Annotated in this window: 49 protein-coding genes and 6 pseudogenes (1 of these 55 running past the window's edge); 38 read left to right on the plus strand and 17 right to left on the minus strand. The window is 37.5% G+C overall.

From position 1 onward, the window contains the following. From VB797_RS02260 to VB797_RS02270, 3 genes are all read left to right on the plus strand, one after another. Window positions 1–666: WYL domain-containing protein (locus VB797_RS02260; protein ID WP_323236001.1), on the plus strand; the 666-nt coding region annotated here is incomplete at its 5' end. Between the two features lie 257 nt (window positions 667–923). Then, window positions 924–1,271 carry a hypothetical protein gene (locus VB797_RS02265; RefSeq protein ID WP_323236002.1) on the plus strand — a complete coding sequence of 116 codons (348 nt, stop codon included), beginning with the start codon at window positions 924–926 and terminating at the stop codon, window positions 1,269–1,271. Window positions 1,272–1,347: 76 nt separating this feature from the next. Further along, on the plus strand, window positions 1,348–3,054 hold the full coding sequence (locus VB797_RS02270) for an ankyrin repeat domain-containing protein (protein ID WP_323236003.1): 1,707 nt from the start codon (window positions 1,348–1,350) through the stop codon (window positions 3,052–3,054). A 476-nt stretch (window positions 3,055–3,530) separates the two neighbouring features. Here the strand turns inward: VB797_RS02270 and VB797_RS02275 are convergent, their stop codons facing one another. Next, complete coding sequence (locus VB797_RS02275) at window positions 3,531–3,938, minus strand: hypothetical protein (RefSeq protein WP_323236004.1); 408 nt, start codon at window positions 3,936–3,938, stop codon at window positions 3,531–3,533. A 23-nt stretch (window positions 3,939–3,961) separates the two neighbouring features. Here VB797_RS02275 and VB797_RS02280 point away from each other — a divergent pair, with 23 nt between their 5' ends. Further along, window positions 3,962–4,129, plus strand: coding sequence for a hypothetical protein (locus VB797_RS02280; RefSeq protein WP_323236005.1), 168 nt, complete (start codon window positions 3,962–3,964; stop codon window positions 4,127–4,129). A 135-nt stretch (window positions 4,130–4,264) separates the two neighbouring features. On the opposite strand, the pseudogene VB797_RS02285 reads toward VB797_RS02280, so the two are convergent. From VB797_RS02285 to VB797_RS02300, 4 genes and pseudogenes are all read right to left on the minus strand, one after another. Then, window positions 4,265–4,714 (minus strand): annotated as a pseudogene (locus tag VB797_RS02285) (nickel-dependent hydrogenase large subunit); the annotation flags it as partial. A gap of 311 nt (window positions 4,715–5,025) precedes the next feature. After that, complete coding sequence (locus VB797_RS02290) at window positions 5,026–6,402, minus strand: site-specific integrase (RefSeq protein WP_323236006.1); 1,377 nt, start codon at window positions 6,400–6,402, stop codon at window positions 5,026–5,028. Window positions 6,403–6,510: 108 nt separating this feature from the next. Further along, a pseudogene (locus VB797_RS02295) lies at window positions 6,511–6,609 on the minus strand (nickel-dependent hydrogenase large subunit); the annotation flags it as partial. A 134-nt stretch (window positions 6,610–6,743) separates the two neighbouring features. Then, window positions 6,744–6,872 (minus strand): annotated as a pseudogene (locus tag VB797_RS02300) (hydrogenase); the annotation flags it as partial. A gap of 57 nt (window positions 6,873–6,929) precedes the next feature. Here VB797_RS02300 and xisF point away from each other — a divergent pair. The 4 genes and pseudogenes from xisF (at window position 6,930) to VB797_RS02320 (ending at window position 12,080) form a co-directional block, all read left to right on the plus strand. Then, window positions 6,930–8,246 (plus strand): fdxN element excision recombinase XisF, encoded by a 1,317-nt coding sequence (xisF, locus tag VB797_RS02305; protein WP_323236007.1) that lies wholly within the window; start codon window positions 6,930–6,932, stop codon window positions 8,244–8,246. 126 nt (window positions 8,247–8,372) lie between these two features. After that, window positions 8,373–8,592: pseudogene (locus VB797_RS02310) on the plus strand (hypothetical protein); the annotation flags it as partial. A 337-nt stretch (window positions 8,593–8,929) separates the two neighbouring features. Beyond that, the gene (locus VB797_RS02315) at window positions 8,930–10,372 is read left to right on the plus strand and encodes a hypothetical protein (RefSeq protein ID WP_323236008.1); all 1,443 of its coding nucleotides are present in this window, start codon (window positions 8,930–8,932) and stop codon (window positions 10,370–10,372) included. A gap of 130 nt (window positions 10,373–10,502) precedes the next feature. Further along, window positions 10,503–12,080: a CHAT domain-containing protein gene (locus VB797_RS02320; RefSeq protein ID WP_323236009.1), complete on the plus strand. Its 1,578-nt coding sequence runs from the start codon at window positions 10,503–10,505 to the stop codon at window positions 12,078–12,080. On the opposite strand, the gene VB797_RS02325 is transcribed toward VB797_RS02320, so the two are convergent. Beyond that, complete coding sequence (locus tag VB797_RS02325; protein WP_323236010.1) at window positions 12,061–12,978, minus strand: c-type heme family protein; 918 nt, start codon at window positions 12,976–12,978, stop codon at window positions 12,061–12,063. The genes VB797_RS02320 and VB797_RS02325 overlap by 20 nt on opposite strands. A gap of 270 nt (window positions 12,979–13,248) precedes the next feature. On the opposite strand from VB797_RS02325, the gene VB797_RS02330 reads away from it, so the two are divergent. The 14 genes and pseudogenes from VB797_RS02330 (at window position 13,249) to VB797_RS02395 (ending at window position 32,753) form a co-directional block, all read left to right on the plus strand. Next, a complete protein-coding gene (locus tag VB797_RS02330; RefSeq protein WP_323236011.1) occupies window positions 13,249–14,334 on the plus strand; it encodes a DUF1822 family protein in 1,086 nt (361 codons plus the stop codon). A 329-nt stretch (window positions 14,335–14,663) separates the two neighbouring features. Further along, window positions 14,664–15,701 (plus strand): cyanophycinase, encoded by a 1,038-nt coding sequence (locus VB797_RS02335; protein WP_323236012.1) that lies wholly within the window; start codon window positions 14,664–14,666, stop codon window positions 15,699–15,701. Between the two features lie 314 nt (window positions 15,702–16,015). After that, on the plus strand, window positions 16,016–16,246 hold the full coding sequence (locus VB797_RS02340; RefSeq protein ID WP_323236013.1) for a WD40 repeat domain-containing protein: 231 nt from the start codon (window positions 16,016–16,018) through the stop codon (window positions 16,244–16,246). A 163-nt stretch (window positions 16,247–16,409) separates the two neighbouring features. After that, a pseudogene (locus tag VB797_RS02345) lies at window positions 16,410–17,081 on the plus strand (cytochrome c oxidase subunit I); the annotation flags it as partial. A 125-nt stretch (window positions 17,082–17,206) separates the two neighbouring features. Beyond that, entirely contained in the window at window positions 17,207–18,604 is a 1,398-nt protein-coding gene (locus tag VB797_RS02350) for a site-specific integrase (RefSeq protein WP_323236014.1), read from the plus strand. Between the two features lie 274 nt (window positions 18,605–18,878). Then, a pseudogene (locus VB797_RS02355) lies at window positions 18,879–19,622 on the plus strand (cytochrome c oxidase subunit I); the annotation flags it as partial. A 167-nt stretch (window positions 19,623–19,789) separates the two neighbouring features. Continuing rightward, window positions 19,790–20,380: a heme-copper oxidase subunit III gene (locus VB797_RS02360; RefSeq protein ID WP_323236015.1), complete on the plus strand. Its 591-nt coding sequence runs from the start codon at window positions 19,790–19,792 to the stop codon at window positions 20,378–20,380. 199 nt (window positions 20,381–20,579) lie between these two features. Then, window positions 20,580–21,065 (plus strand): hypothetical protein, encoded by a 486-nt coding sequence (locus tag VB797_RS02365; protein ID WP_323236016.1) that lies wholly within the window; start codon window positions 20,580–20,582, stop codon window positions 21,063–21,065. A gap of 91 nt (window positions 21,066–21,156) precedes the next feature. Beyond that, window positions 21,157–21,768 (plus strand): cupin, encoded by a 612-nt coding sequence (locus VB797_RS02370; protein WP_323236017.1) that lies wholly within the window; start codon window positions 21,157–21,159, stop codon window positions 21,766–21,768. A gap of 149 nt (window positions 21,769–21,917) precedes the next feature. Then, window positions 21,918–22,358, plus strand: coding sequence for an ArsC/Spx/MgsR family protein (locus tag VB797_RS02375; RefSeq protein WP_323236018.1), 441 nt, complete (start codon window positions 21,918–21,920; stop codon window positions 22,356–22,358). 870 nt (window positions 22,359–23,228) lie between these two features. Next, a complete protein-coding gene (locus VB797_RS02380; RefSeq protein WP_323236019.1) occupies window positions 23,229–25,790 on the plus strand; it encodes a dynamin family protein in 2,562 nt (853 codons plus the stop codon). A gap of 193 nt (window positions 25,791–25,983) precedes the next feature. Next, window positions 25,984–29,421, plus strand: a complete 3,438-nt coding sequence (locus VB797_RS02385; RefSeq protein ID WP_323236020.1) for a molecular chaperone — start codon at window positions 25,984–25,986, stop codon at window positions 29,419–29,421. A 969-nt stretch (window positions 29,422–30,390) separates the two neighbouring features. Beyond that, the gene (locus VB797_RS02390; protein WP_323236021.1) at window positions 30,391–31,401 is read left to right on the plus strand and encodes an endonuclease/exonuclease/phosphatase family protein; all 1,011 of its coding nucleotides are present in this window, start codon (window positions 30,391–30,393) and stop codon (window positions 31,399–31,401) included. A 236-nt stretch (window positions 31,402–31,637) separates the two neighbouring features. Continuing rightward, window positions 31,638–32,753 (plus strand): hypothetical protein, encoded by a 1,116-nt coding sequence (locus VB797_RS02395; protein WP_323236022.1) that lies wholly within the window; start codon window positions 31,638–31,640, stop codon window positions 32,751–32,753. A gap of 207 nt (window positions 32,754–32,960) precedes the next feature. Here the strand turns inward: VB797_RS02395 and cysK are convergent, their stop codons facing one another. After that, window positions 32,961–33,920, minus strand: a complete 960-nt coding sequence (gene cysK, locus VB797_RS02400) for a cysteine synthase A (protein WP_323236023.1) — start codon at window positions 33,918–33,920, stop codon at window positions 32,961–32,963. 302 nt (window positions 33,921–34,222) lie between these two features. On the opposite strand from cysK, the gene VB797_RS02405 reads away from it, so the two are divergent. From VB797_RS02405 to VB797_RS02430, 6 genes are all read left to right on the plus strand, one after another. Next, the gene (locus VB797_RS02405) at window positions 34,223–34,375 is read left to right on the plus strand and encodes a hypothetical protein (RefSeq protein WP_323236024.1); all 153 of its coding nucleotides are present in this window, start codon (window positions 34,223–34,225) and stop codon (window positions 34,373–34,375) included. A 419-nt stretch (window positions 34,376–34,794) separates the two neighbouring features. Further along, complete coding sequence (locus tag VB797_RS02410) at window positions 34,795–35,184, plus strand: hypothetical protein (RefSeq protein ID WP_323236025.1); 390 nt, start codon at window positions 34,795–34,797, stop codon at window positions 35,182–35,184. A 20-nt stretch (window positions 35,185–35,204) separates the two neighbouring features. Next, complete coding sequence (locus VB797_RS02415; RefSeq protein ID WP_323236026.1) at window positions 35,205–35,459, plus strand: hypothetical protein; 255 nt, start codon at window positions 35,205–35,207, stop codon at window positions 35,457–35,459. Between the two features lie 2 nt (window positions 35,460–35,461). Beyond that, a complete protein-coding gene (locus VB797_RS02420; RefSeq protein WP_323236027.1) occupies window positions 35,462–35,773 on the plus strand; it encodes a hypothetical protein in 312 nt (103 codons plus the stop codon). A gap of 290 nt (window positions 35,774–36,063) precedes the next feature. Continuing rightward, window positions 36,064–36,399 carry a hypothetical protein gene (locus tag VB797_RS02425; protein ID WP_323236028.1) on the plus strand — a complete coding sequence of 112 codons (336 nt, stop codon included), beginning with the start codon at window positions 36,064–36,066 and terminating at the stop codon, window positions 36,397–36,399. 278 nt (window positions 36,400–36,677) lie between these two features. Then, on the plus strand, window positions 36,678–37,046 hold the full coding sequence (locus VB797_RS02430) for a hypothetical protein (RefSeq protein ID WP_323236029.1): 369 nt from the start codon (window positions 36,678–36,680) through the stop codon (window positions 37,044–37,046). Here VB797_RS02430 and VB797_RS02435 read toward each other — a convergent pair. The 4 genes from VB797_RS02435 to VB797_RS02450 all read right to left on the minus strand — a co-directional run bounded on the left by VB797_RS02435 (window position 37,023) and on the right by VB797_RS02450 (window position 40,646). After that, window positions 37,023–38,072: a polysaccharide deacetylase family protein gene (locus VB797_RS02435; protein ID WP_323236030.1), complete on the minus strand. Its 1,050-nt coding sequence runs from the start codon at window positions 38,070–38,072 to the stop codon at window positions 37,023–37,025. The genes VB797_RS02430 and VB797_RS02435 overlap by 24 nt on opposite strands. A 359-nt stretch (window positions 38,073–38,431) precedes the next feature. Beyond that, on the minus strand, window positions 38,432–39,514 hold the full coding sequence (locus tag VB797_RS02440) for an ABC transporter ATP-binding protein (RefSeq protein WP_323236031.1): 1,083 nt from the start codon (window positions 39,512–39,514) through the stop codon (window positions 38,432–38,434). A gap of 76 nt (window positions 39,515–39,590) precedes the next feature. Continuing rightward, a complete protein-coding gene (locus tag VB797_RS02445; protein ID WP_323236032.1) occupies window positions 39,591–39,755 on the minus strand; it encodes a type II toxin-antitoxin system HicB family antitoxin in 165 nt (54 codons plus the stop codon). Window positions 39,756–39,926: 171 nt separating this feature from the next. Next, window positions 39,927–40,646, minus strand: coding sequence for a GUN4 N-terminal ARM-like repeat domain-containing protein (locus VB797_RS02450; protein ID WP_323236033.1), 720 nt, complete (start codon window positions 40,644–40,646; stop codon window positions 39,927–39,929). 458 nt (window positions 40,647–41,104) lie between these two features. Between VB797_RS02450 and VB797_RS02455 the strand changes: the two genes are divergently transcribed. The 5 genes from VB797_RS02455 to VB797_RS02470 all read left to right on the plus strand — a co-directional run bounded on the left by VB797_RS02455 (window position 41,105) and on the right by VB797_RS02470 (window position 43,560). Then, entirely contained in the window at window positions 41,105–42,523 is a 1,419-nt protein-coding gene (locus VB797_RS02455; RefSeq protein WP_323236034.1) for an NADP-dependent isocitrate dehydrogenase, read from the plus strand. Between the two features lie 166 nt (window positions 42,524–42,689). Beyond that, entirely contained in the window at window positions 42,690–42,878 is a 189-nt protein-coding gene (locus tag VB797_RS02460; protein ID WP_323236035.1) for a DUF6888 family protein, read from the plus strand. Continuing rightward, window positions 42,878–43,078 (plus strand): DUF6887 family protein, encoded by a 201-nt coding sequence (locus tag VB797_RS02465; protein ID WP_323236036.1) that lies wholly within the window; start codon window positions 42,878–42,880, stop codon window positions 43,076–43,078. Before VB797_RS02460 ends, VB797_RS02465 begins: the two co-directional genes overlap by 1 nt. Before the next feature lie 126 nt (window positions 43,079–43,204). Continuing rightward, entirely contained in the window at window positions 43,205–43,381 is a 177-nt protein-coding gene (locus VB797_RS34930; RefSeq protein WP_416350833.1) for a DUF6888 family protein, read from the plus strand. Further along, window positions 43,378–43,560 carry a DUF6887 family protein gene (locus tag VB797_RS02470; RefSeq protein WP_323236037.1) on the plus strand — a complete coding sequence of 61 codons (183 nt, stop codon included), beginning with the start codon at window positions 43,378–43,380 and terminating at the stop codon, window positions 43,558–43,560. The genes VB797_RS34930 and VB797_RS02470 overlap by 4 nt, the downstream gene beginning before the upstream one ends. A 42-nt stretch (window positions 43,561–43,602) precedes the next feature. Here the strand turns inward: VB797_RS02470 and VB797_RS02475 are convergent, their stop codons facing one another. Then, window positions 43,603–45,489: a hypothetical protein gene (locus VB797_RS02475; protein WP_323236038.1), complete on the minus strand. Its 1,887-nt coding sequence runs from the start codon at window positions 45,487–45,489 to the stop codon at window positions 43,603–43,605. A gap of 195 nt (window positions 45,490–45,684) precedes the next feature. Here VB797_RS02475 and VB797_RS02480 point away from each other — a divergent pair, with 195 nt between their 5' ends. After that, the gene (locus VB797_RS02480) at window positions 45,685–46,194 is read left to right on the plus strand and encodes a MarR family transcriptional regulator (RefSeq protein ID WP_323236039.1); all 510 of its coding nucleotides are present in this window, start codon (window positions 45,685–45,687) and stop codon (window positions 46,192–46,194) included. Window positions 46,195–46,217: 23 nt separating this feature from the next. Here VB797_RS02480 and VB797_RS02485 read toward each other — a convergent pair whose 3' ends face one another. From VB797_RS02485 to VB797_RS02495, 3 genes are read right to left on the minus strand one after another with little or no spacing between them, the layout of a single operon-like run. Then, window positions 46,218–47,498: a glycosyltransferase gene (locus tag VB797_RS02485; protein WP_323236040.1), complete on the minus strand. Its 1,281-nt coding sequence runs from the start codon at window positions 47,496–47,498 to the stop codon at window positions 46,218–46,220. Between the two features lie 59 nt (window positions 47,499–47,557). Continuing rightward, window positions 47,558–48,877, minus strand: coding sequence for a condensation domain-containing protein (locus VB797_RS02490; protein ID WP_323236041.1), 1,320 nt, complete (start codon window positions 48,875–48,877; stop codon window positions 47,558–47,560). Window positions 48,878–48,902: 25 nt separating this feature from the next. Then, the gene (locus VB797_RS02495) at window positions 48,903–50,180 is read right to left on the minus strand and encodes a glycosyltransferase (protein ID WP_323236042.1); all 1,278 of its coding nucleotides are present in this window, start codon (window positions 50,178–50,180) and stop codon (window positions 48,903–48,905) included. A gap of 353 nt (window positions 50,181–50,533) precedes the next feature. Here VB797_RS02495 and VB797_RS02500 point away from each other — a divergent pair, with 353 nt between their 5' ends. After that, the gene (locus VB797_RS02500; RefSeq protein ID WP_323236043.1) at window positions 50,534–51,058 is read left to right on the plus strand and encodes a hypothetical protein; all 525 of its coding nucleotides are present in this window, start codon (window positions 50,534–50,536) and stop codon (window positions 51,056–51,058) included. 119 nt (window positions 51,059–51,177) lie between these two features. Here the strand turns inward: VB797_RS02500 and VB797_RS02505 are convergent, their stop codons facing one another. Next, entirely contained in the window at window positions 51,178–52,194 is a 1,017-nt protein-coding gene (locus VB797_RS02505; RefSeq protein WP_323236044.1) for a ribose-phosphate pyrophosphokinase, read from the minus strand. A gap of 1,189 nt (window positions 52,195–53,383) precedes the next feature. Between VB797_RS02505 and VB797_RS02510 the strand changes: the two genes are divergently transcribed. From VB797_RS02510 to VB797_RS02520, 3 genes are all read left to right on the plus strand, one after another. Further along, entirely contained in the window at window positions 53,384–55,048 is a 1,665-nt protein-coding gene (locus tag VB797_RS02510; protein WP_323236045.1) for a serine/threonine-protein kinase, read from the plus strand. A gap of 140 nt (window positions 55,049–55,188) precedes the next feature. Continuing rightward, complete coding sequence (bioD, locus tag VB797_RS02515; RefSeq protein ID WP_323236189.1) at window positions 55,189–55,869, plus strand: dethiobiotin synthase; 681 nt, start codon at window positions 55,189–55,191, stop codon at window positions 55,867–55,869. A 153-nt stretch (window positions 55,870–56,022) separates the two neighbouring features. Continuing rightward, window positions 56,023–57,243 (plus strand): M20 family metallopeptidase, encoded by a 1,221-nt coding sequence (locus tag VB797_RS02520; RefSeq protein ID WP_323236046.1) that lies wholly within the window; start codon window positions 56,023–56,025, stop codon window positions 57,241–57,243. Window positions 57,244–57,463: 220 nt separating this feature from the next. On the opposite strand, the gene VB797_RS02525 is transcribed toward VB797_RS02520, so the two are convergent. Continuing rightward, window positions 57,464–57,671: the 3' end of a glutathione binding-like protein gene (locus tag VB797_RS02525; RefSeq protein WP_323236047.1), read on the minus strand. Its footprint extends 395 nt past the window's final position; the window shows 208 of its 603 coding nt (coding positions 396–603); the start codon falls outside the window, past its right edge — the gene reads right to left on this strand; its stop codon occupies window positions 57,464–57,466.

Genomic DNA, 57,671 nt, shown 5'->3' on the forward strand with positions numbered 1-57,671 from the left:
GTTGAACCACAAGTCAAATTACTGGAATGGGCAATTCAAAGTAGTCAAAAAGTACAATTCAGTTATGAAACACGAAACGGTGAGAAGAGCGATAAGCCTTCGGCATGGCTTCGCGATCGCACACTCACCCCAATTAGCTTCAAGACAGTTGGACAAACCTTATGTTTACAGGGCTACTGCTATTTAAGAAGCGCTAAAAGAAACTTTGCGATCATTCGTATGCGGGATATTAAAATTATCTCTGCAAACCAAGCAAATTATCAAAAGGTGATTTCTGATGAGGTGATAACACCACCCGATGTCCAGGTAATAGTAAGTCCTGCATCACAAATTCCGTTACCTGAACTTACTCAAAAAAAGAAGTATGAGCAGGTGACTTCTAAGGAGTTAACAACACCACCCGATGTCCAGATAGAAGCAAGTCCTATATCACAATCTCCGTTACCCGAAGTTACCAAAACAAAGAATACGGAAACTCAAGTCAAGCAACGTCCTTATTTAAAATACCGTACCAATGAACTTGAAACAATCGCTGCTTCAAAATGGGATAATACAGAAGTTTTGAACAAGATTCATTACGAGTTAGAGTTTCGCTCTCGAACAAAAGCCCTCGGTCTGCGTCAACGTATCACAACCAGATTAACTGAAATTTTTGAAAGTCTGTAAGAAAAACGATCGCTTTACATTCACCAATCTTTAAACGGACATCACAAGTGAAAAACCAAATTGCGATCGCAGTTATTCATGTAATTCAATATACTAAGTAAACTCCGGCAACTAAATGATTAAGTAGAGAGTCTTACTTATCTAAATTAAAAGAAATAGGGAGTAGGCAATAAAGCAAAGGGTCACAGTTATTTTATATTTGGTGGTGTAAAAAGGTGTAATGTATATTTTTTTTAATCAACACTTTGTAATTACCCATGAGTAAGAATATCAAAGCAGTTTTGATCGCAATGTTGATATTTACCTCAACATTCTCAACTTATATTTTATGCGGAAAATTTCCGTATACGGGAGCGCAAACTTTAATAGGAATAACCGAAGGAGCGGATATCAACGTCCCGTACAATCACAAATACGGTATTTTAGGATATGCATTTGCCAGAAACTATTATAAAAATGGAGAAATTACTGAAAGTCGTATCGAATACTTCAGTGCGATCCGATTTACATTCTCTGTGTTCCTGACAATCGGAGTTTGGAGAATAGCTGCGTTAATAATTTATAAATCTTCTATAGGAAATAAAGTAATCACAAATGGTCGCTAAATTTAACTACAAATTATCTAATTATCTGTTCAAGATTATTTCCCTGATTTCCCTGACTACCTTGGGAATGGGAACAATGGTAACAATGCCACTTGCTGTTGAATCTGCTACACCAAAGAAAGTTTCTAATATCTCTCCTTTTTGTAAAACCCTATCGGAGAAATTTACTCCCTTCGGTGCTGCTCCCGATTTATTAGTAGCTTTAGGTAAAGCAATAGATAAAGGGGGTAATTTGAATCAACCCTGCGACGTATTTGGTGAAAAGTGGCTACCACTCAACTTGTTACTGTCCACAGATGAAGCACTTGCTCAGCGTTTGCTCGAACGTGGAGTAGATGTAAATGCTAAGGACGGGAAGGGAGATACCCCACTACATTATCTCGGAGCATCGACAAAAAATGCGCGATCGCTCTTAGCAAGAGGAGCCAAGGTTAATGTCCGTAACCAAAATGGTGACACCCCACTCCACAATATTTTTGGGCAGAAAACGGCTGCTACAATCAAACTTTTGCTCGATCGGGGTGCTAAAGTCAATGCTAGAAATCAAGCGCAAATGACACCGCTCCATTTTGCTAGGAAAGCTGATATTACCGAGCTATTAATTCGTCGTGGTGCGGATATAAATGCTCGTAGTACTCAGAACTGGACACCACTGCACTACGGAATATCGAATTTAGAAGTTGCCAAGAAACTGATCCAAGCGGGAGCGGATTTAACTATTCAAAATCGTAATGGGGGTGTGATTCACTCTCAGAGCATGGAACCATCTGTACTACAACTCCTGCTCGACCGGGGGGTTGATGTCAATTTACGCAATCCCCAAGGACAAACCCCACTCCACGTGCATCGTTTCCAACCCGCTTTAGTAAAATTGCTTCTGGCTCGAAAAGCAAAAGTTAATTTGCAAGATGCTCAAGGTAAAACTCCTTTGTATGATGTGAATCTGGAAGTAGCTCAATTACTGGTTGCAGCTAATGCAGACTTAAATATTCAAGATAATTTAGGTAGAACACCTTTACATCAAGCAGTACTGGAGGAACAAAGTTTCTTTGGACCGGAATTGGTAACACTATTTCTCAGTAAAAATGCTAGGGTTGACCTCAGAGATAAGCAAGGAAAGACGGCTCTAGACTTGGCTCGGCAACTGAATAAGACCCAAATCATTAATTTGCTAGAACGGTATATTGCCGCCCAAAAATCTAGTAGTAACGGAGCAAATTCATCCAGCGCGATCGCCCAACTCCAACAACTCCTCAACTCCCAAAACTGGAAGGCTGCCGACCAAGAAACCCGTCGCTTATTATCACCGCAAAAAGACCCCTACGGACCAAATCCCGCGACTATTTCCTTAGAACTAATTAGAGAGATTGATCGAGCTTGGTTAGCTGCTAGTGGTGGAAAATTTGGTTTCAGCGTTCAAGCCAAGATTTGGCAAAAGGCAATCGCAACTCATCCGAAGAATTCCGAAGCTGCTGCTAATGCCTTTCGCGATCGCGTCGGATGGAAACTCATAGTTCCTCGCACTGAAAACGATTTCATCAGCAGCGACTGGCTTAATGAATCCGAACTTAATTATTCGCTGCAAGCTCCCTTGGGACACTTACCTTGGGCTGGTGTTTCTGATGCAGGGGTGCAATCAGTGGCAGTTCCTCCTCCTGGGGAACACTGCGGTAGCTGTAGCGTTGATGCAATGTTGCTAAGATATGGGCGATTTTATACATACCTTCCTCAACTTTTTGCACGGGTTCAAAAGGCGCTGAATACTTCTGTACCCAAAACTTAATTTTAGGGATACGTAGAAACGTAGTAGTCGATTGCATTAAATTTGACGGGTTTGGGGAAGCAGGGGGAGAAGAGAATTTTAGATATTTACGATACACCCCGCAGAACTAATGAACAGGACTAGTAGAAACTTACACTGAAAGAAATACGATTCGCATCACAAATATCAACATCTTAGGACTTAGGGAACATCAAGAAACAAATTACCCAATAAACAATTGTGGGTTGAGACGACAGTCCGTAACCCACCCTACAAATTGAAGATTTTTTAATTTATAAGTCCCTTACGCACTCATGATGAAAAACAAGGCTTTGCGTTAACGCAGCTAAGGTAATGACGTAAATACGTAGTCCATGCGGTAAGCTCTCTATTGCTTATACTGACAACAATTAAAACCAAAATAATTTTATTTGCGTATTTATATAGGGGAAAAACTGGCTTTTTATTTATATATAGAGAAAATAAATATACACCCCTTAATTAAGATTAAATCCTTTAGGTTCCGACAACCGAGCAACTTCAGAAAAACGCGAATACTTAACTATATCGCTAGGCGGAAATGCCGACACTGCAAGTAACCCAATATTTATATCCTCAAAATAAATTACGCCACCAATACGTCCGTCAACTTGGAAAGGTCCATGAAAAAACTTGTATTTTGCAATTTTAATCAATAAAAAGTTCGTAATCTTGATTTTATTGCCAAACATTTGCTGACAAGTTTTAGGGATAACAGCATTTAGGTATTTATTACGAGCAGGCTCACCCAAGCCAGTGAATTCCGCATGATCTGCAAAATGATCCATGTAAAAGTTCCAGATATTGGAAAGGTCTTTTTCACTGGTCAGTTTTTCCTTGAGTTCCTGCAATCGTTCGATTTTCATGGCGAATATGATGCGGCGAGCAGATGGCACTATTAAGAATTTACCACAGCGATCGCCATTTTCTAGAAGTTGAATTACTCCCTTTTCGGGTTTACGATCGCCGATTAAAAAAAACCGATGCTAACGCTCTTAGCGCTGAGGAAATTAAAAAGGAATTAGTAGTTAGGGAAAAATTAGGTAATGATTTATAAAATCAAATGACTATTAATTAAGAAGAATAAATGAATTTCAATTAATGGCGATCTGCTTGCAGCAGCGCTTCGCGATCGCCTAATTTAAGGAAAAGCCAGGGAATCATTATTGATAACTTCTCAAACCCCTATCACACAAAGAATTCCGCGATTTATTGCCATATAACTGCTGTGGGGCCATTGTCCACCGAATAAAGCGTAAATTTCCACGGGTTTACCAGAAATTGTGATTCCAATTTCATAAGACTTACCCGTAAACGGTGCAAAACGGCGACAAGCTTCTTGATAAAAATGGCTGTGTCGATACTTTTTATTCGTTAGATCGATCGCAAATAATCCATAGAAATAGCGGGGAATACTTTGTATAGTTTCGACAATCTGACCGATGTTTCTCGCCAAAATAGCATTGCGCGGAACTTCAGTTTTCCAAGCAGTATCCAAAGCCCAAGCCGCACTAGTTAAATGCGATGCTCCGCAAATACCGCAAACACGCGGTGTCACAATTAACCCGGACTGCGGGTCTTTACCGCGCAAAATAACTTCAAATCCGCGAAATAATTCCGCATGAGTCCAAGCGTTGACCACTTAGACTCATAATATAATAAAGCTTTCTATGCAATATATTTAAACTTAGAATAATCAAATGTTATCTAAATATTTACTATTTTTCATAACAGCGATCGCATAAAATTCAGTTGTAAAGCAAATTGAATTATTAAATCAGTTTACTAAAAACTTACTATTCTATATATAGAACTTACGCATAGGAAAGGAGAAATCAATAATTTGGGCTGGGCAGAAAAGCTCTCGGGCATGAAGAATCTAATAGGGTTCTGTGCGTGTGCTATGTCCTATCTATCTTCTGTAAGCCCACTGCTCCCAGATAAATGTGAGTTCTAAGGTTTGAACATTGCTAACTCAGTCTCTAGTTGAGCATTCCGCTTCTTTAGTTGAGTAATCTCGTATTTTAATCTATCAACTTCAGATAGTTGCTCAAAGGTTTGATCGAAAGCTTTACGTCTATTTTCTAAGCCAAACCACTGTTGATATACCTTAGTATGCATCTCGACTGAATGTCCTAAATTATCTGCTGATGCTTTTATTGGTACACCTTGCAAATGTGCGCGAATGGCACAAGCGTGACGTAGATCGTAAGGCGCGAATGGTATATCAGCTTTTTTAAAATTATTAGCAATTAATTTTGCTTTTAAATGTAACTGTCCAGGTGTTTCCCAATTGTTTAAAACTTTCTTAAAAGTAGTAATTAAGTCTGTATTTTTTATCTCAAACAATTCAACCCAATCGGGTACAAATGGTAAAACCTCCCTGTAACCAGTTTTGTTGTCCTTATGCACTTTAAATGTATTTTGAATATTTTCCTTAGAAAGTAACCAATCAAAATCTGGTTTGTTCAATATCTCCCTTGGACGTAAGCCGTAAATAGCCAACAACGAATAAGCTAACTTATAAGCCATCCAATTATCTTTATATTTTGGATTCTGTGGTGAGTGAAATTCATACCTATCTTGGAAGTTATTAACTAATTTAATAATTTCTATATCTAACGGAATGTTTCGTGGTTTTGATTCATGCTTAAGACATAAGTCAGATAGTACAACTTCTATTTTCAGCATTTTTGCAACCAAGGATATAACCCGTATTGCGTTACGCCTACCTAATGGCGCTTTAATTTCTAAAATTAAGTTTCTCATATTTTGTGAATTAATCACCTCATCAGAAAATAAGTGAGTCCTGTAAACTCCCAAATATCCGCGAATAGTCCCTTCACTTTTTAAAGTTTTTTTTCTAGTCTCAAAATATCGTTTCTCAAATTGCTCGTAAAATTCTCTAAACGTAATACCTTTATTTTTGGTTGCTTGCTTGCCCAAATATTTATCAGTCCAAACAAACATCTTACGAGCAATTAACCTACCCAACTCGTAAGATTCTTCCTCAGCAGTTTTTAATCCTTCAAAGTTAGCTGGAATTCCTAGACTAATCGTATACTGCTTTTTTTCTCTACCATCTTTTGATACATCATCAGGCTTTAAAGGAAGTGTAGCGCGTAATTGTATTCCCCCTTTATTAGCTTCTATTGAAACTTTGGTTTTGCTAGATCTTAGTCTCAGATTGACTTTGGTTAACTCCTCCTCAAACTTCATTTCGTAATGTTTCTTGGTTGCATCACTATTTATCTTACGTCCCATATAACTGCCGTCGGTTGTAGGAGGCGGTGTAAAATCGCCAAAAACTTTATCTTGTATCTCTTTCATTAGTTTACTAAATATTTACTAGTTTAACTAAAGTTCATTCTGAACTATCTAGTCAATAGAATTGTTATCAGTAAACAGTTTACGAGATATTAGATATCTAAGTCAATGCCAAGCGTTGACCACTTGTCCATCATCGATATCAACTCTGACATCTAAATCACCTTCAACTCTACCCAAAGGCGAAATGTCTAATGTTTGAATTCCCATAAGATTTTGGATTTTAGATTTTAGATTTTTGATTGAGAATTAGGAATTGGTAATGGGTAATGGGGAGAAGGATTAATAATTCCTAACTCACTACTTTTTACTCCTCACTCCTAACTATTACCAATTCCCAAATTTTAGACTGTAAAAAAGTCCTCTTCTGCCCAAGCTGGCATTGAGTCTTTTGCTGCCATTGTCAAGACTGCGTAATCTTTCTTATTAACTCCTGTGGGTAAATCTTTAGGAACCCCCATTACTGTTTGAGTTTACTGTATGGTGTGGTACTATTATTTTTATCCATAGAATAATCCTCAAATTCTAGAATGCGAATAGGATATGCCCGTGTATCAACTCGTCAGCAAGCAGATACAGAAGCGCTTGACCAGCAAATAAGCCGACTTGAAAAAGCTGGGGCCCAAAAAATTTTATATGATATCGAATCGGGCAGAAAGGATACTAGGAAAGACTTTAACCAAATAATTGTCTTAGCAAAGAATGGAGTAGCAACAGAAATAATTGTTACGCGGTTAGATCGACTTGGACGTAACGTAATTAGCATCCATAAAACATTAGAAATACTCCACAAGACGGGAGTTAAGTTAACTATTCTTGATTCTCCTCTAGGTGATACAAATTCCGCTTTCGGGTGGCTGACCATCAATAATATTGCGGGGTTAGCAGAATTTGAGAGTCGCTTGTTATCTGAACGTATTTCCCACGGGACTGATTACTATCGCTCCAATCTTAAGTATTTTGGAAAACCCCCATTTGGCTATACAAAGGATGTAGACGGTAAATGTATCCCTCACACAACTAAATGGTTAATAGCCAAGGAAATAATCGCCAAGCTTTACACCAATTCCTATAGCTCTATTTCCCGTTGGTTAGCGGAAAGTTTTGAAACCAAAATGTACCCTTCGAGCTTGCGTAATTGGCTGCATAATCCTGCTTTACGAGGACACACATTTTATAAATTGAAATCGGGGGAAATTGAACGGCATTACGGAACGCATCAGGCGTTAATATCAGAGCAAGATTATGAAGACTTATCAAAAATAACTGCTCACGTAAACAAAAAAGATCCCGCCAAATTTAAGCCTCACATACTTGCGGGAATATTCAAATGTGGCGTTTGCGGACACGCTATGACTAAAACTAAGGCAGCTCTTCAGTTTCAATGTGTCCAGTACAAGAAGTTTGGCAAAGCTGGATGCAGCAACGGCAAGACGATCGCGAAATCTATAGTCAAAACGGAAGTGGCAAAAGTTCTCATCCGATATGCTTCCGAAGTTGTGCGGGAAGTTAATCATCGAACCCAAACGGATATAGCAGTCGATAAAACATTAATCACATTACAACATCAACTGCAAACACTCCAGTCGCTTTCTAGTAACCCTGCGATCAATTTGGCGATCGCTGACTTAAAACAACAAATTAAAAATTACCAGCAACAAAATAATACTCGTGAATCCAAGACGGAAGACGATTATTTAATGTTACGCTCGTTTGCTCAAGCCGACTTTTGGGAATTGTTATCTGACACAGAATTTAAAGTTATCTGTTTACGTTTTCTCGAAACCGTTGTGTTCAATGGTGAGAGGGACATAGAAATTTGTTTACGGGAGATTTCTGTGCCATAGTTAATTGCTTTTTCTCGGATGCTTTGCCAAATATCTTTGTCTAACATTTAGTTTGTCCTGAAGCGCGTAATTTATTTTGGAGAGTTTCATCAATTAATTCTGCTCTTGACGAACACAGAGTGAGGTAAAACTTGGAAATTTAGCTTGATTCGGAGATTGTATGAATTAGGATTGGATATTCGTAACCTGTACCGATTTATAGATTGGGTTATGATTTTATCAAAAGCAAAAGAGAGCAGAATTTTAGGAAGAATTTAAGGAGTTTGAAGAGGAGCGAACTATGAGTTACATTACTACAGGTGAGCGTATTGGTTACGAGCGTGGGAAACAAGAAGGTAAGAGCGATCGCAGTTCTTCTTCCCCCGATCGCTTACAACAACATCTCAAAAAATGCTCTGATGTTTGCGTATAACTGTTAATTTGCATCGTTGCATTAGCGCGATTGCGGATTTCTCAATGTAGTATCAAAATATGCAAAATAATTAATGCATTACATAGATTTCCCAGAAATTGTTGATGCAATTAAATTTGTTCAGATAATCTTAATGATTGACGCTTGCTTAATTGTAAAAAATAATATCAAACTATATATGTAGAGCCTGCATAAATATTGTCTGTTAACACCCATATATATAGTGTAGAGTCGTTTAAAAAAGATTATCAGCGTGGATGGCGCAGTAACTATGAATACCTCATCAAGATATTGGAAAATTTGGCGAATTAATCCTGCGGCTGAAAATTTAGGGTATAAACAAATTCCAGTAACTATTGCTCAAGAATTTGCAAATAATCAAGTTTGTGATATTGAAAGTCATCACGCTCAAAATGTTTTGTTATCGTGTTTTAATGCTGAATCTGAAGTAGACCGGCTTAATAATGCTTTAGCAGGTCTTTGTCTTAGATGCTATGTTTCCGAGCCGATATTAAAGGAATGTAAAAAAATAGCTTCTTTATTTAGTGGTGATAAGCAATTTACTTATCGGGATTTATTGCCGCTTGTTCTTAACGATGATGGACAAAAACTAATTGTTTTAGACCAAGATGGAAAAACACAACTTATGGTAGATGACGATTGTCAAATTAAACCATCAAGTTATAAGTTGTTTTCGATGACGGTGTTGCAAACATTTAATGCCGATCTGCAATCTCGGATGAGCTTAGATAATTGGGCGCATTTGCAAACAAAACAGAATCCCGAGTTAAAGAAGTTTTTATCAGACTTTGGTTTTAATCATTTAAGCGATTGGGCTTTATTAAATAGAACTCGGAGCAAACAACTCGAACGGTTATCAGCGCAAGAACGCTATGTTATCAAAGCTTTTCATGCTGTTTACCGTCGAGACAGACAGCAACAAGATAACAAGGGGGCGAAAAAATGCCCCGATCCAACTACTGCTCAATTGCAAGAAATGTTAGTTTACTTACGTCAGTATCAGGTTTCGATTAATACTCCCGTACAGTTGTTCAAAGAACTCAAGCAAATAGCCGTACAGCTAAGAAAGTATGATATTTGGAGTTCTAGGGAATCCTTGGATATGTACGATGTGGAAAGCGGTACCTATGTACCCAGACAGGATTTACCGACTTCATCCCTTGATTCAGTGACTGTAGAACAGCAAGAGTTTTCACAGTTTTTACATGAGCATCTTGATGCAACTCTGACTCAAACAATCAAGCAAGAAGTCGAAGCTAATATTCAAAAATTACAAAAAAGTAAAAAATATGCGCCTTTTGCTCAAAAATATATTCAAGGATTGGAATTATACTATCATTCGGCAATGTCTTTAAAAGAAATTACCCCTGAGTTGGGAATGACAAGTTGGGATCAAGCAAGACGAATTTTAAATCCTGGAGAACTTTTATTAAAAGTACGGACTAAAACTTTAGAGCAGATGTTAGAAAGTATTTTGAAGTTAGCAGCAGCAAAAGGTTTAACTAAAATTCCACCAGAACCCAATTATTTAATCGCTTTAACAGAACAAATTGAATATTATATTGATGGAGAAATATTCCAACAAGCTGCTGAAGAAATTAGAGCCGGAAAAAATCGGAATATGAGTAGTGTATACGCTAAAGCGATTTGTTCTTACATTCTTGAATGTACCTCAAACTGTGTTATGGGGTAATTTTTATGATGATTAATTGTTTTTTATAACTATCTATCCATTGATAGATGCATTTAAATATAGATATAATCTACAATTAACCAATTTGTATGAGATTATGCTTTAGAATTGCATAATTTAACGGTGTTAAATGAACAAAGCAGTTCTGATCAATTTCGGAAGTGGCGACTTAAACACCGGCTTTCCTAGAGTTACGGTACAGCTATGGGTAAGTGGCTATTCTCGACCCCAACAATTTGTTGGTAGCTTACCTGCTGCTCCAATGTTGGCAGAACTATACAGACATTGGCAATCAATTTATACTCACATTTGTTCTAGGTCAATTAGTGCCAAAGAATTCCGCAAAGCACCAGAAGCTGAATCTGTAGATGATGATGAAATAGAAATTGAAACCGAAGGCATTACTAATATTTCCCAAGTTAATTTTGATGAAGTTTGCCAAAATTTGCAACAAAATCTGAATGCATGGTTGAATACGCCGAATTTTTCTAGTATCGAAGCAAGAGCGCGATCGCAACTTGATCGAGAATCAGAAATCCAGGTGACGCTGGAAACGAATGATGACTTATTGCGTCGCTTACCTTGGCACTGTTGGCAGTTTTTTGCAGATTATCCTGCATCTGAATTAGCGCTTTCTCAACCTGAATATATCCGTCAAGTACAAAAGCAGCAGGAAACAGAAAAAGTCAGAATTTTAGCTGTTTTAGGTAGTACAAAAGGAATTGATTTAACAACAGAGCAAAATTTTTTAGAGAATTTAAACCAAGCACGAACAAAGTTTTTGGTTAATCCTTCGCAGTCAGAATTAAATCAAGAATTACTCAATCCCGAAGGTTGGGAAATATTATTTTTTGCCGGTCATAGTCAAACTGAAGGCGAAACTGGGAGAATTTATATTAATGAGAATAGGACAAATAATAGTTTAACAATTGAGCAGTTGCAAGCATCTTTGAAAACTGCGATCGCGAATGGCTTAAAGTTGGCAATTTTTAATTCCTGCGATGGTTTAGGATTGGCAAATACTTTAGAGAAATTACATATTCCGACGATCATTATCATGCGCGAACCAGTACCGAATCGAGTAGCGCAAGAGTTTTTTAAGTATTTTCTGGGTGCATTTGCTGTTTCTCATTTATCTTTATACTTATCTGTAAGACAAGCGCGGGAGCAATTACTTGTAATTGAAGACGACTTTCCCGGAGCTTCTTGGTTGCCAGCAATTTGTCAAAATCCTGCTGTAGAGCCACCTAACTGGTTAAATATTGCTAAACCCGTGCGTTTAGTGCTTTCTTCAGAACAAATATATGCATTAGAAAGTATTTTGCTTGACTTAATTGGACCGATCGCTCCTACTTTAGTTAAGAATATATCAACCCAGGTAAGTAATTTTGATGACTTAGTTGAGCGATTATTTACTCGTTTATCTGTCACCCAAAAAATTGAGTTCCAAAGACAAATTGATTTACTTTTAGCACAACCAGAAGCTTTAGAAGATGAAAATAAAATAATTGATCGAGAATTTATTCGTATATGCGAGCAAATATTAGCTGAAATAATTGGACCCATAGCGCCAATTTTGATTGAAGAAGCGTTAAATTTGGATCGTCAAAGCAAAACTGCATTTGTGGAAACTTTAGCTTCAGAAATTGCCGATCCCTTACTGCGTCTTGAATTTCAACAGCGTATTTCTAACCTTGCTGCTGATTGAGCATATCCATCGCAATCAACAAACTTGCTCTCATCCGCTCAAAAGCGATCGCTAATAATCCAATTTCATCTTTGGAGTTTTCTTGAAAGTTATTGCTCATGTCACCCGTACTGATCGCATTAGCAGTGTTGGCAATATTTCTAATTCGCACAATCACAACTTTTTTCAACAGGAAGTTAATTAGTAATATTACTGTAATGAAAATACCAATTACTACACTCATCATTTTAAAAAAAGAGCGCCTCGCATTATTAAATACTTCCTCAGAAGGAACATAGACAATTTGAGTTGCGACAATATCATTCAACTTCCAGCCAAAACCCCGTTCACCATAGGTAGCAACTAAACTTTTGGGGGCAATATTTGGATAGGAGTGACACTCAAGACATCGCTGTTCTTTGACAACAAACGGACGAGCGGTATAAAATTTTTTGCCATTTTCAGTTGAACGAAAACCAGTAAGTTCCGGAAGTTCTGGTTGTAACTTAAACTTCTCGACTAATTCAGTTTCAAAATCGTTTGCTTGGTCTTTCGGATTGGTAGGATTGAGAGTTGCATCTTTATAATAAAAGTCTTTATAGTCAGCATTTTCACTAAGATATCGGGAAACTTCTCTAACCGAAAAAGTTGGAATTGCTTCGGGAATAAATCGTGGAGCAGTTGCTAACTGAGATTGTAGCAGTGGGTTAACGTGGTCTTGGGTATAGAGTCTTAATGAATTCATCGTTGTCATCAATAATTCTGCTTGAATCGAAATCTCGTGTTGCGCTCCTTGATAAAGTACATTTGATAGCGTTACACCGCTTAAAATTATCCCAACTAGAAATGCCAGAATTAAAAGAGTGTTGAATTTAGCATTAATCTTGATATTATGAAAGCGAGTATTTAATTTAGCCATAGCAATTGCGACTCCCGCTGATGATTTATGTATTTAGAGCGGTTAGGAGCTTTAAATATCTGATTGCTTGTTCTCTATATCTTCTCGATTGTATTTTAATTTGAACTCAGTAAACAAGATTTTAAATAATCAAGCTATGCAATGATAGTGCATATGTTAGACGACTTGGCATTTAGATCAAATTTGGTGGATCAAACTTAGAGGAATAGCTATAAACTGCATAAGCTTTGTTTACTTACATCTATTTACTTACATAAGCGAGGTAAAATCATGCCTAATTCAATTTATTCTCAAGATTTAAGACTTTTGTTACCAGAAACCGTCTGGTTGGAACCCGAACATTTTTCATTGGCAAATCAGATTAGTTCTTTAGAAATGACTAATACGGCTGATTCTTGGCAAACTTACCTTAACACATTAGCACTACTTGCCTTGGAAGTTTGGTTAGGGGAGCGTTTACCGGATAAAGTAATTTTGAGGGATACCAATTCTATTGCCACTGCGGGTAATCTTAAAGTTGATGAGTATAAATTTTGTGCGATCGCAACCGAAAATTTGCTTTCGGAGATTGTCGCTATACCGCAATTAATCGCAAATCCTGTTGATTCTGCTCATTTTTACGTATTAATTGAGGTATTGGAAGAACAGGAAGAAGTTGTAATTAGAGGATTTTTACCTCACAAGAAATTAATTGAGGTTAAAAGTAGTTTAGAATTGCCCATTAGCGACGGTTGTTATCAAGTACCGTTGAGTTTATTTGATGTTGAGCCAAATCATTTATTACTCTATCAGCGTTACGTGGAAGCATCGGAATTTGCTGTACCTGTAGCTGAAAATCAAGTTACTCAAGTCAGCGAAAATATCTCAAATTTATTACATTTAACCACGACTAAATTAAGTCAATGGTTCCAAGGGGTAGTTAATGAAGGTTGGCAAGTAATAGATTCTATGTCTAACCCAGAATTAAGTTTAGCTTTTAGTACCAGAAATGTTGATAAAAATACCAAAAGAGCAAAGATTATTGATTTAGGAATAGATTTAGGCAATAAAAAAGTCGCTTTGCTGCTAAATATATCTCCTGAGACATCTTCTCTTGATTCTAATATTAATAATCGTGAAAACCAAGATAAGATTAGCGTTTTAGCTCAGTTATATCCAATGGGTGGAGATAAATTTTTACCCCATAGCATGAAAATTATTTTGCTGTCTAAAACGGGTAAAGTTCTCCAAGAAGTTACTTCCAGAGTTCAAGATAATTATATCCAATTAAGACCTTTCAAAGGTGAATCAGGGAAAAAATTTAGCATTCAAATAATCTGGGGAAATATCAGTATTGAAGAAAAGTTTGAATTCTAATTGAAATTATCAAATGTTAATGTTTATAAATTGGTTATAGATTATAACATTATTGCAGCATCTCTTTGATTCCATCTGTTTCATGACAAAGAGATACTATTACTTATATAAAAAATATAAATATTAGCATAAATAACTAAAGTCTGGAAAACATATAGAACTCTCAGGTAATTTTTATCGGTGCAGCCTAGGTTTAGGCATAGCTGAGCTACCCCTTGGAAACATGAATCAAACCGGATTTTTATATAAAATAATATTATTATCAGATAATTCTTATTAGATTGTACTATTAAAAAGCATGAGTAAAAATTAATTGGTTTAATTGGTTTATGGCGACAAAATTTTCAGATTTCAGACGAGCAGATGATAGCAATAACTTTGAATATTTTTTAGAAGATGGAAAGGTTAATAGCTCTTCTGCAAAACCCGCTATTCTTTTGATTGGTGGTGCAGAAAAAGGGAAAGTAGGGGAAGATGCGGCAACTAAATGGTTTCTAGAACAAGCTAATCGCGGAGATTATTTAGTTTTACGCTGCGGTGGGGTTGGTAGACAAGCTCAGTGGATTGTAGATAATTATCGAGATTTTATTAATTCTGCGGCAGAACTTTCTATTGATAGTAGAGAAGCAGCGAATAACCCAGAAGTGGTGCAATATATTAGAGATGCTGATGCTGTGTATTTTGCTGGTGGAGATCAAAAAAAATACGAAGATTGCTGGGAAGGAACAGCTACAGAAGATGCAATTAATTACTTAATTAATCATAAAAAAGTTCCTATAGGTGGAACTAGCGCTGGGATGGCAATTTTAGGAGATTATTATTATGCTCCTTCAAAGCAAGGGTTACTAAGTTCAGAAATTTTAAATGACCCTTTTCATTCTAATACTCTTGATATTTATCGCAGTAATTTTCTTCAAATTCCTTATCTGAAAAATGTAATTACTGACACCCATTTAGATAGACGTAATGAGAATCATCCGGAAACAAGATATGGCAGAATTTTCGGATTAATGGCTCGAATTATGGTGGTCGAAAATCATCCGGTTTATGGTATTGGTTTAGAAGAAGGTGCCTTTGTAGCCATTGATGAAAACGGCATTGCTCAAGTTTTTGGTAATGATTCAGATGGGGGACAAGATGCCTATTTTTTGCAGACTAATGGTGCAGTACCAGAACAAATCAAACCGGATTCGCCCTTGATTTGGGATAATAATGGACGAGCGGTTAAAGTTTATAAAATTCAAGGAACCCCGCAAGGAAGTGGTTCATTTGACCTTAATAATTGGTTAGATGCTTCTGGAGGAACTTGGGAATATTGGTTTACCACAGGTGGTGATTCTGGTTTTCGACAAGAACGAATTCGCTAAGCCGAGAAAATTTTACAAATATTAACTCGTAATTAATAATTCTTAATTAATGCTCCCTAAATTTTATTTAGGGGGCATATTTTTGATTGTGTTTAGAACTAGGTCAAATAGGATTAAAAATAAAAGCACCCATAAATAATTAGGGTCGTTGGGAATAGAAAACAAGAACAAAAATTGGCGTTGCTGATTAAAAGTATGAATAGCCCCCCATTATTGGGGGATTTAGGGGACTCCGTAAGAACGCAATAATAAATTCATATTTCAATTCAGCAACGCCCAAAAATTACCTATATCTCTCTGCAATTCTTATCTCTGTGTCCTCTGCGCCTCTGCGGTTTTTTTCCTTCAATAATCTTCTACTAATAATAATAAATCATGCATCAGCCCATAGAAAATTCCGGAATCGAACAACCGTTGAAACCGGGCAATATTTGCAAACCATAACAGGTCATACATCGGGTATCCAATCCCTCGCTTTTAGCCCAGATGGAACCCTTTTAGCCAGCGGTAGCAACGATAAAACCGTACATAGACTTAGGAATTAAAGCGGCGATCGCCAAACCATTTAGCCCCTTAACGTTAGCACAAGAAATTTCACAAATTCTCGGATGGAACAGTGAGCAGTACAAGACAAACATTTATGAAGGACATCCTTCTGAAAATAGAGACCATTAACTATTCTAAAAAACACGGCATCTATAAAGCTATATCTTTTTGTGGATTGTTCCTAGTGCAATTGGTGGCTTTGGTAACTATTTAATACCGTTGATGGTCGGTGCTAGGGATATGGCTTTCCCGAAGCTGAATGCTGTAGCCTTTTGGTTGAATCCAGTCGCCGGAGCTTTGGTTTTAGGTAGTTTCTTCTTCGGTGGTTCTCAGTCAGGTTGGACAGCCTATCCACCCTTAAGTTTGGTAACGGCGAATACGGCTCAAAGTATGTGGATTCTCGCCATTGTATTGGTGGGAAGTTCTTCAATTTTGGGTTCGCTGAACTTTGTTGTTACCATCTGGAAGATGAAAGTTCCTTCGATGAAGTGGGATGAATTACCTTTATTTTGTTGGGCAATTTTAGCTACTTCATTATTAGCGCTTGTTTCTACACCCGTACTAGCTGCTGGTTTAGTATTGCTGTTGTTTGATATTAACTTCGGTACTTCCTTCTTCAAACCAGATCAAGGCGGAAACGTAGTTATTTACCAGCATTTATTTTGGTTTTATTCCCATCCGGCAGTTTATTTAATGATTCTGCCCATCTTCGGGATTCTTTCCGAAGTGATTCCAGTTCACGCACGTAAACCAATCTTTGGATATAAAGCGATCGCCTATTCTAGTTTGGCGATTTGTGTTGTGGGCTTATTTGTGTGGGTTCATCATATGTTTCCTATTGACTTGAATTGATTAAAAAACGTAAATTGTTGCTAGGCATACTTTGTAACTAATAAGCATTGTTTGCTTTGAACGTTTTTTAAGTAAAAATTTAAGGAATAATTAGGGAATAAGTCAAAATGAAAGCAGACATCTACCAAGAAGCATTTAAAGACTTTGAGTCATCAGCAACAACAGACGGTAGCTACTTAGGTATAAACAAAGTAGCCAAAGAACAAGAAGCACATATGAAAATGAAAGTAGAAGAAAAAATAATAGAAGCTAATTTACGACTTAAGGAAATTAAAGCAAAGGTTTCCTTGACAATGAAAGGTAATGCGATACAGTTACGAGCTACACTACCGCTTAAGCCAGGTGACACCAATACAAAAGGTAGACAAACAAAGCAGTATCAAATATCGCTTAATATTCCGGCAAACTTAGATGGATTAAAAACAGCAGAAGAAGAAGCTTATGAATTAAGCCGATTAATTTCAAGAAAGTGTTTTGAGTGGAATGATAAATATCTCGGATGTAAGGCTGCTAAAAGTATTAATATTACTTTTGGAGAGATATATGAGCAATTTGAAGATATCTTTTTTAAGTCAAGAAAACGAGATATAAAAAGCGAACATACTTTAAGTGAATATAAAAAAGTATTTAAAAGAGAGTTTCCATTTAATTTAATTGTGAATAAAAGCAATGTAGAAATCTCACTAAAAAATATTGATTCAAGTAGTAAAAGATTTCAGGCAATAAAAGTAGCTAGTATTATTTGTAAATACTTAGAAATAGATATTGACTTTAAAACATTCAAGCTTCCTATTAAAGTAAACAAAAGAGATATACCTCAAGATAAAATGATTGTCGATGGATTTTATGCTTTTGAAAAATACTACGAATTAAATAAACACAAAAAAAATCCTTATTGGAATACTTATAAAATATATAAATTGGCTTACGGTTTAATAGCGACTTATGGATTGCGCCCTAGAGAAGTCTTTAATCAACCCGATATTGATTGGTTTATAAGTGAAGATAATATCGATAATACTTGGAAAGTTCATAATGACAATAAAACCGGAGCCAGAGAAGTATTACCATTTATACCAGAATGGATTGAAGTATTCGATTTAAAAAATAAGCAGTCACTTGAAATGCTTAAACAAAGAAGTTGCAAAGTAACAATTTTTTCACAGTTAACTATTATAGTAGATAAAAATTCTCAATGGTTTAAAAGAATTGGTTTAGCATTTAAACCTTACGATTTACGTCATGCTTGTGCGATCAGAGCGCATTTACAAGGTATACCAATTAAAGCAGCAGCGGATAATTTAGGGCATTCTATAGAAATGCATACAAAGGTTTATCAGAAATGGTTTTCATTAGAAAATCGTAAAAAAGCGATGAAAATAGCTTTAAATGAAAAAGAAGAATTGGAAATAGTTAGAGAAAAAAATATTTATTTGCAAAATCAAGTAAAATCTCTGACTTTAGAACTAGAAAAGTATAAGATAGTAGATTTGGTTACAGAATAAACTAAAAGCTGATTATTAATTTCAAAAAAAACTTGAAAGTAATGAATAATTATTTTCAAGTTTTTTTATTTATGTTTAGACAAACTTAATTTATTTATCCAAAAAATATATATTAATGATATTACAAGTTTTTTAAGGAAGAAATAGTGAATAAATTATCAAACAATCACCTCAATTCAATATTATTTTAGTGATTTGAATATTTATTTAAGGAATATATAGAGAATGATAGTTAAGAGAAAGGTTAAAGTGTTGTTTAACAAGAGTTTCGATTGTTCATCATATGTTTACCAGCGGAACCCCCGGATGGATGCGAATGTTTTTTACCATCTCCACACTTATAGTTGCGGTTCCTACGGGAATCAAAATATTTAGTTGGGTGGCGACTCTGTGGCAGGCGAAAATCCGCTATACCAGCGCGATGCTATTTGCGATCGGCTTGTTGATGATGTTCGTTTTGGGTGGTATTGGTGGCGTTACTTTGGGTACAGCACCATTTGACGGACACGTCCACGATACTTATTATGTAGTTGCACATTTCCACTACGTCTTATTCGGTGGTTCCGTATTTGGTATTTACGCAGCGATTTACCATTGGTTCCCTAAAATGACCGGAAGGATGATGAATGAAACCTTGGGTAAAATTCACTTTGTGCTTACCTTCATCGGCACCAACTTAACCTTTTTACCCATGCACGAACTGGGTTTACAAGGAATGCCGCGTCGAGTTGCCATGTACGATCCGCAATTTGAAGCTATCAATGTAATTTGTACTTACGGTGCTTATCTATTGGCAGTATCAGTAATTCCTTTTACAGTCAATATTCTTTGGAGTTGGAATTTTGGAGCAAAAGCCGGTGACAATCCTTGGAATGCTTTGACATTGGAATGGACAACCACTTCTCCACCTGCGATTGAAAACTGGGAAGAATTACCTGTTGTAACTCACGGCCCTTACGATTACGGTGTGGTAACAGAAGGTGAACCTTTGAAACCGATAACAGAAGTTACTGCTTAATCAGGTCAAAGGTTAGAGGTTAAAGGTCAAAGGTTGAATTGTAGTGCGGTAGCGCAGCGTGTCCGTAAGGACATGCATCTTGCTCGCTGATGTTTAAAACAAGCATCTTGCTCGCACTACATAAGTTCAAGCACAATCTAAAATCCAAAATTTAATAGGGGATTATTATGGCGATCGCGACAGAAAAAGCTCCAGCCCATCACGAAGAACACGCCGATTTACGAGTTGTGGGATTAATCACTTTCCTAATCTCAGAATCTTTAATGTTTGGCGGATTTTTCGCTACTTACTTGTTCTATCGTGGCACGACTGCAACTTGGCCTCCTGAAGGAACCGAAGTAGAGTTACTATTACCAACTATCAACACCATCATTCTAGTTTCCAGCAGTTTCGTGATTCACTTCGGGGATTCTGCGATTAAAAAGAATGACGTAAAAGGAATGCGGAAATGGTACAAGATTACTGCATTCATGGGAATAATTTTCTTACTAGGTCAGGTTTATGAGTATCTGACTTTAGGTTACGGAATGAATAGTAATTTATTCTCCAACTGTTTCTACTTAATGACAGGATTCCACGGTTTACACGTCTTTATCGGAGTCTTGTTAATTTTAGGTGTATTGTGGCGTTCCCGTCGTGCAGGACATTACAACGAACACAAACACACCGGAATCGAAATGGCAGAAATCTACTGGCACTTTGTAGATATCATTTGGATTGTTTTGTTTACACTGCTTTATGTTCTGACTAAATTTTAAATTGGGGATTGGGAATTGGGAATTGGGAATTGGTAATTGGTAATTGGTAATTGGGGATTGGGAATTGGGAATTGGGAATTGGGAATAATCAGGGAGCAAGATAGCGGACACTACAAAGTTTTGATAACTCCTATTTCTCCCCATCCCCCCATCACCCCATCTCCCTATCCCCCCATCCCCCACCCACACTAAAAAAACCATGCAAGACACAGAAAAATTCTCCTGGTTCGAGGTACCTGAAGATGTCAAACAGCTATTAAAATTAGCGGCGGACAATTGGGAAAATACCTCAGAATCCGAAAAATACATTAATCAAGCGTTAGCTAAAACAGGAGATAATATAGATGTTTTAATAGCAGCTTATAGATATTTTTATTACAAACAAAATTATCAAATGGCGCTAGATACAGCAGAAAAAGTCCAAGCTAAAGTTAAACAAGCTGAAAGATTACCTGATGAATGGGAAAAATTAAAACCAATATTAATTAAGCGCAAAGAAGAACAAATAATTCGACTATATTTAAATTCTTATGCTGCGACAGGATTAATTTTAGCTATATTAGGAAAGGAAGAAGCAGCCAAAGAAATATGTAATAAAGTAAAAGAAATAGACGACAAAAACGACTTTGGTGCGGGAATATTACTTGATGTATTAACACGTCCGCCAGAGGAAGATGATGAATAAATAGTTAAGAGTTAGGAATTAAGAGTTATAAGTTAAGATGAGTTATATAATATTTAATATTCTTTCCTGATAACTATTCACTGATTTAATTATGGAAGGAAAAGACTGGCTTGTAACCGCAGATGGTGAATATCAAGCTTGTAAATCTCTAAGAGCATGGGATTTAATTACTGAAAATTATCGTCTTTATCGGTTTCTTACCGAATTAGAAGATGTGAGTAGAAAATCATCAGATGAAAGCGTTTATCTAGCAGGAATTAGGCAACTAGTAAGACGATTGCTGGTTAATTCCTATTGGATAAAAACTCAACATCCCGAACCCGATTCTAAAACGGGAACTTCTGTTAAACTTTTATATGATGAGTTGGGTTTTCCTTTTACAGTTCAAACTGTTACCTTTACAAAAGGAACGCAATCCAATATTCATAATCACGGGATTTGGGGAATCGTCGCGATATTAAAAGGACAAGAAAAGAATATTATTTGGAAGCGAAATCCTACCGCAGAACATCCGAATAAAATAGAACCCGCAGCAGAAATTATCTTAAATCCTGGAGATATTGTTAGTTTCGCACCTGGGGCAATTCATAGTGTAGAAGCAATGAGTGACGAACCAACCGTAACTTTTAATTTATACGGCGAAACTAGATCGAAAGAACGTTTTGCATTTGATACGGTTCGTCATACTGCGAAGAATTTTTGATGATAGTTGTGGTTTTTTAACAACTAACTAGATTCCAACAAAAAATGGTGCGTTACGGCATTATTTAAATAGCAATGTTTAATTCAAAATTATTCGTGCCGTAACACACCCTACAACTGGTAACTGTTCACTGATACGGAGTTTCTATCATGGCAAAGGTAATATTTTACGAGAAAACTGGCTGTCGAAATAATACTAAACAAAAAACTCTATTAACCGCAGCCGGACATCAAGTTGAAGCCCATAATATCTTAGAAGAAAAATGGACTAAAGAGCGTTTGCTGTGGTTTTTCAACAATCGTCCTGTAGCAGAATGGTTTAACCGTTCATCACCTAGAATTAAGTCTGGTGAAATAAACCCCGAACAAGTAGATGCGGAAACTGCTTTAAATTTAATGCTGGAGGAACCCTTACTTATTCGTCGTCCTTTAATTCAAGTTGGTTATCGCGGTGAAGTCGGTTTCGATACCCAAGTTATTGAAAGTTGGATTGGTTTAACACCTAAAGATGAGGCTTTACAAGAAGTCAGTCAAAAGTTGATGAGCCAAGATTTACAAGGTTGCGCTCATAAGCACGAGCATCATCATTGATGTTGGGGAATTGGTAAATTCTTGTTTTCAAGTTTGGAATTTAGGAGCCGGGTGTCGTAAAGATGTCCGGTTTTTTTTGGTTTTCTAGTTTGTAGTTTGTAGGTTGGGTTGAGGAACGAAACCCAACACAATCTCGAACAAAAAACACAATAATTTCAACAAATTTAATATTTAATATTTAACCAAACAATACGCTTCAACCAAAAATCGATGTTGGGTTACGACGCTTCTATACTCTTCGTCAACAATAAATATAATTGGTGCGTCTAACCCAACCTACAAGATTTTTTTAAGTTAGTAGGTTGGGTTGAGGAACGAAGCCCAACATATTTTAGAACCATATAACCAAAACTCAGATGTTGGGTTACGACGCTTCTATTCTCTTCGTCAACAATAAATTTATTCGTGCGTCTAACCCAACCTACAAGAGAGCTTGTTATAAAATATTTGCCAATTTGGCAGTTAATTTAATCTAAATGATGATAGCATTTGCGCTTTGGTACTTATTATTATCGTTAATCCTAACTAAGTCTATAATGTCAAATTTATTTTATTTACCTACAACTTTAACTGTGTATCAAAATATATTGTGGGGTAGAAGCTCGATTAAACTAATTAATGGATAAATCCTGACTTAAAAATAAATATGTATTGTTAAAATCTAACAAAAACTTATTGTTCGTTATTTTAATACCAAATTATGGTAATAATTTATTTGAAACGTTAATTTAATTTTTATTTACAGGCTGTAATTATCGCGGTAAATCATGCCGAATTTTATGGTTTAGGGTCAAAATTTACTAAATTTTATCGATCGCTGCCATCTACCAACATCGTGACAATATAATCTCTGCGGGAACAGGAGCGAGTATGAAAAGTGACATAGCAGTAGAGAAATTACGCCGCTATAAGGAGTACGCGGAATCTGTACTTCAAAGTTTGAGCTTGGTTTCGGAGAATCCACCACCTCAAGAAAGTTGGGTTCCCTCTAGTATCCATGAGAACATTCAGCGTTTGGTGCAGTCTGCTCGTTCTACGGTGGAGTTGGCTGCTTCTCCGGTAAAAATCGGTGTGATGGGGGAGTTTAGTAGTGGTAAAACTCTCCTAATTGGCAGTTTAATCGGTTTTGCTGATGCTTTACCTGTGAGCGAAACTCCTTCTACGGGTAATGTGACTGCGATTCATTTGGTGCAGCAACCTGAGTTACAGACGACGAAGGTAAGTAAGTTTACGGTAGAATATCTTTCCCATGAAGGGGTAAAGGAATGTTTGGGCTTTATGCTCAAGGTGGTGGAAGGTAGAGCTAAGTTAGCGGAAGTTCCTGCTGCTCCTTTGGCTACTTTGAAAAGTCTGTATCCCACTACTTTTGTGGATACTAATGGAATTTTAACTTGGTGCGAACAAGCTTGGAATCAAAGCCAAAGTTTGGAATTGCGATCGCTATTACGGGAAGTTGTGGTATTCGTTCGCACCTATAGCGCTTATGGGAAGGATATCTGCGGCAAAAGTTACGAAATTGACCATTTTACGGCAAATAAGGGGTTGAGGCTATCTGACCCCCCGATGAATATTTTGGAGTTGAAGTTTCGGGAATTACCTGGATCTCCGAAGCGTTGGGAAACTTTTGCTCAGCCTTCTGCGAAGGATTTACATAATAGTTTCTCGTTGATTCGACGGATAGATATTACGGTTGAGGTAGCAAAACAGATATGGGATTTATCGGGGTTACAGGGGACGAATGAGTTTGTATTGTTGGATTTCCCCGGTTTGGGTGCGGCTGATTCGGGTATCAGAGATACTTTTTTATCGCTGCGGGAATTGACTGAGGTACAAACGATTTTACTGTTGCTCAACGGTAGATATCCGGGGGGAGTGACTGCGGCAAAAATTCGCAGTATGTTGGAACGGGATAAGGGACAAGATTTAAGGGACAGGATTATTGTTGCTGTGGGTAGGTTTAATCAGCTGCCGGTGACGAGTCGCGATATTATGGCTTTGGGTGAGATTTTGGAGGAACCTTTATTATCGCAAGAAGCGGTTTTGGAAAGGTTGAGAATTTTGCATCTGACTCTTGCAAGTGCGAGTAATTTGACTACTGAGAAGAAAAATATTGTTTTATTATCGCAGCTTTACGGATTGACAAAGCAAGCGGAATACTCTTCGTTGATCCAAGTTTGTTCTCCAGAGTTTTTACCGGATTTAGAAAAGCCGAATCAAGTTGATGAAGTGGAGTTACGGGAGAAGTGGGGACGGTTGGGGGAAATGTTACCGACTTCGAGTACTTTACACAAACAGTTGAGCGATTATGCAGAAGATGGGGGAATCAATCGATTGCGATCGCTATTAAAAGATCATGTGGGACAACATGGAATGAAGCAGTTGGTGGAGGATACTCAAAGAGCAGCGGAAACTGTGTTGAAGGAGCAAAATAATTTAAAAGCTGTGTTGGAAGAGATTCCCGCTTATATTCCGGTGGTGGAAAATCCGGCTTTTTTGGAGTTACGGGAAAAAATTGAGAATTTAGTAACGACGTATCGACATTTTCAGGAAGATTTAGAAAAACAGCCGATGTTAAAGAATCGGACTGGGTTAACTTTGAGCGATGTTGTCAAGGATGAGTTAACGAATAAGATATTTTTTGAGTGGAGTGAGTGGACTTTATTATTTGACCGGACTAAAAACGGGACGATTAATTTTACTAAGAGTGAAAGCATTTTTGAGGAAGATGAGGAAGAAGATGCAATTCCCACTCAAAGCGATGATTTCTATAATTCCTTTGTCAAAACTATTAATGAGATGCAGTCTTTTGCTCACGAGCGTACAGCTGAAACGGTAAAAGATTTATTTAATAAGTTGTCGGTGGAAGTGCAGTTGGAACGGAATAAAATTAAAGAAATCGTTCAACCGCAGTTGGAACAGCGAATTGAGGAGAAATTTGGGAAGCGGGAAACTCGTTTGTATAGATACTTATTAAGAGCGATCGATCCAACTAATAAATGGCAAAATTTAATTATTCAGCATAGTGGTTTGGCGAGTAGTGTAGCACCGATTAATGCCGAAAATTTATTTCCTTTAGCTAGAAAAGATGCTCAACATCAAAAAGGACAAATATTCGATTGGAGTCCTAACAAACAATATCCTGCACCCCCAAGACCATTTAATCATCAAATCGCCGTGTTACGACTACGCGATGAAATTACGGCAAGTGCTGGGTTACATCTAATTCAATATGTCAGCGAATTGACTAAACAAGTTAAGGGTTCTTTTTCGATGGCTTTGAAGGAGATTGTAGATAGTTTGCAAGAACTGTTGAAATCTAAGCACGAACCTTTATTAAGATATATCGCTTCGGCGGAGGAAACAACTTCTGCATCGACCCCTGCTTGGTTGGATACGATGAAGCGGATTACTGTTATTACTTATCCGGAATAAATTAAGGTCAAAGGTCAAAGGTTAAAGGTTAAAGGTTAAATAACTCCTAACTCCTAACTCCTAACTCCCAATTCCTAACTCCCAATTCCTAACTCCTAACTCCTAACTCCTAACTCCTAACTCCTAATTCCTAACTTTTAACTCCTAACTCCTAACTCTTAATTCCTAACTCCTAATTCCTAACTTATTTAAAATGCCTGTAAAAATAGAACTTTTCAGCCGTTATCAATTACGTAGTAAAGAAACCGATTCAACTCTATTATTATTGCCGGTGATTGAAATTAAACCGGCTGATAGTCCTAATTTTCCGTTTATTTCTTCGATTGAAGTTACGGTTTTAGGTCAGCCTTTGGAGTTATCAAAGGAAATTCAGTCGGCTTATAAAAGTGTCAATTTTACTACTAATAGATTACTTAAACTTAATTCTCCGCAACGGTTGAGACAAAGTGAGTGTATCTGGGATGAAGCTTTACCCAAAGGAATTAATTTGACTTTGCGGGTAACTGTGGAGTATTTCGATTCCGATGATACGGATAAAGCGATTTTATCTGTGAAGAAGACCGCTACGGCTGATTGTAGTATCTGGACTTTTGCTGTGGAAAATGCTCGTTTGAGAAATTTGTCAGCTTCAGAAGAAAATGGCGATCGCGATACACATGAAGATACTATCAGCGAAACTCCGATTCTGAATCATGCTTCGGTTGTTTCGGCAAAATCGGATATCACTTATCCCGGTTGGTTTGCGATCGATTTCGGTACTTCTAATTCTACGGTAACGCTTTACGACCCCAAGGTAATTGTTACTCCCCATACTTTACCCAGCGAACAAGAGGAAAAGTTAAGCGAAAAATTAGCGTTTTGGTTGACGGAACGTCCGGTGGATGAAATACCGGGTATCGGTCGCGATGTTTGGGAAGGTGAGTGGCAAAAGTTATTTAATCATCTCAGTAAAAACTTGGAGGATTTTAATCCGGCAAATTTACAGCTTTTACGAGGAGAACAGCTTTTAGATGCAATTAAGGAAATAGAAATCTGTCTGAGCAAGCGTTTGGGCTGGTTCCGTCGTTCTGCTAGTAAGCGATTAAATCAAATTTATCATCAAGTGTTTCGGGTTCCAGCTTTGGAATGGCAAAGTTTGTTACCCGTGGAGTTGGATAAGGATAGACGGTTAAATGAAATTCCTTCGGAGTTGGAGGTAACTAATTTAGAACCTTCCTTACCAACTCAAGACCCCGGAAAAGTTAAAGTGATGTTGGGAGAGCAAGCATATCAGCATAGATTAGATGCTATCAAACAAGGGGAAAGAATTGACGGTCGTTTTTTGCATTCCCCCAAACGTTATTTTGGTCAAGAACGCAGTTTTGATATAAGTTTGGATGGTAAGGAAGATACTATTCCAGTAAATCAGCTTTTGCAGGCTGCTTACGCTCAGTTGATTGAGTTAACCCAAAAATATCGGCAGCGTTATCCCGGTAAATGCAGCGATGGTGAGTTTTATCGTGCAGTTTTGACCTATCCCACCATAGCTTCCCCGTTTATCCGTCGGGAAATCGAAGCTTTAGTTAAGAAGCTGGGTATTGAAGATGTCCAAATGGCTTACGATGAAGCTGTTTCGGCTGCTATTTTCTTTTTATGGCAAGAATTTGGTGGAGATTTAAATTTAGGGATAGAATCTTTCAAAAGTCGCTGTCGTCGAGACGGTCATAAATGGTGGCAAAATGTTTTAGTCTTGGATATTGGTGGTGGAACTACCGATTTAGCCTTGATTCGACTGACATTAGAAGAAATTGACCCCTTTGAACCTACCGAAGATAAAGGTGATGGCGGTCGTTATTATAAACTTACACCAAAACTGTTGGGATCTTCCGGTCATTTACAGTTAGGTGGGGAACTGATTTCGCTACGATTATTTTTGTTGTTAAAAGTTGCGATCGCAGATTGTTTATTAAGTGCGGTTGCGGATGGAATTTTACCAAAAGATGTATTGAAAGTCCAACCGGAAGAATTGAACGAACGCTTTTTAGATAACGGTAAATATCGCAAAGGTTCGCTTTTAGCTTGTGTAGATAAAGAAATTCGCGAAGGTGATACCTACAAGGAAGCTTTAAATGACGCGGAAAAAATCTTACCAACTCGCTGGAAAAATAGTTCATCCCGCTCTCAAACATTTTACGACCTTTGGGAACACGCTGAAAATGCCAAATTAGCTTTAGGACAAAAAGGTTCTACAGTAAATGCACCAGAAGCAATATTCGCTTTAGATGGACGACAAATCTCGGAATTACTTGCTCAAAATGATATTCAATTACCCATAGATGTAGTTGAAAAAATCGGTGTCACCCTGACGGGAGAGCAATTCGATAAAGCCGCTACACCCGTAATTCAAGAAGCAATTGGTATCGCTTCCGGGTTAATTGAAAACGCTTTTAAATCCAAGTTTGTCAGCGAGATAAATTTAATCAAAGAAGACGTAGCACAAGTTAAGAAGGAACAGGTAGACTGGTTAATTTTATCCGGAAAAACTTGTAATTTGGAACTTGTAGAGCGCGAACTTTACCGAGTATTTAGTAAATCCGATTACTTTGTCTGGAACGAAGAAAGAGTCACCTTTGAACCAGAATACACAAAATTAGCCACATCTGCTGGAGCTTGCTTTGCCGAAAAGTTGCGTCAACTAAGCTTTTCTCCCCAAGAGTCCAAAGATTTACTTCGGAAAGGAGCAAATCAACTATATATAGATGTCAAAAACTTATTTTACTTCCTACCTTGCTCCTTCGTTAGAGAAGTTATAGGTGGAAGTCCCGTTCCCATTTTTCATGCTGGACAAGAGCTTTATCAACTCAAAGCTGAAGAAGGAATGGCTAAATTACGCAGCGATTGGTTGGGAATGCAGCTAACCAATAATATCAGAAGACAAGACTTTGAAAAAATGAAGTTACAGTTATGGGGAAGCTTTAACGGTGACGCTTTAATGAAAAAATTAGGAATTACCGAAGATGACTTTAAAAATAATATCAAAGTTCAATTTGAAATCAATCAAAAACTAGATATAGATTTATTGCTTTGTCGCGGCATACCTCACTATTTAATACCCGTAAATATTCCCAGCATAGACGCAGCAAAAGCCATTGGTAATCAAGAATTAATTACCGACGAATCACAAGTAATCTGCGACATAGCCGTTAACGTCGTCGAAGCAGCAAATGCATTAAAAACAGATGCACATACAGTATTATTTAAAGCTGGTAAAGATTGTAGCAAAGAACTACGAGTATTTCGCTACGAAAACGACACAAATCAACCGCAAACCATCGGTTTAATAGCCGAACTTCCACCATTTCCAGCTAGCGGAAAACACACATTTTACTTTCAATTTCGCAACCCCCAATCTAACAAATGGGAGTTAATTGGAGAACTATCTCAACCAGCAGTCAGCAGCGAATATCCTTGTCGTTATTATGTCACCTTGGACTTTAAAGGAACACTACGAGTACATCCCTTTGAAGTACCTTATTGGACATCCAATAATCCAGAAGTTCTCAAACAAGAAGGATGTATTTTTAGAGATACCTTACAACCACAATCTACCAACGTAGAAGCCGAAAGAGATCCATTTTGTGGTATGCATTAACAGTGAACAGTGGTAGGGTGTGTTATGGCGCGATCAATGATTTTAATTGTTACGAAATATGGATGTTTCGTGGCTAACGCACCGTTTTATGTTTGGTTATATGTGAAATTTGATGGTGCGCTGCGCGACAACGCACCCTACAATTAATTTATATTTTTAAATTGAGGGAATTTTTTAATTAACCTAAGTTAAGCTATACGCCTTCTTAATCCTCCCTTCTCTTACTTAATTAAATATACGTTTAATTTATTACAAGCACATCTCATATAATCCCCATTATAATGAGATAATTACTTACTTTTTACTTCAAGTTGTATATTTAATAGCCGAAAAAAAAAATTTAATAAAGATGCCAAAATTTTTTATTATTATTAGTTGTTTCGTGGTAATATTTTTTATAGGAAGTTTTTTTTATAATGGAGAGGCTTGCCTACTTTAAAAATTTTGTTTATATTCCCATTATAAAAAAAATACTATTTATTTTATTTAATTATCGCATATTTTCACCCTTTTTAATTTTTTTTTGCGCTCAAATAAAATTGAAAATCAAAACAACATTTTGAATTATGATGTATTACGGTATTTTCAATTTTGTAACCTAAAGTTATACATATTTGTGCCGTGACGTACCCTACAAAATTACTGTTATTGCTCTCCCCAAAAACCTCTTTTAAATAGCTCGAAATCTAATGCTTAGAAAGCGAACAAGCATAAATCTTGTCCGCGTGTGATTACCAAAAATATAATACCTGACAATTGAAGTACTAATGTACTATTTACTAGAAATATAAGTTAATTTTGCGCGATCGCCGTCATTTTAATAAAATAAACTTATGCGCTTATCGTTTTAAGATTTGATGATGCGTTACGACATTTCCAATTTATAACCTAAAACCTTATATCCTGAGTGCCGTAACACACCATACAAGTATAATTATCAATTAGCAATACTTCACTGATAATTGATACATGAAACTTCTCCCAACTTTACTCAAAATTGGCGGAATCACTTTAGGGCTGGTAATATTCGCGGTGGTTGTCTTTTATTTCTGGGCTAGTTCTAATGGTTATCCTCGTAACAAGTATGCGGAAATTATAGATTACCCAGCTACAGCACCAACTAATAAAGATGAATTCACGCTGATTACTTACAATATCGGTTATCTTTCTGGTTTAACTAATAATCAAGCTGTTAGTAGGGAGAAAAAGCTGTTTGATGACAACCTTAAAACTGTTGTTGGTGCGCTTAAGCCATTAAATGCTGATTTTATCGGTTTGCAAGAAATTGATTTAGGTTCCAAACGTTCGTTTAAGGTCAATCAAGTTTTGGAATTAGCCAAAGCACTTTCATTTAATCAAGCAGGAATAGCAATCAATTGGGATAAAACTTACGTACCATTTCCTTACTTACCATTTTCCGCTCACTTTGGCAGAATCTTATCTGGACAAGCGGTATTAAGTCGATATCCTATTACAAATAATAAACGCATAGTATTAGATACAGTTGCCAGCAAACCTTTTTTCTACAACGCTCTTTATTTAGATAGAGTCGCACAAGTAAGCGAAATTCAAGTTGATAATCGTTCTGTTATTATCATTAACGTTCATTTAGAAGCCTTCGACGCACCTACCCGTCGCAAACAAACTGAATATATCCAAAAACTTGTTTCTGAATACGTCGATAAATATCCGGTATTATTAATCGGTGATTTTAATAGTACAGTTCCTCCCATACCCGAAAACCCGCAACCGACTGTGGATATTTTGTTAAAAACTGCTTCAATTAAATCGGCTTTACCACCAGAAGCGTTAGATAATCCTCAAATTGCTACCTTTCCATCGGATAAACCTACTGTTAAATTTGACTATGTTTTTTATACTCCTAAAAATATAGAAGTAACAGAATGGAGAATAGTTGATGAAGTAAAACAAGCTTCCGATCATTTACCCGTAATGGTGAAGTTTCGGTTTAAGGATTAAGAATTGGGAATTGGGGATTGAGCATGGGGTTTAGAATCGCTTATCTTTCAAAAATATTATTTCTGTAACCCACCTATAAGACCTGTAAAAATAAAAAAGTTAGTAGTTAATTATTAATAGTGAGTAAGAAACTAAAACAAAAAGAACAAATAAACAGCCCGCGAAGGCGGGTTTTGTAATTGTAGCCCCACTCTTCTAGAGTGCGGGCGGATTCTAAACCCTATTCCCCATTCTCCATGTCCAACCTAAACAAATTATTAAATACCAAAAACTCAAAGTTAGCTTGGTTACTGCGGTTACAACTATTAGGGCTGCGAACCGAGTTACAGGAAGCTTTGAAAACAGAAGGCTCTGACCCTGGAAGCGATATTTGTCAGGAACTTCTACAAGAATTAGATGTAATTTTAGAATCTAATATTCAAAGTAATAATACAGCAGAAATTCCTTCTTGGGAAGATGTTTTAGAACCAGTTGCAAATCAACATCCTACCCAGCTTAAACTAAAACCGATCGCACAAACCTTACTTACCCATAAAGAACTATCGCAATACATCGGCGAATATCAGTTCCACAGTACCGATGATGCTCAATTGTGGAACGAAATGCAGCGACTGCTGTTACGGGTACCTCATAAACTTGCTGATAAATTGCGATCGCAACTCCTCAACCAAGCAACTACATTAGGTGCAACTGAAGACAAGGTTTCTCTACGACAACTCGCGTTTCCCACCCACGAACATATTTATTCGGGTTTAAAAGGCAATATTCAAGCATCGGGGCTGTGCTTTTCTAATTTGGTTAATTTTGACGAGCGACTGCACCAAAGTGGTAGTGAAGATATCTTAGGTGCGATCGTTTCTACCTATCTCAAATTTATCGAAGTAGATCCGCATTTACACCATGCTTTAAGAAGTGTCGATCGATTCGGCGTTCGTTCCCTAAATTCAGTAGATAAACCCAAGTACATCGCCGCATTAATAGAACGGTTTCACCGGATAGAAGTAACTTTAAATACTGATATGTCGTTAAACTTACGTACCAGAATTGACTTAGACGAAGCCATACATTCACTAATCTATTTACCATGTGTTGACCGCTTTTCCTGGTGGGGAAAACTGCAACAAGAAGCCCGTCAAACCTTGGAAGTAGCAGTACAGCAAGCGCGTCAAGCTGGAATAAGCGTCCAGATTCGTCCTTTATGGGGAACCTATGCTGATGTTTACCCCTTTTCTAAAGACGACTTGCAAGTAGATGTAGGAGGTATACCCGGAGAAGTTTCTGCTTGTCTGCGAGTTTACGCCAAAATCAACGACGAAGTTCTTCCTGGAAGAGTTTTATTTCGTTCGTCATGAAAAATTAGTACTTGTAGTACTTGTAGGTTGGGTTAGGCGGAAAATTAATCTTGAACATATATACTAACCATTTAATTCCGCCGTAACCCAACATCATGATTCGTGGACTATGCGAGCATATCGATGTTGGGTTACTTATGGTAATAAACCAATTTACTTTCGTGTCTAACCCAACCTACAAGCTAACCTTTAACCTTTGACCTTAAATCACCCAACCGTAGCCACTTCCCTACCCAAATCTTGAAACATCGGGGTACTCAAATATCTTTCCCCGAAGGAAGGCTGAATCATCACAATCAAACGTCCCTTGTTTTCCGGACGCTTGCCGATTTCAATTGCTGCACACAAAGCCGCACCGGAGGAAATACCCGATAGTATTCCTTCTTCTTTTGCTAAACGTCTTCCCATTGCCATCGAATCTTCATCATCAACGGCAATTATCTCATCAATCAAATCCTTACGCAGAACTTCTGGGATAAATCCGGCACCTATACCTTGAATTTTGTGAGGCCCCGCTTTTCCACCACCAAGGACGGGACTGTTTTTTGGTTCTACCGCAATTACTTTGAAACTGGGCTTGCGCTGCTTGAGTGCTTCCCCAACTCCGGTAATGGTTCCCCCGGTACCGACACCAGCAACGAGAAAATCAACTTCTCCGTCGGTATCTTCCCAAATCTCTTCTGCGGTGGTTTCGCGGTGAATTTGGGGATTGGCTGGGTTACTGAATTGCTGCAACATAAAGGCATTTTCCGTACTAGCCACAATTTCTTCGGCTTTAGAAATTGCCCCGCGCATTCCTTCTTGGGCTGGTGTTAATTCCAAAGCAGCACCGTAGGCTTTGAGCATGGCTCGTCTTTCTAAACTCATACTTTCGGGCATTGTCAAAATCAAACGGTAGCCAAGTGCAGCCGCCACCATTGCCAATCCGATTCCCGTGTTACCAGATGTTGGTTCTACTAAAATGCTTTTTCCGCGTTCAATTAATCCTTGTTCTTCTGCGGTTTTGACCATATTCGCAGCAATGCGGTCTTTTACCGAAGCTGCTGGGTTCATTCCCTCCAACTTCACCACAATTCTGGCAACGCATCCTGCCTGTTGAGGAATTTTATTGAGTTCAACTAATGGTGTTCTACCGATAAGTTGTGTGATGTCGTGAGCAATTCGCATTTCTTTCAACCCTTTACTGTATTTGTTGTAAACAAAATTGTTTATTTTATACTTACTTCTTGCACCATTCTTAATAACAAAAAGAGGCTCTATACTCTCGTTTCCAGGATTTGGATGCTCGGCTTGCCGATTATTGCAACTGATGCAAGATGTTAGTTTTAATACTTTTTTAATAAATGAAATATTAAGAAATATTAATAATTTTAAAGCGATCGCCGAAATCTTTCCGATTTTGCGTCTCTACCATTTTATGTTATTTAGAGCAAAATTCCAAACTTTAACTATCTTCAAGTAGATATTTGATGACTGACAACGCAGATAGTCGCGCTACTTTTCGTCGAGCAAATATTGTTTTGATTTCTGCTAAAACGAATAGGTTTGGGAACGTTAAATCAACAATTGATTCTCAAAACCTTTGTAAAACAATAATTGCAGCTTCTTTAATATCTATCTAATAGCTCTTATAACGAGTACAAAAAAGATCGAACCCCACTTTATAAGTACTAGCACCCCTACCTAAAAATACTAGAACCCATACCCAAAAAAAATCTTAAATCCTTGCCATGATTGAATTGTAAGTGCTTGAGTACAACCCTAATTAATCTAATAATTTCAAGGGCGATCGCCATGAGTCTTCACCTGGAAGCTGACTGATATAACAGCTATAGGATTTACGCAGAGATTCCCCTCTACCCCTCCGTTAATTCGGGGGGGCTTCTTAAAACCCTCTATATAAAGACTGCGTGTCAATCATCTATCTACACAATCTTAGATATTCATTTTTATTTAGTTAAACATCAAAACCTACGACAGTATACAAAATCTACACTTATATACTGTTTCATTGGCTTCAGTTTACGCAATTAAAAAAGCCATGATGAAATTAAAACTTGTAAATATATTTGCTGTTTGTTTAATTACTCTAACGGTGCTTTTTCCCAGCTTAGCAGTATTTGGGATGGTATGGGAGCAACATCTAAAGTTTATAGAAATGCAGCATATACCTTCATATCATCAAAGTATAAAAAGCGAATCCGCACCTGGATTAGAAATTAGTTCTTTGACAAATGATGCAAATGCAACAAAACTAAGTTTATCTAATAACTATCAAATTCTTCATTTGTGGAGATGGCTTTTTTTACTTTTACCATTTTGTATAGGAGTTGCAGTTTATTTATACGACAGATATTTAGTTTTCCGCGCTAATATGCATCAACAACAAGTAGAAATGTTGGAAAAGTTATGGCAGCAATTTGAAAAGTAGTAATAAGAGTAAAAAATATTATGTCTTCAGAAGTACGTCAAAATCAGTATTATAGTTTAATCGAAGAACTATTAAAATGTCCTAACGGTCAAGAACCAGAACTTATAGAAGCTAATTCTGAGCTATTAGATGCAGATTTTATCAAGTTAATGATGCAGGTTGCAACATCATTTGCTCATAACGGCAATGAAGATGGTGCGAAGTTTTTAATTCACATTGCACGAGAATTATCTAAACAATTAGGATTTTACCCTGAAGTTCCAAAGAAGGAGTAAAAATGCTGTTGACGGCAGATGAGGCACAAAAAATTGCTTTAGAATTTCTGATTACAGAATGGAATATCTCCGCTGAATATAGAGACTGGTTTACAGTAATTGATTGTCGCCTCCTAAGTCAAAGTTGGTATACTATCGAAATTGCGATCGCAGGTTTTCCCGATAAATGGTACTTCCAAGTTTACGATACCGCAGAATGCGACCCCAACTACACATTCATCTCGCCAATTCGCGGTTGTGAAGGATATACCGACCTTACCGATCTCCCGGAATTACTCGCAGAAGTATTAGTTTGCGAGCGTAATTCTCGATAACATAGTTCGTAGTTTAAAAATTAGTTTTGCACGTTTGTTCGGGTTTTCTTCTAGTAAGAAAACCTTTTTTTTACTGTTTTTCTGGTTCCCAAGCTCTGTCTCCGAGTATCTTAAATAATACAAAACATTAATGACAGTCAAACTGATTTATTATTAATTTGCGATAAAACACGTATTTTTGCTATTAACAAACTTTTAATAATCTAAAAATCATTCAATAGTCATATTTATTGTAATGCATAATATGTTATATTAATAATGCCTTATAATCTACAGAAAAATGTTGTCAAATGATTAGCGAAGAGGCTCTTGCTAAAGAATTTATTCGAGTCATTAATGAGTACTATCCAAAAGTAGGAGAGGTACTTGATGGCTGTTATGTGAAAGTAATTACAATTTACTGGGGACGACCTCCTAAACGCTTGCGACATTTAGGGATTTATTGTCCGGAGGAAACAATGTGTTACATACAAAATCACAAAAAAATACTCATGGATGTTGCGGAAAATATGGGATTAGTTGAGGTCGTATTTCGCAATGCTTCGCGTTTACTGCGAGACCCAATGTCAAAGATCAAACAATCCGACCCGCGTATGTGGCTGGATTTGCAATGGGTTTCTAAATAAAGCGATTGCTCAAATTCAATTCGGTGCCGAAAATTCTACTCCGGGGTAGTGGTAATAGTAAATTATTCCTTTGGCGATATTGTATTAAATAGAAAGACCCGATTTATGCATTGGGAAAAAAGAATTCTGCGGAATCAATCAGGAATAATTATCTCTCTAACTCAAAACCGTTTCTAACAGGAAATTAAGAGAATTTAATTCTTTTAATTCGTAAACCAATCAGCATATTGTTGCCCAATTAACCTAACTGAGATTAGATACAGAGGGCTTGTATTATTATGAATAAATCGTTCATTCATGCGGATGATTTACCGCCGACAGAAGTAACAAAACGCGACAAAATGTTACTTTTAGAACTAGAAAGAAGTACCGGGAAATGTTTCTATGAAACTTGTGACGGTATTACACAAGCATTACTATCAAATTGTTTTTGGTATCTAACCATTGACACTGAATATTTAACATTAGTGATTCACACTCCCGACATAGTGACTTACTGGCATATAGTCAGCAATATTGTACAGTTAGGGATGAAACTTGAACCCCTTGCTTCAAGCGCTAGAATCCGCGTAAATCCTCCTCCTGGTAAAGCAACATTCTTTGAAATTGGTGTAGATGAAGTATCAGCTTTTCGGGATTGGCTGTGATTTTGGCTGTATTTGTTGCGAACAAGTTAGCTCTTTTCCTCCCGAAGCTCGATCGACTAATTCTTGTAAACGAGACTGACCGAAGCGTCCGATCGCAAACAAATTATCTGACTCTCCAGCAAACATTTCATCGCGATCGTTCATTGCTAAAGCTGCGATATATCCAGCGGAATCTACCAATTTTCTCACCCGTTCATCATTTTTACCAGTTGGATAAGTAAAGTAGCGGATTGGTTCACCCAAATTTTTCTCTAGTAATTCCTTGGATTCAACTATTTCGCGAACAACTTCTTCATCAGATAATTTAGTTAAATCTGGTGGATGGGTTTTACTATGACCAGCGATAGTTACTAAAGGGTCAGCAGCCATAATTTTAAGTTGCTCCCATGTAACGTGGGAGCGACCCGTATTAATACCCATATTTTTCGTATAAACTGAGAAAACTGCCGGATAATTGTACTTTTTAAGTAGCGGATAAACGTATTCATAATGTCCACCGTAACCATCATCAAAAGTTAATAGAATCGGTTTTTTTGGTAATGCAGATCCGGTACGTAAATGAATAATTAATTGATCGAAACTAATCGGAGTTACACCCTTAGATTTAATTAACTCAAAATGGGATTCTAATTCTTCCGGGGTAACATCAAAAAATACCTCTTTCTTAGGTAAAATATCGTGATACATTGCGATCGGTACTTTAGCTTTTCTTGCTTCATCGTTAATTTCTGGTATTGGTACGGCATCTAAGGAAAGAGGAACATTTGCATCGGCTGATGTTTTTACCAATACTTTTGATTGAGATAAATCTTCATCCCAAGGCTGTAAATTTCTACTTACAGTTTGATATTTCTGACAAAACTGCTCTAAATTTTGAGGTGATACTGTCTTTTTGATAAAAGCTGTATTATTGCCTTTATTACCGCTTCGAGAATAAAAATTTAAACTGAAAAAGCCAGTAGCAACGATCAGAATACCGCCGATTAAAGGAGTAAATTTGAGTAAATTATTCGGTTTAGGCTGCATGGGAGTTGGTACAAGGATTTTGTATTATTAATTGATGATTAGATATGCCGTAGTTGACGATTGAATATGCCTCCGACACACCTTCGGTGAACGCGGCTACACAAGCAAAACCCGCGCAGGCGGGTTTAATATCATTTCTTTATAAAGATGCGCTTAATTCAGCCCACGCAGGTGGGCTTTGTTTGGGTAGCCCCACTCTTCCAGAGTGAGGGTGATTTAGTTGAATACAAAAAGATTAAATATAGGATTTATCTAATACAAGTCTATAAAATACAAATATAAAGGTTAAAGGTCAAAGGTCAAAGGTTAAATAACTCCTAACTCCTAACTCTTAACTCCTAACTCCTAACTTTCCCAATTCACGGATACAACTTATCTCCGGTAGCGGAATCAAATAAAAATAATTTTTGCAAATCTAATTTTAAATTCAATTTATCGCCGACATTAAAACGTATATTTCCACTGGTTTGCACGTTTAATATTATCCCGGTACCGAGTACGGCAACACGAATCAATGTTTCTCTTCCCAAAGGTTCGACTAATTTAATTTCTACTTGCAATTCGGCTTGAGCTTCATCACTGATTTGGATATCTTCTGGACGAATACCTAAATCAAAAATTTGTCCTTGTGGTAAGCGCAATTTCTGATTGATATTTTCAGGAATTGTTAATAATTGACCATTTATATCAAAACCCGCAGCAGTATACTTCGCCGGTATAATATTCATTGGTGGATTTCCCAAGAAAGTAGCCACCATTCGATTCGCGGGATGAGCATAAATACTTTGCGGTTCGCCAATTTGCTGAACACGTCCGCCACTCAGCACTACAATCTTATCCGCTAACGTCATCGCTTCCACTTGGTCGTGAGTGACATATACAGTAGTAATACCGATATTTTGATGTAGCTGCTTTAACTCAGCCCGCGTATCGTCTCGTAATTGCGCGTCTAAATTAGACAAAGGTTCATCTAATAAGAATACCTGGGGCTGACGTGCGATCGCCCTTCCCAAAGCTACCCGTTGTTGCTGTCCTCCCGAAAGCTGCTTGGGTTTGCGATCGAGTAGATGTTCCAAAGATAGCGATCGCGCTACAGTTTCTACTCTTTCTCGAATCAACTTTGAGTCAAATTTCCGCATTTTCAACCCAAAGGCGATATTTTGCGCGACGCTCATATGGGGGTACAGGGCATAATTTTGGAAAACCATTGCGACATCTCGCGCTCTTGCAGGGACATTATTCATCAATTTATCCCCAATAAACAGATTGCCGGATGTAGCAGATTCCAAGCCCGCAATAGTTCGCAAAATAGTAGACTTACCGCAACCAGAAGGTCCTACCAAAACCCAAAACTCACCATCGGGAATAGTGAAAGTAATGTCATCGATAGCGGTGACGTTATTAAATTTACGCTTAATGCTTTCTAAAGTAACGTTTGCCATTTGTCGATTTTAGATTTTAGATTTTAGATTTTGGATTGGTAATTGCTAAAAATTATGATATTGTTTCATCACTTTTTTATTCTAAACAAAGTTCTATAACTTCTTTAATATTTTCCATCAATTCATCAATAGTTTGTCCTTGAGAATAACAAGCTTTGAGTTGCGGAACTTCCCCAACATAGAATCCATCTTCATCGCGCTCAATAATTACATAGAATTCTCGTTTACCTGTATTTGTCATTTATATTTTTCTCTATAAGCAATTGATTTGTAAAGCCTAAATTTTGACACTAGCGAGCAAGATGCTCGCACTACATAATATATATTTTTACAATGCAATAAATGTTCCCTAACTACTAACCTTTGACCTTTAACCTTTAACCTTTGACCTTTAACCTTTAACCTTTGATCTTTACTTTTCCCAAGCCGGATGTGAGAACAAAGAAGAAATTGCCCTTACCCCACGCAATTGATTAGACAAAGGTAAATGACCTCTGGGTGCGTCTAAATTCCAGATAAATTCATTAGGATAGCGCGTCCAATTATTACCATTTTTCCAACCGATTTTGACCCAAAGGTTTTCCCAATTTTTCCTTAAACCCAACCACATTTCCCGCTGTACAGAAAAGCCAAATTTACCTTCGGAATGAATTAACCACAACTTGTCAATTGTTTGTAAATCGGCGATCGGAAACTTTTCTACTTCGGTAAAATACAGCCATTTCCTTTTTACTGCTTCCTCTCCGGAAAGTTCACACATCTTTTGTAGCGTCAAACGGTCGGCTTCTTGAAACTCTTGATTTGCCAATAGTCTCTGTAAGTCGGTGTAATCAATATTGCAATCCGATTTGAGCGGTACAATTCCTTGAGGAAAATTAATTTGTAAAAATTCTTTAATTTCGGGAAAATCCGATTGATAAAGAACTTGATAGACTTTACCGTCTACTACATTTGCTGGAATATCTCGACGCTTCGATAAAAACTCCATCAACACCTTTAATCCTTCTGTCCCAGAATCGGCTAGTTTTTCCACTAATTCCTTCTGGTTTCTTTCAGACCCTGCGATTAACTGCTTCAGTTGGGAGTCGAAATCGCTGTTACTAGTACTTTCTTGAATCTTTGGGTCTGTCATGCTTTTAGTCGTGAGCAATTCAATTAATGAACAAGCTTTAGGGCTATTTTTGTAAAGCAAAGACGGCTTTTCAACTTATAGCCAATTGTCAGAGGGCAAATCGCACCTCTTTGACAAATATTTTGCTGCTACAGCTTACGTGCGTCTCGCCCGTCTAGTGGAACATTTTCTCACGAACTGATAACTTATGCTCATAACTTTTTCCCGCGCTAACTTTTTATTGAGCTATTTGACAATTTCCCATGCTCCAATTCCCAATTTTGCTGTATATTCAAGGAATAAAGCACCTCTTAATATCTACATTAGTCGAACAAGACCGAACCTAAAAATTTTTATCTCCTAGTTTAATGAAAGCAAGATAAAACAGAATTTGCTAGTCTTTTTAGCTCTAAATTTTCTCTTAAGGTAGAAATTGACTAAGCTATAAATCTTGCTGTCTAATCCCAAAGGAGTGTACTATGTACGAAAAAATTAAAGCCCCTACAAGTGGAGAAAAGATTACTTTTGTAAAGGGAGAGCCACAAGTTCCCGATAATCCGATTATTCCTTTTATTCGCGGTGATGGTACGGGTATTGATATTTGGCCCGCTACGCAAAAAGTTATGGATGCTGCGGTAAAGAAGGCATATAACGGTAAGCGCAAAATTAACTGGTTCAAGGTTTACGCGGGTGATGAAGCTTGCGATTTATACGGAACTTATCAGTATTTACCACAGGATACTTTGACGGCAATTAAAGAGTATGGTGTGGCGATCAAAGGACCTTTAACTACTCCCGTCGGTGGTGGAATTCGTTCTTTGAATGTAGCGCTACGACAAATTTTTCAACTTTACGCTTGTGTGCGTCCTTGTCGCTACTACCCCGGTACACCTTCACCACACAAAAACCCGGAAAAGCTCGATGTGATAGTTTATCGAGAAAATACTGAGGATATTTATCTGGGAATTGAGTGGAAGCAAGGAGATGAAATTGCCAAAAAGCTGATCAAGCTGCTGAATGAAGAATTGATTCCCGCGACTCCCGAACATGGTAAAAAGCAAATTCCTCTCGATTCTGGAATTGGGATTAAACCCATCAGTAAAACGGGTTCCCAGCGTTTGGTACGTCGCGCTATTAAACAAGCTTTACAGTTGCCCAAGGAAAAGCAACAGGTGACTTTGGTGCATAAAGGCAACATTATGAAGTACACCGAAGGAGCTTTTCGCGATTGGGGTTATGAATTAGTAACTTCTGAATTTCGCGACGAATGCGTTACCGAGCGGGAATCTTGGATTTTGAGCAACAAAGAAAATAAATCCGATATTTCTTCCGAAGAAAATGCTCGTATGGTTGACCCCGGTTACGATTCCCTGACACCAGAGAAGAAAGAGCAAATTGTCAAGGAAGTAGAAACAGTTTTTAACTCAATTTGGGATAGTCACGGTAACGGTAAGTGGAAAGAGAAAATCATGGTAAACGATCGCATTGCCGATAGTATTTTCCAGCAAATCCAAACCCGTCCCGACGAGTATTCAATTTTGGCAACAATGAACCTCAACGGCGATTATTTATCAGATGCAGCTGCGGCTATTGTTGGCGGATTGGGGATGGGACCCGGTGCGAACATTGGCGATGATGCGGCGATATTTGAAGCAACTCACGGAACAGCACCCAAACACGCAGGTTTAGATCGAATAAATCCCGGTTCCGTTATTTTATCTGGTGTCATGATGCTGGAATTTATGGGCTGGCAAGAAGCAGCAGACTTGATCAAGAAAGGTTTGGGAGATGCGATCGCGTCGGGTAAAGTTACCTACGATTTAGCAAGATTGATGGAACCCAAAGTGGAACCTTTGAAATGTTCCGAATTTGCCGAAGCGATAATTAAACGGTTTTAAAGTTGTAGAGACGTAGCAATGCTACGTCTTCAAGAATTGTTGTGAGTAAACGAATTTTTGTAGGGTGTGTTGTCACGGAGCGCAACGCACCTTTTTTTGTAATGCTTTGCAAGTCATAGATATCAGATAATAAAAATAGTGGCTAAATTTTCGGGGTGTATTTACCATGAATATAGTAGGATTACCAACAGCGGAACAGCTAAAAACTTGTTTTGTCCTCAGTGCTTCCATAACTACTATGTATCAAACAATTAGTCTTATTCGATTAGATGAAAGGACAAAAGTAATTTATTTTCTAGCTGGTGAAGAGATAGAATTAGTAATTTTAGAAAATGGTGAATGGAGTTTTGTATAATGGCTACCCCAGATTTTGACTCAATGAGCAGAGAAGAGTTACGCCAATATATGTTAGATAATCGAGATGATAAAACAGCTTTTGAATTTTATTTAGATAAATTTAGAAATCCAAATAGTACGATTTACCCAGCACCTCAATCATTAGAAGATATGAGTTATTTGCAAAAAATCATTCTTCAACATAAACCAGATAAATAAAATGTTGTAATCATTTTTGTAATAGCGCACTTTTTTTAAGCGGAATTTTTGATATTTTATGCAAAATTAATGAGAAAACTAGATTATAGGCATTTAGTATAAAAGGTAAAGGAGTAGTTTAAGCCAGTGGAACCAACTCCGGAACAATTAAAATCTTTCTACAGATTATGCGTAAGAACAAGTAACCTGTTTAAAACCGTTGAATTAACCAGATTCGACACCAGAACTCAAAGAATAGTGGTGCTAATAGGAGAAACAATCCAAGTAGAAATTTTAACTAATGGAGAAATAATTTTACAATGAGTAATTTAGATTACAAGCAATTAACCGAAGCAGAATTGCGAAAATACATAAAATCCCATCCTCAAGACGAAGATGCATTTCAACATTACCTTTCAATTATTAGAGCAAAACCCAATAGAGTAGTAGTTAGCACGGATGAACAATTAGAAGCCGAATTAAAGCAAAGATTGACAAGTTAAATTATTGTAAGGTGCGTTGCGATTTGCGACAACACACCTTTTTTAACACCGTTCTAAAGCGGCTGCACGAACATATCTATTCGTATCTTTAGCGAGACGTTGCAAGATATCAACAGATGTTTGAGGATGTATGGCAATTACATAGCGTTCAATCCATAATAGAGAGTCAGCATTTTCTTCAAGGAAAACAGGGGAAACATTAGGAGCTAATAAAAGCAATAAACCACCTAAAGAATAGTTTTCTATACCAAATATTTGACGAAATAATCTTAAAAATGCCTCTCTAGTAAAGTTGGGATTTGTTAATATTTCATAACGAACTTCATCATTAGAATCTTCAGCTAGTTTTTCTAAAATATGTAGTGGTGTTTTGGCATCTCTAGCAACGAAAAAACGGACTTCATAGTCAATATCTTCAGCTAAAATTTCTAAAATTTCATCATCACTATTTGGATTTTGGACAATATGCATAAGTGTACGAGAATGGTCTGCACGTAGAACGATTTTTTTTAATATTTCTGTAGGTGTGTTGTCTTGATATGATAAACGAAAATCGTTACTAGGGTTTTGAGCTAAAATTTCAATTTCTTTACCGGAAGGAGTTGGACTATGAGCTATGTGTTCATTTACAGAAAATTTATTGTGACTAGCTAACTTTTTTAATAACGATACAGGAGTACTGGGATTTTTCTTTATAGCATATTGTATATCCCAGTCATCAATATCAGCTATTTGAGAGAAAATATTTTTAGACGTATTTGAATTTTTAGCAACATTACAAATGAGTTTATTATTAGAAGATTGAGCATATTTTTCAAGAATATGATTCGGTGTATTAGGATGCTCGGCAACAAACAAGTGCCATTCCTCATCTTTTTGTTCCGCCATTTGTTCTAAAATTTGACTGGGAATTTTAGCTTGTTTGAGAGCTTGTCGAAACGAATCATACTTAATAAGACTAATGCAGTTCGTTCTTTTCATTAACCTATCTAAAATCTCAACTAATATTTTCTGAGGAAGATTGGGATTTGTTAGCATTGCTTTTTTTATTTCAAAATCCTTATCTGACTCTTTTAGTAGTTGAGTGAATGTTTTAATATTTTTAGTTGTTTTAGCCAAGGATAACTTTTCTTCAATATCTGAAGTTTTCTGTTGTTGCTGTAATATCGATGAAGTTTTTTCTAAAAATTGACGACAAATATTTTTATAAGTTGAATCAGCAAAAGAATCATTGACTACATATTGAGATAAATCATCAATTTCCGCTTTTAATAGTTTTGTTAAGTATTGCTTATCATTTGGGTCAACATAATGAGCTTTAAAAATATAGCTTAAAACTTCATCTTGCCATTCCGGTTTAAGCTCTTGCTCCCAACTTACATGATTGTCGATATTAAATAAAATATCCCAATTATCTCGATCTTCATTTGATGAGCTATTTCTTTCATAATATAAAGAAGAAAATTTTTCAAATAGATTAACTAAATGTGTTAAAGAGGTTTTTGGATTCATTAATATAGATAATACAATTCGTCTATCTGTTTGTTTTGATGCATAATCTAGGAATAAATCAGGTATATGTTCTGATTTCAAGAGATTTATGAATGTTTCATCTGGACTTTCTTTTACTAAATCCGGATTTGACTTAAGCAAATCGTTAAAAATAGGATTAGATAAGATTTCTTGGGGAAATTCAAGTATTAACTGCCAGATAAGATCAATAGGTACATTAGGATTTAAAACTATATTTCTTCTCATGGATGAGAATGGAGTAGAATTCCAATATAATTTAGCTAATAATTCCGGTGGAGTCGCAGGATTTTTAGCAACAATCATCGCTAAATTTCCATTCATTCGTGCTAATTTTTCTAAGCGATCGCTAGATGTATATGGACTAGCTGCGTCTTCTTCTCTTATTTTGTCGTACATATTATGTCTTTATACAAAAATAATCTAATAACAATTTGGTTTTAAAGGTACTAAATAAATTGGCGCTAATATTTCGAGATATGTTAAAAAATTAAATAGCCTTGAATATCAACTTCATTGTTGACTCGTAATGACTTAGCTGGACGTTGGCTATTTACCTAGATAGTGTAATTTATTGTACTACATCTCGCATTCATGGTTACATCCCGTGGTTTACCCAATCATCAAGCACTAGCACAACTTGCTCAACAATTCCCAGAATTAGAGATATCCTCCGTAGAAGCTTGTCTAACTTTCCTAGATACCACCGCAGAAGTTCACCAAGCAATGGAAGCTCATTTTGCCCGCTATAATCTCTCAATGGGTAAATTCACGCTGCTAATTCAATTATTTGCTGCTTCAGAAAAAGGATTAACACCATCCGAATTTGCCGAACGTGCAAATGTGACTCGCGCTACAATCACGGGTCTACTTGATGGATTGGAACGAGAAGATTTAGTTAAACGCCAGCCTTATCCCCAAGATAGACGCAAGCTGACAATTATTTTGACTAATAAGGGACGCGAGTTAATTACACAAATGCTCCCAGACCATTTTTGTCGCACTACTAATATGATGTCCAATCTCACCGCTACGGAGAAGCAAACGTTTATTAAGTTACTTAGTAAGTTAAGCGCTGGAACTTCTGCGATGCGGGATATTTAAGGAATAAAAAGCATTGAAGTTTTTTATTCCAAACCTGTATTTTTATTAGTTAATTGATAGCGATCAATAATTTCTATAGCTCTTTCAACCCCATCTTCTGCGCGAATTTTCTCACCCAAAGCTGCTGCACGCTCCTTGATTTTCTCGTCACAAATCGCAATTTCAATAGCAGTCGCTAATTTTTCTACAGTTAGTTCTCTCTGAGGAATAGGTGCAGGCCCTACACCTAATTCAGCCACTTTTTGCCCCCAAAACGGTTGATCTGCTCCAAAAGGGACAATTATAGAAGGAACCCCAGCCCGCAATCCTGCCGCTGTTGTACCAGAACCCCCATGATGAACTACTGCTGCCATTTTAGGGAACAGCCAATTATGAGGAATTGAGTCAATCATAAATACGTTATCTGGTAAGTCAGTATTGCTCAAAGCTCCCCAGCCTGTAAGTATAATTCCACGCTGTCCGGTACGCTCAAGAGCAGCCAAAATTAACTTTGTCAATGTTTCTGGATTGCCACTACGCATACTGCCGAAACCAATGTAAATTGGTGGTTCTCCAGATTCCAAGAAATTTATCAAATCTGCTGGTGGTTGCCAATCTGAGGCAAGCTCTAAAAACCAGTAACCAGTTACATATGCCGATTCTGACCAATCAGATGGTTTGGGAATTACTGAAGGGCTGTAGCAATAGAAGAAAGGTACCTGCTGCTGTTGCTGTTGACGATAAGAACCAGTAATAGGCAATGGCAATAGGTTCATAGTTTTTCGCCACTGGTTAATTTTTTTACGAGTAAATTGCCAGCGAAATTCTTCTTCAAAAATATGGGTTAACCAGTTAAAACTTTGTGGTAATTGAAAATTTGATTGGGTATGGCGGAAAGCATTTGTACGACGTAAAGGTTGAGTATATGCTCCGTATGCTAAAATTCCCAATTTTTCAGCAATATGATGACCAGGTAACGCTAATTCTGAATATACAATTGCCTCAGCATCTTGACTACACTCCCAGCAATCATTCATCAACCGATCTAAACCAGAGGCAAAGGTACGCCAAAATGCGATTTTGAATGAGAGATTTACAGGAATAAGTTTATTTTGAAGTTTTAGTTTTTCAACTATTTGCTTGAGCAATTCTTGGGGATTATCTCCTATAGCAGCGAATTTTAAACCATAGCTACTAACAAATTTCTCAAAAATAGCATGAGTTGCCAATCTTACTTCGTGACCTGCCTTTTTTAACCCGACTCCTAAAGCAATGTAAGGTTGCACGCAGCCTCGACTACCAACTGCGATGATTGTAATCTTCATTTTTTCGCCTTTAAAAAAGTGTTGATTAATATTTTTTACTGAAATTTTGTTTGATACACTTAATCTAAAGATTCCGATTTTAAAGCTTGGAAAATATTGTCTATAAAAGAATCTGCTAACAATTGTGCTTTTTTAGAACTGACTAAAGGAACTACATGAGAAAAAGTGCAAAATAGCTGTTCGTGGAAAGTTACTGCACCCAACCAAAAAGAACCACCAACCCAATGCTGTCCGGTGGCAAAATATAACTCTTTGAGTTTTAATTCACCATATTTATCGGCTAAATTAAATTGACCGCGATTTGATATTTCTACTGTATTTTTTCGTCCCATATTATGGTTGGAAAGTTGAGTAATCATATCTTCATTCACATATTGCAATCTTTCACTACAGATATTAGCTATAGGAGTTCCTAAACTAATAGAATTTGTGATTTTTGATTTACATTCCCGTGCCAAATCCCAGAATGTAGTATTTTCTTCTAAACTATGAATTTCTTCTACTATTGATATAAAGCAACCAATAGATCCAGAAGTTACTTCAGGTTGACAAGATTTCCTTAAACTGACATTTGAACCGCAGGATAAACTTAGCGATATCTGATTATTAAAAGCAATTTTTGCCGTTCCTAATAACATTGCAGCACACAAAGCACCATGTATTGTTGTTTTCTGTTGTTTGCAACGTTCTTTCAGTCTTAAAGTCGTTTCTTTACTAATAATTCGAGTTACAAGATGGGTGCGTCGCTGACTTGCAGGTGCTTCATTCTCAATAATTAACTGCGGCTTTGGAGTTTCTTGGGCTGGTTTTTGTCCCGCTTCCTCAAAATTATTTTGGACAATGAGATTCTTGTTTAACATCTCTTCGAGTGGAGGTAGAAGTTCCATCGTAGCGATTTCGGATATATCCTCTCCAACCGCAATTTTCTCATAATACAACAAGAGGTCATTAATGAAATTCATGCACGATGTACCATCTGCGATCGCGTGATGAAATGTCAAAATAATTTCATTAATACCACCACTCGTTGAAGAGCGTAACAAAATCATTCGACAAAGAGGACTGGTATCAGTAGGAAATTTTTGATGTAACTCATCTTCTGCAACCTGTAGCCATTGATTTTCATCTTGCTTATCTATGACAGACAGGGGTATTTTTATTGTACCTTCCGATTGAAAATAAGCACCATCTTCTAGCTTAACGATGTGAACTTGCAACAAAGGATGACGCTTTTGCAGAGCATTGAGAGCTTTTTGAAGTATACTCGCCGAAACTTCTCCTTCAACCCGAGCAACATTAACATCAATCATGCCACCTAAATCGTGGATGATATGGAATAAATTCTCTAATAAACCCAGTTTTCTCTTAAATAAATTCATCTCGCTTAAATCCTACTCCAAGCTTTTATACACGAGCTAAAACCGGCTTCCCCGTAGACACCGCCTGCTCGATAATATCGGCAGCTTTCTTCACCCCACCTGCTTGCTTAATCGCCTCTTGCAGCCGTAAAGCATTCTTTTTATAAGAATCTTCCGTTAAAACCTGCTTAACAGCCTTCTGTAATCTTTCTACGCTCAATTTCTTTAGAGGTACAACCTCTCCTACTCCCGTCCAGGCTACTCGCGCTGCTATTCCCGGCTGGTCGTTAGCAACCGGAATTGCCACCATTGGCACTCCATTAGTTAAACATTCCAAGGTAGTATTCATACCTGCATGAGTAATAGTTAGAGTTGCTTTTTGCAAGAGTTCTAGTTGAGGTGCATAGCTTACAACCAAAGGATTTCCCGGTAATTCTGGTAATGATTCCGGGGTCGCTGAACCCCCCAAAGTAATCACTAATTGAGCATCCAATCCCTCACAAGCTGAAGCAATTTTCTCAAATACATTAATCAAACGATTTTGCAAAGTCCCCATCGAAGCGTAAATCAAAGGTTGTCCGGTCAATTTTTCCCAAGGAAAAGCAACTGGTTCGCGACTAGCTGAATAATGATAGGGACCAGTAAAATGAAACCACTTGGGTAAAGTTGTCCTAGTAAATTCAAATTCAGCAGGTTGATGACTAATTTGAGCTAATGGTGAATAGATTTTGTTAACGCTCGAATGCAAAGGTAAATTCCACTTTTGACGATACTCGGTCAGTACGTCATATCTTGGTTTAACAATCTGACTGAGTATTTTATAACCCAGCTGATTACGTAAACGCCCCCACCAAGTAGGACTATACTTCCATGTGGTACTAAAAGGAGGAATATCGGGGTCTCTATTGAGTACTACCGCACTGCATACCGTAACGAATGGAATACCAGTCAATTCAGCAACTGTTCCTGCTTCTGAAGACGTTTGATCCACTAAAAGTGCTTCGATACCAGCTTCTTTAATTACTTGCGGAGCATCTCTAAGAACACTTATTGCTGAATCTTTAAATAGTTCTATCGTGTATTTTAATGCAGCCAAATCACTGAGTTTACCGAGTTCTGCAAAACGTTCTTTCAGGCTTCCTAAAGGAAATATATCCTCACCAATTGGCTTAAATTCCAATCCTGCTGTAGTAACTTTCTTTTGACCATCTAGTGATGCAATGACTGTGACGCTGTGACCGCGAAGCAGCAGTTCTTTTCCTAATGGAATGAAAGTATTGAGGTGTCCAGATTCAGCAGGACAAATGATACCGAAATGAGTCATTAGTTTTGTCTCCACAGAAAATTGGTTGTCAACTTTTAGCTTGGAGCAGGTAAAGTTCGGTGAATTATTGCTTCAAAAATTTTCAGCATTCAGTTAGGAGTATCTCACAAAGTGGTACTAGCTTTGCCTTTGAAAATAAATGGCTAAATAGTCGCAAAAAAGCCAATAAAGTCGTAATTATGCGGATTTTTTGATGATTTCAGCCAGCAAAAAATATCTAGTCTAAAGTCTAGTATTTTTATAAACATGATTCTATAATTTAGTTAGCCACCTAACTATTTGCCAACTAATTAATAATTGCTACTACTTCAGGGGTGGCACTACAAGAATTTATTTATCAAATAATCAAAAAAATGAAAAAGCTAAATGTCAAACAAAAGCAATGGTTAATCACCCTTCACGTTGCATTTGCGGCAATGTGGTTTGGTACCGCTTTGTGCATGATTGCGATCGCGCTGATGAATCGCAATACTCCCAACGGTGATGAACTTTACGCGATTAACTCGGTGTTGAAGCTATTAGATGATGTTGTCATAATTCCCAGTGCAATTCTATCTTTACTTAGCGGTGCTTTACTTTGCTGGCTGACGATTTGGGGATTTTTTAAGCATTACTGGGTGATCGCAAAATGGATTGGAACTGTAACGCTGATTGTAGCTGGTACCATATGGCTGGGACCGTGGACGAATACTATGACGGCAATTTCCGCAGCATCAAGGTTACAAGCATTGCAAAATCCTTTATACGTATTTGACCACAAAGCGGTTTTAATTGGTGCGATCGCTCAAACTTCTGCTCTTTTATTAATTATTGCTATTTCATTTGTGAAACCTTGGGGTAAAAATGTCAAGATTCAAAAACAAGCGTCAGAGACTTAGTAAATTTAAAAGCCGATAAAACCAGAGAATATGGAGTTAGAATAAATACAAAAAAATCAAGGATGAAGATTAAAACCGTTAACTTCATCCTTGATATTTGATCGCTTAAGATTAATTATTTAACGGAACATACTGCTGACAGAATTATCTTCGTGAATCCGCCAGATCGTTTCTCCGAAAATATTAGCAACTGAAAGCTTTACTAGCTGGGGGAAGTTTTGACTATCATTCAAAGGAATTGTATTAGTAACAATCACTTCTTCAAATAAACCGCTAGAAAGCCTTTCAATTGCAGGTGGAGAGAATACAGCATGAGTCGCACAAGCATATACCTGACGCGCTCCTTGTTCGCGCAGTAAACGCGCTCCCTCAGTGATGGTTCCGGCGGTATCAATCATGTCGTCAACTAATACCGCTGTTTTACCTTTAACGTCACCAATGACATTCAAGACTTCAGCTACATTATGTGCTTGACGGCGTTTGTCGATAATCGCCAAAGGTGCATCATTGAGCTTTTTCGCAAATGACCTAGCCCTAGCAACACCACCCACATCTGGGGAAACAACCACAAGATCGGACAAGTCCTTACTCGCCAAATATTCTAAAATTACCGGCAAACTGTAAACATGATCTAGGGGAATATCAAAATAACCCTGTATTTGTGCCGAATGTAAATCCATCGCCAAAATCCGGTTTGCACCTGCTTGGGTAATTAGGTTTGCTACCAGTTTGGCTGTAATTGACTCTCGTCCCGCAGTTTTTCGATCTGCACGAGCATAGCCATAGTAAGGAAGTACTGCTGTCACCTGTCGCGCAGAAGCCCGACGACAAGCGTCAATCATAATTAGCAATTCCATCAAATTGTCGTTCACAGGATTGCAAGAGGGCTGGATTAGATAGACATCGCAGCCCCGAATTGATTCCTGTATTTGAACGTAAATTTCCCCATCTGCAAACCTTTTACGAATCATTGGACCCAAGTCCATACCCAAATAGCGAGCAATTTCTTGGGATAATTGTAAGTTTGCAGAGCCTGAGAACAATCGCAGACGATGATTTTCTGTCAGCCCCGTTGGAGTTGGTTGCATTTTTAAAGTGGCAGTACTCAGCACAGCCGCTCCTCGTTGTGCATTCATGGCAATTTTATCATTAATATTTTGCTTATTGAACTTAGATAATCGCGCATAATTAAATTTCAGATCTTCATTCCTACAAAGGTTTAGATGCTGAAACATTCCCCCACCAAGCTACGCATTTCTATGAATTTTCTAATCATCGAAGATAAATAAACCACTGTCAGCTTAACTGATATCAACTAGTTTAACCAGACCTATTTTTAGTTTTTGATTCTAAAAAGAAAAATCATATCCGAATATTAATTTAGCTTTAACCAACTTTGGGGGTTAAAGTCCCCTGCTTCTACAAGCAGCACGTTTTACGTCGGGGTAAAATCCCCGTTGCAAAACTCAATTACGAATTACGAATTACGTTCACCTTTCTGTGTTCCCGTTCACCGCAAGGTGTCCCGTAGGGAAGGGTATTACGAATTATTTTAACCTCCTATTTTTACAGGTTTTACAAAAGTCCAAAAATCGCATTCCAAGTTTACTTAGACGTAAAAGTATATTTTATTTTATTTAAATTTCTTTAATTCCTAACTATTGATAACTGGAAATGGTATGAGACTTTTAACATTAGCTTCATTCACTTAATTCGCAATCAATGTATTAATATATGAATGTATTTGTCTTTTTGAGTATAACTACTTATATTATATAAATTCTACAATAATTAAATATTTTAGAATATTAATGGTGTTATGGAGTCTCTATCACTGATAGGTTTAATGTGACAATTTTAACATTTCTATGGATTAGGTGTGCGGCTATACTTTCAGGTCTCCGTATTAGTAGGTTATGAATTTTATTGGTTTAGCCCTGTCCGAGTGCTTGTCAACACCATTAATGGCGGAGAATTTTCCATGAATGCTGCGATTACAGGCAATATTTGAGGGAACCCATAGTAAGTTGGATTGAGTCGAATAACTGATAAAAACATCGATCTAAATATAGTATTTGCCTAAAATGTCTACGCTTATCTTATTCTCAAGACAATTAAGTAGTTATCTTTACCTGTTAACCCCCTAACCTTAATTTTCTCTTAAAGGTCGCTTATGTATCTTTTTAAATATTGGGAAATTAGACAAAATGTGAGAATCAAGAAACCTTTGCGACAACGCGATCGCGAAGGAACTGCACATCACACAGACTTACGGGGTGCAATTAAATTCTTCTATTTAAGCTATTACACAAAAATTACTCGACTATGCAACCACCAATTAGTGCTGACACTGTATTACAAAATCGTTATAAAGTTACTAAAATTTTGGGTCAAGGGGGATTCGGTAGAACCTATTTAGCGGAAGACCAAAGACGCTTTAATGAACTTTGCGCGATTAAGGAGTTGATTCCCAACGCTACAGGAACTTCTGCTTGGGAAAAAGCGCAGGAGCTTTTTAATAGAGAAGCGGCTATTTTGTATCAAATTCAGCATCCGCAAATCCCGCAATTTCGAGAAAAGTTTGAACAAGACCAGCGATTATTTTTAGTCCAGGATTATGTCGAGGGGAAAACTTACTACGAGTTACTCGAAGAACGCAAAGCTGTAGGTGGTGCTTTTACGGAAGCGGAAGTGTTGCGATTGATGGGTTCTCTGCTACCAGTATTAGATTATCTTCACGGTAAAGGAATTATCCATCGCGATATTTCACCGGATAATATTATGATGCGTCAAAGTGATAAGTTGCCGGTTTTAATTGATTTTGGAGTAGTTAAGGAATTAGCGACTCGATTAAGTACGCAAAATATCACACCTCAAACGTATGTGGGGAAACCAGGTTATTCCCCCAGCGAACAAATTCAAACGGGTCAAGCTTATCCCAGCAGCGATTTATATGCTTTAGCGGTGAGTGCGATCGTTTTGCTGACTGCAAAGGAAACCACGGAATTATTTGACGACAATCTGTTAGTTTGGAATTGGCAGCGCTGGGTAACGGTTAATCCCCGATTTGCTCAAATTTTGAATCGAATGTTGAGTCATAAACCGGGTGGTCGCTATCAAAGTGTTAGGGAAGTAATTGAAGCATTAGATACTTTAAATCAATCTACCCCACCTAAACCCGATGTATCAAGAATGCAAACAGTTGCTGTTGGTGGGAGACCTGTCCCAGTACAGCCACCACCTCGTCATCCAGCACCCGTACCACCCTCTCAAGACCACCAGGTTGTAGATAATCCCTTGGCGGTAGGAGCGATCGCAGCAGCTGTAGTAGCATTAGCAGGATTAGGTTCTTGGGCTTTGGTGAGAAGTATTCGCAATGCATCAAATCAAACGCAATCTCCCCCCGCACAAACATTTGCGACACCCTTTTTAACACCAACACCGACACCTAATAACGAACCGATTGTTTTTAGCAAGCGACTGAATTTGGGTCCTTCTGATACAGCCACCATTAGAGGCAAATTGAAAGCCAACGAAACGATTCAGTACACTTTTGACGGTCAAGAAGAACAAGGTTTAACAGCAGTATTAGTTCAAGAAAACGGTGTTTCGCTATCAGTTTTAGGTCCAAATCAAGAACTGATTGATAATGCAGCGAAGCAAGTAAGTTTTTATGAAGGAAAATTACCTTTTACTGGTAAATATACTATTGAGTTAACCAATCTTCCAGAGATTCAAGAAGCTCAGTATACTTTGAGAGTTCGATTGAAAGAACCAGTTGTGGCTACACCTACACCTACACCGACACCAATTGAGGAAAATACGCCGTCTCCAACAGTAGAAACACCGACACCACCGACAAACTCCCCCGGTCTACGTCTACCACCGATCGAGGTTCCTTCCATTCTCAAACCAACTCCTTCTGAGGAACAAAATAGCCCTACTGTGGAACCAACACCGGAATCTGAATCGAATTCGACAATTCCTTAAGTAGGGAGTAGGGAGTAGGGAGTAGGAAATGGTTCTATTGGTAATTCCAAAAATTCGCGATCGCAACGTAAGATGATTAAATAAAGCAAAAACTGTCACAGAAAGCTCAAGCGTAATCCAAAATCTAAAATCTAAAATTGTTGAAGACTTTATTTATTACCGGAACCGATACCGAAGCAGGTAAAACAGTTTTTACCACAGCTTTAGCTGCTTATTTACAAAAATATCGCTCCCAGCTGAGCTTAGGAATCATGAAACCGATTCAGTCGGGAATTGGCGATCGCGAAATTTATCAACGGTTATTTTCCCTATCACAATCGGAATCTGAGATTACACCATTGTATTTTCAAGCACCGTTAGCACCACCAATCGCCGCAGCTAAGGAAAATAAAGAGGTAGATTTAGGTATAGTTTGGCAAACTTTTACTAAATTACAACAAAGCTGTGATTTCTTATTAGTAGAAGCTTTAGGTGGTTTGGGTTCGCCGGTTACTGATGAATTTACTGTCGCCGATTTAGCTGGAGAATGGCGTTTACCGACAGTATTGGTTGTACCAATAAAATTAGGTGCAATTTCTCAAGCGGTAGCCAATGTAGCTTTAGCAAGACAGTGCAAAGTAAAGCTTCTAGGAATTATTTTAAATTGTCAGCAGCCCTTAACACCCGAACAAATTACCGACTGGACACCAATAGATATGATTGAATCCTTAACGAATATCCCCGTTTTAGGATGCTTACCGTATTTAAACAATCCTTTAGATTTAGATGAATTAGCGCAAGCCGCATCTGACTTAGAATTAGAAAAATTATTTAATTGGTAATTGGGAATGGGTAATGGGTAATTGGTAATTGGTAATGGGTAATTGTTTATTAAACAGTCAAGGAGCTTGCGGAGCGGACACTACATACGATTTCATCACTCTTAACTTTTAAACTTCAATCTAAAATCTAAAATCTAAAATCCAAAATTCTTTATGGTTTCTACATTTCCAAGTGCATCTGCCGATTTATCTCGGGTTAGACAAGATATTCTTTCGCTACATCCACAAATTATAGAATGGCGCAGGTTAATTCATCAAAAGCCTGAGTTGGGCTTTAAAGAAGAAATTACGAGCGAGTTTATTTCTCAGAAGTTGTCGGAATGGGGAATTGAACATCAAACGGGTATTGCCAAGACGGGTATTGTCGCAACTATCAAAGGTAGTAAATCCGCATCCGATCGCCGAGTATTGGCAATTCGTGCGGATATGGATGCTTTACCAATCCAAGAACTTAACCAAGTATCTTATTGTTCGCAACACGATGGAGTAATGCACGCTTGCGGTCATGATGGACATACTGCGATCGCGCTTGGTACGGCAAAATATTTACAAGAACATCGCGATCGTTTCGCTGGTACTGTTAAATTCATCTTTCAACCTGCTGAAGAAGGACCCGGTGGTGCTAAACCAATGATTGAAGCTGGGGTATTAAAAAATCCTGACGTGGATGCAATTATTGGTCTACATCTATGGAACAATTTACCTTTAGGAACCGTAGGTGTTCGCGCTGGTGCCTTGATGGCGGCGGTAGAGTCGTTTCACTGTACAATTTTGGGTAAAGGTGGACATGGTGCAATTCCTCACCAAACTGTTGATTCTGTGGTAGTTGCGGCTCAAGTTGTCAATGCTTTACAAACTATTGTGGCTCGTAACGTTAACCCCATTGATTCCGCTGTGGTCACGGTAGGAGAACTCCACGCAGGAACAAAGGGTAATGTAATCGCCGATACTGCCAGAATGAGCGGTACGGTAAGGTATTTTAATCTCGAACTCAAAGGATTTATTCAGCAGCGAGTCGAGCAGGTAATTGCGGGAATTTGTCAGAGCCAAGGTGCTAGTTATGACTTGGAATACTGGGGACTTTACCCACCGACAATCAACGATGCCGAGATGGCGGAATTAGTACAGAGTGTAGCAGCAGAGGTTGTGGAAACACCTTTAGGAATAGTCCCAGAATGCCAAACAATGGGTGGTGAAGATATGTCCTATTTTTTACAAGAAGTTCCCGGTTGTTACTTCTTTTTAGGTTCCGCAAATCCCCAAAAAGATTTAGCTTATCCTCATCATCATCCCCGCTTCGACTTTGACGAAACCGCATTAGCAATGGGAGTCGAGATTTTTGTCCGTTGTGTTGAGAAATACTTGAATAGTTAGGAGTTATTTAATTTTAGATACTTCGGCAAGTTTAGTGCTGAGCGACTTGTACCGAGCGACTTGTACCGAGCGAAGTCGAGGTAAGTCGAGGTAAGTCGAGGTAAGCCGAAGCATCAGCACAAGTTTTGAATTTTGGATTGAAATTAGGAGTAATTAAGGTCAAAATTTAAAGGTGTAACTCATAACTCCCCATCTCCCCATCTCCCCATCTCCCCATCCCCTACGGAACCTTCATACCCTGCTGCACTGCTGGACGATTTGACATGGTGTCGTGCCATCTTTTTAAGTTGGGATGGTTATCGAGTGTCATTCCTTGGAATTCGTAGATTGTTACCCAAGGAAAGGTAGCTATATCGGCTATGGAATAGTCGTTACAAATGTATTCTTGATTTGAAAGCTGTTTATCTAGCACTCCGTAAAGTCGGAGG

Source organism: Rivularia sp. UHCC 0363, assembly GCF_034931125.1.
Lineage (GTDB): Bacteria > Cyanobacteriota > Cyanobacteriia > Cyanobacteriales > Nostocaceae > Rivularia.

Bases quoted from the DNA above. Each gene is read 5' to 3' on its own strand.
- VB797_RS02415 (WP_323236026.1), top strand. From the start codon at position 35,205: ATGTCTTCAGAAGTACGTCAAAATCAGTATTATAGTTTAATCGAAGAA.
- VB797_RS02280 (WP_323236005.1), top strand. From the start codon at position 3,962: ATGGCACTATTAAGAATTTACCACAGCGATCGCCATTTTCTAGAAGTT.
- VB797_RS02465 (WP_323236036.1), top strand. From the start codon at position 42,878: ATGGCTACCCCAGATTTTGACTCAATGAGCAGAGAAGAGTTACGCCAA.
- VB797_RS02495 (WP_323236042.1), bottom strand. From the start codon at position 50,180: ATGACTCATTTCGGTATCATTTGTCCTGCTGAATCTGGACACCTCAAT.
- VB797_RS02390 (WP_323236021.1), top strand. From the start codon at position 30,391: ATGAAACTTCTCCCAACTTTACTCAAAATTGGCGGAATCACTTTAGGG.
- VB797_RS02350 (WP_323236014.1), top strand. From the start codon at position 17,207: ATGAAAGCAGACATCTACCAAGAAGCATTTAAAGACTTTGAGTCATCA.
- xisF (WP_323236007.1), top strand. From the start codon at position 6,930: ATGCGAATAGGATATGCCCGTGTATCAACTCGTCAGCAAGCAGATACA.
- VB797_RS02520 (WP_323236046.1), top strand. From the start codon at position 56,023: ATGGTTTCTACATTTCCAAGTGCATCTGCCGATTTATCTCGGGTTAGA.
- VB797_RS02365 (WP_323236016.1), top strand. From the start codon at position 20,580: ATGCAAGACACAGAAAAATTCTCCTGGTTCGAGGTACCTGAAGATGTC.
- VB797_RS02360 (WP_323236015.1), top strand. From the start codon at position 19,790: ATGGCGATCGCGACAGAAAAAGCTCCAGCCCATCACGAAGAACACGCC.
- VB797_RS02385 (WP_323236020.1), top strand. From the start codon at position 25,984: ATGCCTGTAAAAATAGAACTTTTCAGCCGTTATCAATTACGTAGTAAA.
- cysK (WP_323236023.1), bottom strand. From the start codon at position 33,920: ATGCGAATTGCTCACGACATCACACAACTTATCGGTAGAACACCATTA.
- VB797_RS02380 (WP_323236019.1), top strand. From the start codon at position 23,229: ATGAAAAGTGACATAGCAGTAGAGAAATTACGCCGCTATAAGGAGTAC.
- VB797_RS02330 (WP_323236011.1), top strand. From the start codon at position 13,249: ATGCCTAATTCAATTTATTCTCAAGATTTAAGACTTTTGTTACCAGAA.
- VB797_RS02265 (WP_323236002.1), top strand. From the start codon at position 924: ATGAGTAAGAATATCAAAGCAGTTTTGATCGCAATGTTGATATTTACC.
- VB797_RS02370 (WP_323236017.1), top strand. From the start codon at position 21,157: ATGGAAGGAAAAGACTGGCTTGTAACCGCAGATGGTGAATATCAAGCT.
- VB797_RS02420 (WP_323236027.1), top strand. From the start codon at position 35,462: ATGCTGTTGACGGCAGATGAGGCACAAAAAATTGCTTTAGAATTTCTG.
- VB797_RS02440 (WP_323236031.1), bottom strand. From the start codon at position 39,514: ATGGCAAACGTTACTTTAGAAAGCATTAAGCGTAAATTTAATAACGTC.
- VB797_RS02505 (WP_323236044.1), bottom strand. From the start codon at position 52,194: ATGAATGCACAACGAGGAGCGGCTGTGCTGAGTACTGCCACTTTAAAA.
- VB797_RS02470 (WP_323236037.1), top strand. From the start codon at position 43,378: ATGAGTAATTTAGATTACAAGCAATTAACCGAAGCAGAATTGCGAAAA.
- VB797_RS02490 (WP_323236041.1), bottom strand. From the start codon at position 48,877: ATGAATTTATTTAAGAGAAAACTGGGTTTATTAGAGAATTTATTCCAT.
- VB797_RS02395 (WP_323236022.1), top strand. From the start codon at position 31,638: ATGTCCAACCTAAACAAATTATTAAATACCAAAAACTCAAAGTTAGCT.
- VB797_RS02335 (WP_323236012.1), top strand. From the start codon at position 14,664: ATGGCGACAAAATTTTCAGATTTCAGACGAGCAGATGATAGCAATAAC.
- VB797_RS02405 (WP_323236024.1), top strand. From the start codon at position 34,223: ATGACTGACAACGCAGATAGTCGCGCTACTTTTCGTCGAGCAAATATT.
- VB797_RS02410 (WP_323236025.1), top strand. From the start codon at position 34,795: ATGATGAAATTAAAACTTGTAAATATATTTGCTGTTTGTTTAATTACT.
- VB797_RS02275 (WP_323236004.1), bottom strand. From the start codon at position 3,938: ATGAAAATCGAACGATTGCAGGAACTCAAGGAAAAACTGACCAGTGAA.
- VB797_RS02500 (WP_323236043.1), top strand. From the start codon at position 50,534: ATGAAAAAGCTAAATGTCAAACAAAAGCAATGGTTAATCACCCTTCAC.
- VB797_RS02485 (WP_323236040.1), bottom strand. From the start codon at position 47,498: ATGAAGATTACAATCATCGCAGTTGGTAGTCGAGGCTGCGTGCAACCT.
- VB797_RS02510 (WP_323236045.1), top strand. From the start codon at position 53,384: ATGCAACCACCAATTAGTGCTGACACTGTATTACAAAATCGTTATAAA.
- VB797_RS02315 (WP_323236008.1), top strand. From the start codon at position 8,930: ATGAATACCTCATCAAGATATTGGAAAATTTGGCGAATTAATCCTGCG.
- VB797_RS02430 (WP_323236029.1), top strand. From the start codon at position 36,678: ATGAATAAATCGTTCATTCATGCGGATGATTTACCGCCGACAGAAGTA.
- VB797_RS02320 (WP_323236009.1), top strand. From the start codon at position 10,503: ATGAACAAAGCAGTTCTGATCAATTTCGGAAGTGGCGACTTAAACACC.
- VB797_RS02450 (WP_323236033.1), bottom strand. From the start codon at position 40,646: ATGACAGACCCAAAGATTCAAGAAAGTACTAGTAACAGCGATTTCGAC.
- VB797_RS02270 (WP_323236003.1), top strand. From the start codon at position 1,348: ATGGTAACAATGCCACTTGCTGTTGAATCTGCTACACCAAAGAAAGTT.
- VB797_RS02375 (WP_323236018.1), top strand. From the start codon at position 21,918: ATGGCAAAGGTAATATTTTACGAGAAAACTGGCTGTCGAAATAATACT.
- VB797_RS02460 (WP_323236035.1), top strand. From the start codon at position 42,690: ATGAATATAGTAGGATTACCAACAGCGGAACAGCTAAAAACTTGTTTT.
- VB797_RS02475 (WP_323236038.1), bottom strand. From the start codon at position 45,489: ATGTACGACAAAATAAGAGAAGAAGACGCAGCTAGTCCATATACATCT.
- VB797_RS02425 (WP_323236028.1), top strand. From the start codon at position 36,064: ATGATTAGCGAAGAGGCTCTTGCTAAAGAATTTATTCGAGTCATTAAT.
- VB797_RS02325 (WP_323236010.1), bottom strand. From the start codon at position 12,978: ATGGCTAAATTAAATACTCGCTTTCATAATATCAAGATTAATGCTAAA.
- VB797_RS02435 (WP_323236030.1), bottom strand. From the start codon at position 38,072: ATGCAGCCTAAACCGAATAATTTACTCAAATTTACTCCTTTAATCGGC.
- VB797_RS02445 (WP_323236032.1), bottom strand. From the start codon at position 39,755: ATGACAAATACAGGTAAACGAGAATTCTATGTAATTATTGAGCGCGAT.
- VB797_RS02455 (WP_323236034.1), top strand. From the start codon at position 41,105: ATGTACGAAAAAATTAAAGCCCCTACAAGTGGAGAAAAGATTACTTTT.
- VB797_RS02290 (WP_323236006.1), bottom strand. From the start codon at position 6,402: ATGAAAGAGATACAAGATAAAGTTTTTGGCGATTTTACACCGCCTCCT.
- VB797_RS02480 (WP_323236039.1), top strand. From the start codon at position 45,685: ATGGTTACATCCCGTGGTTTACCCAATCATCAAGCACTAGCACAACTT.